The 55,935-nt window shown below is 63.3% G+C and carries 57 protein-coding genes, 1 tRNA gene and 1 pseudogene (1 of these 59 cut by a window edge); 44 read left to right on the top strand and 15 right to left on the bottom strand.

Annotated features, from left to right (window positions below):
* Positions 1-29: 29 nt before the first annotated feature.
* The 10 genes from LB552_RS00790 (at position 30) to LB552_RS00745 (ending at position 10,607) form a co-directional block, all read left to right on the top strand.
* Positions 30-797 (top strand): DeoR/GlpR family DNA-binding transcription regulator, encoded by a 768-nt coding sequence (locus tag LB552_RS00790; RefSeq protein ID WP_140545843.1) that lies wholly within the window; start codon positions 30-32, stop codon positions 795-797.
* Between the two features lie 128 nt (positions 798-925).
* Positions 926-2,452 (top strand): glycerol-3-phosphate dehydrogenase, encoded by a 1,527-nt coding sequence (glpD, locus tag LB552_RS00785; RefSeq protein WP_224601257.1) that lies wholly within the window; start codon positions 926-928, stop codon positions 2,450-2,452.
* Positions 2,453-2,491: 39 nt separating this feature from the next.
* A complete protein-coding gene (locus tag LB552_RS00780; RefSeq protein WP_224601255.1) occupies positions 2,492-3,571 on the top strand; it encodes an ABC transporter ATP-binding protein in 1,080 nt (359 codons plus the stop codon).
* A 10-nt stretch (positions 3,572-3,581) separates the two neighbouring features.
* A complete protein-coding gene (locus LB552_RS00775; RefSeq protein ID WP_224601253.1) occupies positions 3,582-4,649 on the top strand; it encodes an ABC transporter ATP-binding protein in 1,068 nt (355 codons plus the stop codon).
* Complete coding sequence (locus tag LB552_RS00770) at positions 4,650-5,516, top strand: carbohydrate ABC transporter permease (RefSeq protein ID WP_095765316.1); 867 nt, start codon at positions 4,650-4,652, stop codon at positions 5,514-5,516.
* Position 5,517: 1 nt separating this feature from the next.
* Positions 5,518-6,426, top strand: coding sequence for a carbohydrate ABC transporter permease (locus LB552_RS00765; protein ID WP_224601251.1), 909 nt, complete (start codon positions 5,518-5,520; stop codon positions 6,424-6,426).
* Positions 6,427-6,430: 4 nt separating this feature from the next.
* Positions 6,431-6,718: a DUF2160 domain-containing protein gene (locus LB552_RS00760; protein WP_095765318.1), complete on the top strand. Its 288-nt coding sequence runs from the start codon at positions 6,431-6,433 to the stop codon at positions 6,716-6,718.
* A gap of 75 nt (positions 6,719-6,793) precedes the next feature.
* Positions 6,794-8,524: an ABC transporter substrate-binding protein gene (locus tag LB552_RS00755; protein ID WP_224601249.1), complete on the top strand. Its 1,731-nt coding sequence runs from the start codon at positions 6,794-6,796 to the stop codon at positions 8,522-8,524.
* Between the two features lie 92 nt (positions 8,525-8,616).
* On the top strand, positions 8,617-10,107 hold the full coding sequence (gene glpK / locus LB552_RS00750; protein ID WP_224601247.1) for a glycerol kinase GlpK: 1,491 nt from the start codon (positions 8,617-8,619) through the stop codon (positions 10,105-10,107).
* A 29-nt stretch (positions 10,108-10,136) separates the two neighbouring features.
* Entirely contained in the window at positions 10,137-10,607 is a 471-nt protein-coding gene (locus tag LB552_RS00745; RefSeq protein ID WP_224601244.1) for a DUF6882 domain-containing protein, read from the top strand.
* Between the two features lie 80 nt (positions 10,608-10,687).
* Here the strand turns inward: LB552_RS00745 and LB552_RS00740 are convergent, their stop codons facing one another.
* On the bottom strand, positions 10,688-11,143 hold the full coding sequence (locus LB552_RS00740) for a BA14K family protein (RefSeq protein ID WP_224544455.1): 456 nt from the start codon (positions 11,141-11,143) through the stop codon (positions 10,688-10,690).
* Between the two features lie 292 nt (positions 11,144-11,435).
* Between LB552_RS00740 and LB552_RS00735 the strand changes: the two genes are divergently transcribed.
* Together LB552_RS00735 and LB552_RS00730 are read left to right on the top strand one after the other, a co-directional pair.
* Positions 11,436-11,511 (top strand) — tRNA-Lys (locus tag LB552_RS00735).
* Between the two features lie 467 nt (positions 11,512-11,978).
* A complete protein-coding gene (locus tag LB552_RS00730) occupies positions 11,979-13,124 on the top strand; it encodes a hypothetical protein (RefSeq protein ID WP_224601242.1) in 1,146 nt (381 codons plus the stop codon).
* A 31-nt stretch (positions 13,125-13,155) separates the two neighbouring features.
* Here LB552_RS00730 and dprA read toward each other — a convergent pair whose 3' ends face one another.
* From dprA to LB552_RS00710, 4 genes are all read right to left on the bottom strand, one after another.
* On the bottom strand, positions 13,156-14,283 hold the full coding sequence (gene dprA, locus LB552_RS00725; protein ID WP_224601240.1) for a DNA-processing protein DprA: 1,128 nt from the start codon (positions 14,281-14,283) through the stop codon (positions 13,156-13,158).
* A complete protein-coding gene (gene plsY, locus LB552_RS00720; protein WP_224601238.1) occupies positions 14,280-14,861 on the bottom strand; it encodes a glycerol-3-phosphate 1-O-acyltransferase PlsY in 582 nt (193 codons plus the stop codon). Before plsY ends, dprA begins: the two co-directional genes overlap by 4 nt.
* Before the next feature lie 184 nt (positions 14,862-15,045).
* Complete coding sequence (locus LB552_RS00715) at positions 15,046-16,332, bottom strand: dihydroorotase (protein ID WP_224601236.1); 1,287 nt, start codon at positions 16,330-16,332, stop codon at positions 15,046-15,048.
* Positions 16,329-17,294, bottom strand: coding sequence for an aspartate carbamoyltransferase catalytic subunit (locus LB552_RS00710; protein WP_140696184.1), 966 nt, complete (start codon positions 17,292-17,294; stop codon positions 16,329-16,331). Before LB552_RS00710 ends, LB552_RS00715 begins: the two co-directional genes overlap by 4 nt.
* Before the next feature lie 200 nt (positions 17,295-17,494).
* Here LB552_RS00710 and LB552_RS00705 point away from each other — a divergent pair, with 200 nt between their 5' ends.
* The 3 genes from LB552_RS00705 (at position 17,495) to LB552_RS00695 (ending at position 20,227) form a co-directional block, all read left to right on the top strand.
* Positions 17,495-19,123 (top strand): DNA alkylation response protein, encoded by a 1,629-nt coding sequence (locus tag LB552_RS00705; RefSeq protein ID WP_224601234.1) that lies wholly within the window; start codon positions 17,495-17,497, stop codon positions 19,121-19,123.
* Positions 19,124-19,328: 205 nt separating this feature from the next.
* On the top strand, positions 19,329-19,886 hold the full coding sequence (locus LB552_RS00700; protein ID WP_224602221.1) for a hypothetical protein: 558 nt from the start codon (positions 19,329-19,331) through the stop codon (positions 19,884-19,886).
* The gene (locus LB552_RS00695; RefSeq protein WP_140841241.1) at positions 19,886-20,227 is read left to right on the top strand and encodes a DUF6105 family protein; all 342 of its coding nucleotides are present in this window, start codon (positions 19,886-19,888) and stop codon (positions 20,225-20,227) included. Before LB552_RS00700 ends, LB552_RS00695 begins: the two co-directional genes overlap by 1 nt.
* Here LB552_RS00695 and ruvX read toward each other — a convergent pair.
* Positions 20,169-20,651, bottom strand: coding sequence for a Holliday junction resolvase RuvX (gene ruvX, locus LB552_RS00690; RefSeq protein WP_224601232.1), 483 nt, complete (start codon positions 20,649-20,651; stop codon positions 20,169-20,171). The two genes, LB552_RS00695 and ruvX, sit on opposite strands and share 59 nt — an antisense overlap.
* 116 nt (positions 20,652-20,767) lie before the next feature.
* On the opposite strand from ruvX, the gene LB552_RS00685 reads away from it, so the two are divergent.
* From LB552_RS00685 to LB552_RS00665, 5 genes and pseudogenes are all read left to right on the top strand, one after another.
* Positions 20,768-21,475 (top strand): metal-dependent hydrolase, encoded by a 708-nt coding sequence (locus LB552_RS00685; protein ID WP_224601231.1) that lies wholly within the window; start codon positions 20,768-20,770, stop codon positions 21,473-21,475.
* Between the two features lie 216 nt (positions 21,476-21,691).
* Entirely contained in the window at positions 21,692-21,979 is a 288-nt protein-coding gene (gatC, locus tag LB552_RS00680; protein WP_095765337.1) for an Asp-tRNA(Asn)/Glu-tRNA(Gln) amidotransferase subunit GatC, read from the top strand.
* Positions 21,980-21,982: 3 nt separating this feature from the next.
* Positions 21,983-22,441, top strand: a complete 459-nt coding sequence (locus tag LB552_RS00675; RefSeq protein ID WP_224601229.1) for a GNAT family N-acetyltransferase — start codon at positions 21,983-21,985, stop codon at positions 22,439-22,441.
* Positions 22,441-24,006, top strand: a complete 1,566-nt coding sequence (locus LB552_RS00670; RefSeq protein WP_224601227.1) for an amidase — start codon at positions 22,441-22,443, stop codon at positions 24,004-24,006. The genes LB552_RS00675 and LB552_RS00670 overlap by 1 nt, the downstream gene beginning before the upstream one ends.
* Positions 24,007-24,036: 30 nt before the next feature.
* Positions 24,037-24,835 (top strand): annotated as a pseudogene (locus LB552_RS00665) (YdcF family protein).
* On the opposite strand, the gene LB552_RS00660 reads toward LB552_RS00665, so the two are convergent.
* Complete coding sequence (locus LB552_RS00660) at positions 24,808-25,527, bottom strand: DUF599 domain-containing protein (protein WP_095765341.1); 720 nt, start codon at positions 25,525-25,527, stop codon at positions 24,808-24,810. The pseudogene LB552_RS00665 and the gene LB552_RS00660 overlap by 28 nt on opposite strands.
* A 169-nt stretch (positions 25,528-25,696) precedes the next feature.
* Between LB552_RS00660 and LB552_RS00655 the strand changes: the two genes are divergently transcribed.
* The 3 genes from LB552_RS00655 to LB552_RS00645 all read left to right on the top strand — a co-directional run bounded on the left by LB552_RS00655 (position 25,697) and on the right by LB552_RS00645 (position 28,444).
* Entirely contained in the window at positions 25,697-27,100 is a 1,404-nt protein-coding gene (locus LB552_RS00655; protein ID WP_095765342.1) for an L-serine ammonia-lyase, read from the top strand.
* An 84-nt stretch (positions 27,101-27,184) separates the two neighbouring features.
* Positions 27,185-27,622, top strand: coding sequence for a DUF1489 family protein (locus tag LB552_RS00650; RefSeq protein ID WP_224601225.1), 438 nt, complete (start codon positions 27,185-27,187; stop codon positions 27,620-27,622).
* A gap of 123 nt (positions 27,623-27,745) precedes the next feature.
* A complete protein-coding gene (locus tag LB552_RS00645) occupies positions 27,746-28,444 on the top strand; it encodes a molecular chaperone DnaJ (RefSeq protein WP_224601223.1) in 699 nt (232 codons plus the stop codon).
* A 43-nt stretch (positions 28,445-28,487) separates the two neighbouring features.
* Here LB552_RS00645 and LB552_RS00640 read toward each other — a convergent pair whose 3' ends face one another.
* Positions 28,488-29,912, bottom strand: coding sequence for an SPOR domain-containing protein (locus tag LB552_RS00640; protein ID WP_224601221.1), 1,425 nt, complete (start codon positions 29,910-29,912; stop codon positions 28,488-28,490).
* 289 nt (positions 29,913-30,201) lie between these two features.
* Between LB552_RS00640 and LB552_RS00635 the strand changes: the two genes are divergently transcribed.
* Positions 30,202-30,531 (top strand): phasin family protein, encoded by a 330-nt coding sequence (locus tag LB552_RS00635; protein ID WP_224601219.1) that lies wholly within the window; start codon positions 30,202-30,204, stop codon positions 30,529-30,531.
* On the opposite strand, the gene LB552_RS00630 is transcribed toward LB552_RS00635, so the two are convergent.
* Complete coding sequence (locus LB552_RS00630; protein WP_224601218.1) at positions 30,528-30,719, bottom strand: hypothetical protein; 192 nt, start codon at positions 30,717-30,719, stop codon at positions 30,528-30,530. The genes LB552_RS00635 and LB552_RS00630 overlap by 4 nt on opposite strands.
* An 89-nt stretch (positions 30,720-30,808) precedes the next feature.
* Here LB552_RS00630 and clpS point away from each other — a divergent pair, with 89 nt between their 5' ends.
* Positions 30,809-31,135 (top strand): ATP-dependent Clp protease adapter ClpS, encoded by a 327-nt coding sequence (gene clpS / locus LB552_RS00625; RefSeq protein WP_036258315.1) that lies wholly within the window; start codon positions 30,809-30,811, stop codon positions 31,133-31,135.
* A 6-nt stretch (positions 31,136-31,141) separates the two neighbouring features.
* Positions 31,142-33,607, top strand: coding sequence for an ATP-dependent Clp protease ATP-binding subunit ClpA (clpA, locus tag LB552_RS00620; RefSeq protein WP_095765347.1), 2,466 nt, complete (start codon positions 31,142-31,144; stop codon positions 33,605-33,607).
* Between the two features lie 90 nt (positions 33,608-33,697).
* On the opposite strand, the gene LB552_RS00615 is transcribed toward clpA, so the two are convergent.
* The 4 genes from LB552_RS00615 to LB552_RS00600 form a co-directional block, all read right to left on the bottom strand.
* Complete coding sequence (locus LB552_RS00615; protein ID WP_224601216.1) at positions 33,698-34,126, bottom strand: HIT family protein; 429 nt, start codon at positions 34,124-34,126, stop codon at positions 33,698-33,700.
* A 171-nt stretch (positions 34,127-34,297) separates the two neighbouring features.
* Positions 34,298-35,512: a GNAT family N-acetyltransferase gene (locus LB552_RS00610; protein ID WP_224601214.1), complete on the bottom strand. Its 1,215-nt coding sequence runs from the start codon at positions 35,510-35,512 to the stop codon at positions 34,298-34,300.
* A 55-nt stretch (positions 35,513-35,567) separates the two neighbouring features.
* On the bottom strand, positions 35,568-36,296 hold the full coding sequence (locus tag LB552_RS00605) for a glycerophosphodiester phosphodiesterase (protein WP_224601213.1): 729 nt from the start codon (positions 36,294-36,296) through the stop codon (positions 35,568-35,570).
* An 8-nt stretch (positions 36,297-36,304) separates the two neighbouring features.
* Positions 36,305-36,769, bottom strand: coding sequence for a RidA family protein (locus LB552_RS00600; protein ID WP_224528804.1), 465 nt, complete (start codon positions 36,767-36,769; stop codon positions 36,305-36,307).
* 139 nt (positions 36,770-36,908) lie between these two features.
* On the opposite strand from LB552_RS00600, the gene LB552_RS00595 reads away from it, so the two are divergent.
* The 5 genes from LB552_RS00595 (at position 36,909) to tsf (ending at position 40,705) form a co-directional block, all read left to right on the top strand.
* The gene (locus tag LB552_RS00595; RefSeq protein ID WP_095765616.1) at positions 36,909-37,739 is read left to right on the top strand and encodes a cell envelope integrity EipB family protein; all 831 of its coding nucleotides are present in this window, start codon (positions 36,909-36,911) and stop codon (positions 37,737-37,739) included.
* Between the two features lie 82 nt (positions 37,740-37,821).
* Positions 37,822-38,100, top strand: coding sequence for a DUF4031 domain-containing protein (locus LB552_RS00590; protein ID WP_140841277.1), 279 nt, complete (start codon positions 37,822-37,824; stop codon positions 38,098-38,100).
* Positions 38,097-38,708 (top strand): LysE family translocator, encoded by a 612-nt coding sequence (locus LB552_RS00585; protein ID WP_140841279.1) that lies wholly within the window; start codon positions 38,097-38,099, stop codon positions 38,706-38,708. Before LB552_RS00590 ends, LB552_RS00585 begins: the two co-directional genes overlap by 4 nt.
* A 175-nt stretch (positions 38,709-38,883) precedes the next feature.
* Positions 38,884-39,663, top strand: a complete 780-nt coding sequence (gene rpsB / locus LB552_RS00580) for a 30S ribosomal protein S2 (protein ID WP_095765354.1) — start codon at positions 38,884-38,886, stop codon at positions 39,661-39,663.
* A gap of 121 nt (positions 39,664-39,784) precedes the next feature.
* Complete coding sequence (gene tsf / locus LB552_RS00575; protein ID WP_140841281.1) at positions 39,785-40,705, top strand: translation elongation factor Ts; 921 nt, start codon at positions 39,785-39,787, stop codon at positions 40,703-40,705.
* A gap of 51 nt (positions 40,706-40,756) precedes the next feature.
* On the opposite strand, the gene LB552_RS00570 is transcribed toward tsf, so the two are convergent.
* The gene (locus LB552_RS00570; RefSeq protein ID WP_224601211.1) at positions 40,757-41,683 is read right to left on the bottom strand and encodes a LysR family transcriptional regulator; all 927 of its coding nucleotides are present in this window, start codon (positions 41,681-41,683) and stop codon (positions 40,757-40,759) included.
* 114 nt (positions 41,684-41,797) lie between these two features.
* Here LB552_RS00570 and LB552_RS00565 point away from each other — a divergent pair, with 114 nt between their 5' ends.
* The 13 genes from LB552_RS00565 (at position 41,798) to lpxB (ending at position 54,925) form a co-directional block, all read left to right on the top strand.
* Complete coding sequence (locus LB552_RS00565) at positions 41,798-42,325, top strand: nuclear transport factor 2 family protein (protein WP_224601209.1); 528 nt, start codon at positions 41,798-41,800, stop codon at positions 42,323-42,325.
* A 38-nt stretch (positions 42,326-42,363) separates the two neighbouring features.
* The gene (locus LB552_RS00560) at positions 42,364-43,473 is read left to right on the top strand and encodes an aldo/keto reductase (protein WP_224601207.1); all 1,110 of its coding nucleotides are present in this window, start codon (positions 42,364-42,366) and stop codon (positions 43,471-43,473) included.
* A 168-nt stretch (positions 43,474-43,641) separates the two neighbouring features.
* On the top strand, positions 43,642-44,364 hold the full coding sequence (gene pyrH, locus LB552_RS00555; protein WP_095765617.1) for a UMP kinase: 723 nt from the start codon (positions 43,642-43,644) through the stop codon (positions 44,362-44,364).
* An 84-nt stretch (positions 44,365-44,448) separates the two neighbouring features.
* Positions 44,449-45,003, top strand: coding sequence for a ribosome recycling factor (gene frr / locus LB552_RS00550; RefSeq protein WP_095765618.1), 555 nt, complete (start codon positions 44,449-44,451; stop codon positions 45,001-45,003).
* A 31-nt stretch (positions 45,004-45,034) separates the two neighbouring features.
* Positions 45,035-45,754: an isoprenyl transferase gene (locus tag LB552_RS00545; RefSeq protein WP_140841287.1), complete on the top strand. Its 720-nt coding sequence runs from the start codon at positions 45,035-45,037 to the stop codon at positions 45,752-45,754.
* Positions 45,755-45,765: 11 nt separating this feature from the next.
* Positions 45,766-46,581: a phosphatidate cytidylyltransferase gene (locus LB552_RS00540; protein ID WP_224601205.1), complete on the top strand. Its 816-nt coding sequence runs from the start codon at positions 45,766-45,768 to the stop codon at positions 46,579-46,581.
* A gap of 104 nt (positions 46,582-46,685) precedes the next feature.
* The gene (gene rseP / locus LB552_RS00535) at positions 46,686-47,828 is read left to right on the top strand and encodes an RIP metalloprotease RseP (protein WP_140841291.1); all 1,143 of its coding nucleotides are present in this window, start codon (positions 46,686-46,688) and stop codon (positions 47,826-47,828) included.
* Between the two features lie 218 nt (positions 47,829-48,046).
* A complete protein-coding gene (bamA, locus tag LB552_RS00530; RefSeq protein WP_224601203.1) occupies positions 48,047-50,410 on the top strand; it encodes an outer membrane protein assembly factor BamA in 2,364 nt (787 codons plus the stop codon).
* Positions 50,411-50,488: 78 nt separating this feature from the next.
* Complete coding sequence (gene lpxD, locus LB552_RS00525) at positions 50,489-51,544, top strand: UDP-3-O-(3-hydroxymyristoyl)glucosamine N-acyltransferase (RefSeq protein WP_224601202.1); 1,056 nt, start codon at positions 50,489-50,491, stop codon at positions 51,542-51,544.
* Positions 51,537-51,998, top strand: a complete 462-nt coding sequence (gene fabZ, locus LB552_RS00520) for a 3-hydroxyacyl-ACP dehydratase FabZ (RefSeq protein ID WP_095765364.1) — start codon at positions 51,537-51,539, stop codon at positions 51,996-51,998. Before lpxD ends, fabZ begins: the two co-directional genes overlap by 8 nt.
* Before the next feature lie 15 nt (positions 51,999-52,013).
* Positions 52,014-52,850, top strand: coding sequence for an acyl-ACP--UDP-N-acetylglucosamine O-acyltransferase (lpxA, locus tag LB552_RS00515; RefSeq protein ID WP_224601200.1), 837 nt, complete (start codon positions 52,014-52,016; stop codon positions 52,848-52,850).
* Positions 52,837-53,754 carry an LpxI family protein gene (locus LB552_RS00510; protein WP_224601198.1) on the top strand — a complete coding sequence of 306 codons (918 nt, stop codon included), beginning with the start codon at positions 52,837-52,839 and terminating at the stop codon, positions 53,752-53,754. The genes lpxA and LB552_RS00510 overlap by 14 nt, the downstream gene beginning before the upstream one ends.
* Entirely contained in the window at positions 53,744-54,925 is a 1,182-nt protein-coding gene (lpxB, locus tag LB552_RS00505) for a lipid-A-disaccharide synthase (protein WP_224601196.1), read from the top strand. The genes LB552_RS00510 and lpxB overlap by 11 nt, the downstream gene beginning before the upstream one ends.
* Positions 54,926-54,999: 74 nt before the next feature.
* On the opposite strand, the gene gltA is transcribed toward lpxB, so the two are convergent.
* Positions 55,000-55,935, bottom strand: the 3' portion of a protein-coding gene (gltA, locus tag LB552_RS00500) for a citrate synthase (protein ID WP_095765367.1). It continues 393 nt past the right edge of the window; the window shows 936 of its 1,329 coding nt (coding positions 394-1,329); its start codon lies beyond the right edge, outside the window; the stop codon is at positions 55,000-55,002.

The raw sequence follows: 55,935 nt of genomic DNA, 5'->3' as shown, positions 1-55,935 counted from the left end.
CGGGAAAAAACGAAAATGGAGGACGCGCAATGTTTCTTTCGCCACGCCATGCCGAGATCATCCAGAGGGCGAAAGACCATGGCAGGGTGCTGGTCGATGACCTGGCGACGCATTTCAACGTGACGCCGCAGACCATCCGCAAGGACCTCAACGACCTGTGCGATCAGCGCCTGCTGACCCGTATCCATGGCGGTGCGCTGTTCCCGTCCGGCATCGAGAACATGGAGTACGAGGCACGCCGCAAGATTGCCGCCGACGAGAAGGAGGCGATCGGCAGCGCGGCGGCGCGGCTGATTCCTGACAATGCTTCGCTGTTCATCAATATCGGCACCACCACCGAGGCCGTCAGCAAGGCGCTGCTCGACCATAACGGGCTTATGGTCATCACTAATAATATCAATGTTGCCAATAGGATGCGCATCTACCCCACGATCGAGGTGGTGATTGCCGGCGGCGTTGTGCGCGGTTCCGACGGCGGCATCGTCGGCGAGGCGGCGGTCGATTTCATCCGCCAGTTTAAGGTCGATTACGCCGTCATCGGTGCCTCGGCGATCGATCATGACGGCGCGCTGCTGGACTTCGATTTCCGTGAGGTGAAGGTTGCGCAGGCCATCATCGCAAATGCCCGCCACGTCATCCTGGTTTCCGACCGGACGAAATTCGAACGCACCGCGCCGGTCCGGATTGGCCATCTTTCGCAGGTGAATACCTTCATCACCGATCGTTGCGAGATCCCGTCGATTCGCAGGATTTGCGAGGAAACCGAAGTCCGGCTGATCGAGACAGCGTTCGAATAAGGCACGCCTCGACGGCTTGCTCAGCCGACTGCGATATTTCGTTTGACATTCGCTTTGAGTTCGAAATAATTCCGTCACGGTTTCGTAAAACACAAAAATGGTGCAATGCGAAATCGTCGGAGGAATCTTTGGACGCATATCCGATCCATGACATTTTCGTCATCGGCGGCGGCATCAACGGCTGCGGCATAGCCCGCGATGCCGTTGGCCGCGGATTTTCAGTTTACCTTGCCGAAATGAACGATCTCGCCAGCGGGACCTCCTCCGGTTCGACCAAGCTCATCCATGGCGGCCTGCGTTATCTCGAATTCTATGAATTCCGGCTGGTGCGCGAAGCGCTGATGGAGCGCGAGGTTCTGTGGAAGAACGCGCCGCACATCATCTGGCCGATGCGCTTCGTGCTGCCCTATGCCAAGGGCCTCAGGCCCGCCTGGCTGATCCGGTTGGGATTGTTCCTTTACGATCATATCGGCGGGCGCAAGCTCTTGCCGGCGACGAAGACGCTGGATATGGCGAGCGATCCGGCAGGCAAGCCGCTCAAGCCATTGTTCCGCAAGGCTTTCGAGTATTCGGACGGTTGGGTCAACGACGCGCGCCTGGTGGCGCTGAACGCGCGTGACGCCGCCGACCGGGGTGCCATTATCCGCACCCGCACAAAAGTCGTCAGCGCGCGGCGCGACGGTGTGCTTTGGGCCGTGAAAGTGCAGAATGTGCTCACCGGTGATACCGAAGAAGTTCGCGCGCGGCTTCTCGTCAACGCTGCCGGCCCCTGGGTCGATCACGTGCTCTCGGCTGCCGTCGGCCAGAACGACGTCCACAATGTCCGCCTCGTCCAGGGCAGCCATATCGTAGTCGGAAAGAAGTTCGACGATCCGCGCGCCTATTTCTTCCAGAACAAGGATGGCCGCATCATCTTCGCCATTCCTTACGAGGAAGAATTCACGCTGATCGGCACCACCGATCGCGACTATCCGGGCGATCCGCATGAGGTGAAGATCTCCGACGCCGAGATCGACTATCTGTGCGCTGCGGCAAGCGAATATTTCGCGCAGCCGGTGAAGCGGTCCGATATCGTCTGGACCTATTCGGCGGTGCGCCCGCTCTATGACGACGGCGCTTCGAAGGCGCAGGAAGCAACGCGCGACTATGTGCTGAAGGCCGATGGCGGGGAGGGTGCTGCCCCCTTGCTCAACGCTTTCGGCGGCAAGATCACCACCTTCCGCCGGCTGGCGGAATCGATGTTGGAGAAGATCGAAGGTTTTCTCGGCAAGCGCGGCAGGCCGTGGACGCATGATGCGCCGCTGCCTGGCGGCGATTTCGCCGCGACCGGCTTCGATGCCCAGGTTGCCAGGCTGAAGAGCGCCTATCCGTTCCTCGACCAGCGGCTGGCGCGCCGCTTCACCCGGCTCTACGGCACGCGGGCGGAAAGGCTGCTCGGGCTCGCCAAGTCGAATGCCGATCTCGGCCGCAATTTCGGCGCCGACCTTTTCGAGGCGGAAGTTCGCTATCTGGCCGAAAATGAATGGGCGGTCACCGCCGAGGACGTGTTGTGGCGCCGCACCAAGCGCGGCCTGCATTTCAGCCGCGAGCAGACGGCGGCATTGGAAGAATTCATGCGCGGACTGAGCAGCCGCCATGTCGCGGCGGCGGAATAAGGATCGGCCGCTGATGCGTAAGGCCTGGGAGGAGGCGTGATGCTGGAATTGAGGAACGTGACGAAGACCGTCGGCGCGCAGGAGCACATCCGCGACATGTCGCTGACGCTTCAGCACGGCTCGCTGAATGTCCTGCTTGGGCCGACGCTCTCCGGCAAGACCAGCCTGATGCGGCTGATGGCTGGCCTCGACGCGCCGACTTCCGGCTCGGTCTGGTTCGACGGCAAGGACGTCACCGGCCAGAAGGTGCAGAAGCGCAACGTCGCCATGGTCTACCAGCAGTTCATCAACTATCCGGCGATGACCGTCTACGAGAACATCGCCTCGCCGCTGCGGGTCGCCGGCGTCGAGCAGGCCATGATCGACAAGGAGGTGCGCAACGCCGCGGCTCTCTTGAAGCTCACGCCTTATCTCGACCGTACGCCGCTCAGCCTGTCCGGCGGCCAGCAGCAACGCACCGCGCTTGCCCGCGCCATCGTCAAGAATGCCAGTCTGGTGTTGCTCGACGAGCCTTTGGCCAATCTCGACTACAAGCTGCGCGAGGAATTGCGGGCCGAATTGCCGAAGATCTTCGCCGCGGCCGGCACGATCTTCGTTTATGCCACGACCGAGCCGCACGAGGCGCTTTTGCTCGGCGGCAACACCGCAACGCTTTCGGAAGGCCGCGTCACGCAATTTGGCCCGACGGTCGAAGTGTTCCGCAAGCCCATCGACCTGGTGACGGCTCGGACCTTCGCCGATCCGCCGCTCAACACCATCGTGCTCTCCAAGAAGGGGTCGGATTTCCTGCTCGAAGGCGGTGTCAAGCTGCCGGTGCCGACGGAACTCGCCGGCATTGCGGATGCCAGCTACACGATCGGCTTCCAGCCGCATCATTTGTCGCTGGAGCGGCCGAATGCCGGCGCCGTGCCGGTGCGGGCCAAGGTCACCATCACGGAGATCACCGGCTCGGAAAGCTTCGTCCATCTCGATTTCGCCGATGCGCGCTGGGTGATGCTTGCGCATGGTATTCTCGATTTCGAGACGGACGACGAGGTCGAGGTGTTCATCGATCCGCGCCACATCATGGTATTCGACCATAACGGCCGCGCCGTGACGGCGTCGAAGCTGGCGGCCTGAGGAGAAAACGATGGCGCGCATCGAGGTCAACCACATCCGCCATTCCTACCTGCCCAACCCGCAGAAGGATTCCGACTTCGCTCTGAAGGAAGTGCACCACACTTTCGAGGATGGCGGCGCCTACGCGCTGCTCGGGCCTTCGGGCTGCGGTAAAACTACCTTGCTCAACATCATTTCGGGACTGCTACACCCCTCGCATGGCAAGTTGCTGTTCAATGGCCGGGACGTGACCAGGCTGTCGACGCAGGAGCGCAATATCGCGCAGGTGTTCCAGTTCCCGGTCATTTACGACACCATGACCGTCTACGACAATCTGGCCTTCCCGCTGCGCAACCGGCGCGTGCCGGAAGCCGATGTCGACCGCAAGGTGCGCGAGACGCTCGACATGATCGATCTCGCTTCGATGGCGAACAGGAAGGCGCGCCGGCTCACCGCAGACCAGAAGCAGAAGATCTCGCTTGGACGCGGCCTGGTGCGCTCCGACGTCAACGCCATTCTGTTCGACGAACCGCTGACGGTCATCGACCCGCATATGAAGTGGGTGCTGCGCTCGCAGTTGAAGCAGCTGCACCGCCGCTTCGGCTACACCATGGTCTATGTCACACACGATCAGACCGAAGCGCTGACTTTCGCCGACCGCGTCGTGGTCATGTATGACGGCGAGATCGTGCAGATCGGCACGCCTGCCGAACTTTTCGAGCGTCCGCGCCACACCTTCGTCGGTTATTTCATCGGCTCGCCGGGCATGAACGTGCTGCCGGTTGCGCTGGAAGGCAGGACGGCGAAGCTGGGTGCCCAGCGCATCGAATTGCCGGGCCTGCCCAAGGCCGAAGCCGGCGCCGTCGAGCTCGGCATTCGTCCCGAATATGTGCGGCTCGGCCGCGAGGGCATGGCGGTGCAGGTCAGCAAGGTCGAGGACGTCGGCCGCCACAAGGTGGTTCGCGCCAACCTTGAAGGCAGGGAGATCGCCGCGGTGATCGGCGAGGACGACGAGGTGCCGGCCGAACCGAAAGTCCGCTTCGATCCGGCCGGCATCAACATCTATGCCGATTCATGGCGCGTCGAGATGGGGGCATAGATGGACAAGACCTGGAACAACAAGGCCTGGTTCCTTGTCCTGCCGGTGCTGGTGCTGGTGGCGTTCTCGGCCGTCATCCCGCTGATGACGGTCGTCAACTATTCGGTGCAGGACACGTTCGGCAACAACGTCTTCTTCTGGGCCGGCACCGAATGGTTCGAGGACCTGCTGCACTCCGACCGCTTCTGGGAAGCGATGGTGCGCAACCTGATCTTCTCCTTCATCATCCTGGCGATCGAGGTGCCGCTCGGCATCTTCATCGCGCTCAACATGCCGAAGAAGGGCTGGGGCGTGCCGGTCTGCCTGGTGCTGATGGCGCTGCCGCTGCTCATTCCGTGGAACGTCGTCGGCACGATCTGGCAGGTGTTCGGCCGCAACGACATCGGCCTGCTCGGCTATTACATCAATGCGCTCGGCATCGACTACAACTACGTCCAGGATCCGATCGATGCCTGGGTAACCGTCATCATCATGGATGTCTGGCACTGGACCAGCCTGGTCGTGCTGCTTTGCTATGCCGGCTTGGTCTCGATTCCCGACGCCTTCTACCAGGCTGCCAAGATCGACGGCGCGTCGCGCTGGGCTGTGTTCCGCTACATCCAGCTGCCCAAGATGCAGCGCGTGTTGCTGATCGCCGTGCTGTTGCGTTTCATGGACAGTTTCATGATCTATACCGAGCCCTTCGTCGTCACCGGCGGCGGTCCCGGCAATTCGACCACCTTTCTGTCGATTGACCTGGTCAAGACGGCGCTCGGCCAGTTCGACCTCGGTCCGGCGGCGGCGATGTCGCTGGTCTACTTCCTGATCATCCTGTTGTTGTCATGGGTGTTCTACACCGTGATGACCAACTACGACGCGGAGCGCTGAGATGGCGGGTGCCAACGAAACGACGCGCGTGAGCGAGACGGCGGTCACCGAAGTGGGCAGCACGCTGTCGCAGGACGAGGTGGCGAAGCTGATGCGCCGCCGCGGCGAGGAATCGCGCTGGTGGTGGATCGTGCCGACGGTCTACATCATCGTTATCCTGCTGCCGATCTACTGGCTCATCAACATGAGCTTCAAGACCAATGCGGAGATCGTGTCGTCGCTGACGCTGTTCCCGCATAATCCGACACTGGCGAACTATCGCACCATCTTCACCGACCCGTCCTGGTATTCGGGCTATATCAATTCGATCACCTATGTGGTGATGAACATGGTGATATCGGTGGCGGTGGCGCTGCCGGCGGCCTATGCCTTCTCGCGTTACCGCTTCCTCGGCGACAAGCATTTGTTCTTCTGGCTTTTGACCAACCGCATGGCGCCGCCCGCGGTGTTCGCGCTGCCGTTCTTCCAGCTCTATTCGGCGTTCGGCCTGATCGACACCCATGTCGCCGTGGCGCTGGCGCACTGCCTGTTCAACGTGCCGCTCGCGGTGTGGATCCTCGAAGGCTTCATGTCCGGCGTGCCGAAGGAGATAGACGAGACCGCCTATATCGACGGCTATTCCTTCCCGCGCTTCTTTCTGAAGATTTTCATGCCGCTGATCGCGAGCGGCATCGGCGTCGCCTGCTTCTTCTGCTTCATGTTCTCGTGGGTGGAGCTCTTGATCGCGCGCACGCTGACCACGACGGACGCCAAGCCGATCGCCGCCACCATGACCCGCACGGTCTCTGCCGCCGGCATGGATTGGGGTCTGCTCGCCGCCGCCGGCGTGCTGACGCTGATCCCCGGCGCCTTGGTTATCTGGTTCGTGCGAAATTATATCGCCAAGGGCTTTGCCCTGGGGAGGGTCTAAAGCCATGAATCTCGACTTCTCCTGGATGGCGTGGACGTGGCCGACGGCGGCCTTCTTCATCGTCATTGTGCTGATGCTCTTTGGCATGGGCGTCTGGGAATATGCCTCGCCCGGCGGTCATCCGCGCATCGGGGTGCTGCGCTTCGAGACGACGCGCGGCGATCGTTTGTTCCTGTCGCTGCTTGGCAGCGCATTTATCCATCTCGCTTGGCTGGGTCTGGTTGGACCCAACCTGTGGTGGGCTCTCGCTCTCTCCGTGGTCTACGCCGTTGGCGTGTTCCGATACGTATAGAGGGGGAATAGCCGGACCGGTCGCGTGCTGGCGGCCGCCCGGATCGCACTTGCAACTTAAGACTGGAGGAGACACATGCGACGGCAATTTCTAACATCGACGACAGCCCTTGTCCTTTTGGTGGGAGCGGGCAATGCCTATGCCGGTATGGACGAGGCAAAAGCCTTTCTCGACAAGGAGATAGGCGACCTGTCGACGCTTTCACGCGCCGACCAGGAAAAGGAAATGCAGTGGTTCATCGACGCAGCCAAGCCGTTCGCCGGCATGGACATCAAGGTCGTTTCGGAAACCATCGCCACGCACCAATACGAGTCACAGGTGCTGGCACCGGCCTTCTCCGCCATCACCGGCATCAAGGTCACACATGACGTCATCCAGGAAGGCGACGTCGTCGAGAAGATCCAGACCCAGATGCAGACCGGCCAGAACCTCTATGACGGCTGGGTCAACGATTCCGACCTGATCGGCACGCATTGGCGCTACCAGCAGGTGCGCAACCTGACCGACTGGATGGCGAATGAAGGCAAGGACGTCACCAATCCGAACCTCGACCTGAAGGACTTCATCGGCACGTCGTTCACGACGGCGCCCGACAAGAAGCTCTATCAGCTCCCCGACCAGCAGTTCGCGAACCTCTACTGGTTCCGCTACGATTGGTTCAACGACGAGAAGAACAAGGCCGACTTCAAGGCCAAATACGGCTACGACCTAGGCGTTCCCGTCAACTGGTCGGCTTATGAGGACATCGCCCAGTTCTTCACCGGCCGCGAGATCGACGGCAAGAAGGTCTACGGCCATATGGACTACGGCAAGAAGGACCCGTCACTCGGCTGGCGGTTCACGGACGCCTGGCTGTCCATGGCCGGCAATGGCGACAAGGGCATTCCGAACGGCCTGCCCGTCGACGAATGGGGCATCAAGGTCGACGAGAAATCGCGTCCTGTCGGCTCCTGCACGGCGCGTGGCGGCGATACCAACGGCCCGGCCGCGGTCTACTCGATCCAGAAATATCTCGACTGGCTGAAGGCCTACGCTCCGGCGGAAGCCCAGGGCATGACCTTCTCCGAATCCGGCCCGGTGCCGGCGCAGGGCGGGGTCGCGCAGCAGATCTTCTGGTACACCGCCTTCACCGCTTCGATGGTCGACGCCGGCGCCAAGGCGGTGCTGAACGACGACGGCACGCCGAAGTGGCGCATGGCGCCGTCGCCGCACGGCGTCTACTGGAAGGACGGCATGAAGCTCGGTTACCAGGACGTGGGTTCCTGGACACTGATGAAGTCGACGCCTGACGATCGCGCCAAGGCCGCCTGGCTCTACGCGCAGTTCGTCACCTCGAAGACGGTCGACGTGAAGAAGAGCCATGTCGGCTTGACCTTCATCCGCGAGAGCACGATCCACGACAAGAGCTTCACCGAGCGCGCTCCGAAGCTCGGCGGCCTGATCGAGTTCTATCGCTCGCCGGCCCGCGTCCAGTGGTCGCCGACCGGCACCAACGTGCCTGATTATCCGAAGCTGGCGCAGCTCTGGTGGCAAGCGATCGGCGATGCCTCTTCCGGCGCGAAGTCGGCCCAGGAAGCGATGGACTCGCTCTGCGCCGAGCAAGAAAAAGTCATGAGCCGCATCGAGAAGTCGGGCGTCCAGGGCGACATCGGCCCGAAGATGGCCGAAGAGCACGATCTTGCCTACTGGAACGCCGACGCGGTCAAGAAAGGCAATCTCGCTCCTCAGTTGAAGATCGAGAACGAAAAGGAAAAGCCGGTCACCATCAACTACGACGAACTGGTGAAGAGCTGGCAGCAGCAGTAACTGCATGACGCGGGCGTGCTTGCCCATGTAGGAAGTGCAGGGGAGGCGGCTTTGCCGTCTCCCCTGTTGCATGAAAAGCGGAGGGATGCGGAATGAGCGGTTTTGTGCTGGCCATCGATCAGGGAACGACCTCGACCAGGGCGATACTGTTCGACGACAAGATGAAAGTCGCCGGCACCGGCCAGCAGGAATTCGCGCAGCATTATCCGGCTTCCGGCTGGGTCGAACATGACCCGGAAGACATCTGGGCAAGCGTTCTCGCCACGGTGAAAGCGGCTTTGAAGGCCGCCGCCCGCACGGCATCGGATGTGGCCGCGATCGGCATCACCAACCAGCGCGAGACGGTCGTGATCTGGGACAAGGCAACCGGCAAGCCGATCCATAACGCGATCGTCTGGCAGGACAGGCGCACCGCGCCGCTCTGCCAGAAGCTGAAGAAGCAGGGACTGGAGAAGACATTCACGAAGAAGACCGGCCTGCTGCTCGATCCGTATTTCTCCGGCACCAAGATCGCCTGGATGCTGGACAAGGTGAAGGGTGCCAGAAGGCGCGCCGAGAGGGGCGAACTGCTTGCCGGTACCATCGACAGCTTTCTCATCTGGCGGCTGACCGGCGGCCAAATGCACGCCACCGACGCGACAAATGCCTCGCGCACGCTGGTCTACAACATCGAGAAGAATATCTGGGACGACGAGCTGCTTTCGATCCTGAAGATTCCGGCCGCGATCCTGCCGCAGGTGAAGGACTGCGCCGACGATTTCGGCGTCACCGAGAAGAGCCTTTTCGGGGCCGAGATGCGGATCCTCGGGGTGGCCGGCGACCAGCATGCGGCGACCATCGGCCAGGCCTGCTTCGAGCCCGGCATGATGAAATCCACCTACGGCACCGGCTGCTTCGCGCTGCTCAACACCGGCGCCGATCTGGTGCGTTCGAAGAACCGGCTTTTGACCACCATCGCCTATCGGCTCAACGGCAAGACAACCTATGCGCTGGAAGGCTCGATCTTCATCGCGGGCGCAGCCGTGCAGTGGCTGCGCGACGGCATCAAGGTGATCGGCAAGGCCGAGCAGAGCGGAGTATTGGCTGCGGCCGCCGACCCTGCGCAACAGGTCTATCTGGTGCCGGCCTTCGTCGGCCTCGGCGCGCCGCATTGGGACGCGGATGCGCGCGGCGCGATCTTCGGGTTGACCCGCAATTCGGGCCCGGCCGAGTTCGCCCGCGGGGCACTGGAATCGGTCGCCTTCCAGACGCGCGACCTGCTCGACGCCATGCGCAAGGACTGGAAAGGCGCCTCGGCCAAGACGGTGCTTCGCGTCGACGGCGGCATGGTGGCATCCGACTGGACCATGCAGCGGCTCGCCGACATTCTCGACGCACCGGTCGACCGTCCGACGATCCTGGAGACGACGGCGCTGGGCGCGGCCTGGCTTGCCGGGTCGAGGGCGGGTGTCTGGCCGAAAGCGAAGGACTTCGCCAAGAGCTGGGCGCTGGAGCGGCGCTTCAAGCCGGAGATGGACGCCGCAACGCGGGGTGCGAAACTGGCCGGATGGCGCGATGCGGTGCGCAGGACGCTGAGTGTGTGAAGCGGTTTACGGGACCGGGCGAACGGGAAATGCAGCCGGATTGGTATCCTGCCTGGCGCGATGAGGCCTTTCAACAGCTCATCGCCAAGAATGCGCGCCTGGCGAAAGATTTTCGCCTCGGCAGTTGGTCGCGTTACGACTGCGATTTGACGGCAGGAAAGCTGCTGTTCTCCGACCGGAGTGGAGTCAAGGTCGTTTCGGAAATCCAGGTTGCGGGCTCTACCAGCGCCAAGGCTGGCAATTGGCTCTGGGCTTGGGCCAATTCGATTTGGCCTTCGGAGTTCATAACTGACGCCCAGTCAGCTCGATCTTTCGGTGAGAAGCACGGCATCGGCGAGCTAACTCAAGACTATGTGACGGACGAAGATCTTAATGCACTCGGTTGGGAATTGACCTCGGCAGCGGCTCGGATTTGCAACGCCTGCGGAGCCTATCGCTCTCCTTCTGATGAAGGCGTAGGTCTGTATCTGATTTTGAAGAACATTAGCTGGGCCAGTTGAATTCGGCTGAAGGGCAACGAGAGAGCCCGCGCCTTGCGGCACGGGCTCAGTCAACGGCCCTGGGTACTGACTGGAGGCTGTCAGTAGGGCGAAACGCACTGCTGACGCGGGCCGTTGTTAGGCTGGAAGGTGTTGTCCGAGGCGCGATAGGAGCGGTAGCGGTCGTAGCACCACTGCACGTGCGCGTTGCCGCGATAGAGGCGGTTGTTCTCGCTGTTGACGATGGCGCCGGTGATCAGCGCGCCGGTCGCGAAAGCTGCCAGCGGAAACCAATAGTCGCCATGCCGGCGATAGCCGCGGCGATACTCACGATAGCCGCGATGGCCGTTCCAGTATACGGCGTCACCACGACGCGAGAAATCCCGGTTGAAGCTGCGGTGCCTTCTCCAGTCCCGATACTGCACGGTCTGAAGATCTGACGACAGGCCCTGGGGTTGCGGTACATAAGCTGGCTGAGCGTTGACCGGCACCATCTCCGCCGCGAGGAACGACGCCGAGAGAGCGGTTGCCAACAGGCCGGATGCGATCTTGTTCATTGATCTTCTCCTCGATGGTTGATGGGGACGTCCTGTTTTGCGAAACGGGCCCGAATTGCAATGGTTCCCGTTCCAGCATCAGCCCATTGTGTCAGCCCATTGTTATTGTAGGGCTTTCTGAAGCAGCCCCAGGCCGGGCCATTGGCGCAGGCATCGAAAGCCGTTCACCCGCGGCGTCCCTTCGAATCCGTTCAAGAAATCCGCCTTGGAAGCCCGTCTTTTTCCGGTTGACCGGCCGCGGCACTCTCCCTATGTTCCGCGCAATTTCGAGGGCGGCGTTCCGAGCCCACGGGAGCGCGTAGCTCAGCCGGTAGAGCAACTGACTTTTAATCAGTAGGTCATGGGTTCGAATCCCATCGCGCTCACCAAAATTTTTAACACCCAAATAGATGCGAGATCCGACCCACGGGCGCTTCCATGTCCGGGGCGATCGAAGCAGCACATTTGTCTGCGTCTCCGGCAATCGGAACAAAAGCTTGCGCGCGGCTGTTTCCCTGTTGAAGGGACCGCAATCTGGGATGCGGATACAGTGGACGTACTGAACTTGGAACTGGCCAGGGCCAGGCTGCGCGTCAAGCGCGCAGAAACTTCGCTCAATCATGCAAAAAGAAATGCTGGATGAAGAATGTGGCGTCGGGATCAATCTCGCGCTGTGCGACCGCATAAGGTCGGAGAAGAAGCGAGTGGCGGAGGCCAGAAAGCGGCTGATGAAGATCGCTTCGACCGCCTCAGCGTAATGGGGTGACTTGCCCGAAGGCAAGAGAGATCCTGCCGCGTTGCCTTGTCCCTGGATGGGGTCGTGGTTAAACTCGGCGCCTCCGAGGGAGGCTCCAGGATGGCACTTGACCTTTCGGTAGATGCACAGGCGCCCAAGGCGGCGACGCCGCCGGGCAGATATCTTTTCGGCCCGGTCGCCGATTTCCTGATGCTCGGCGGCAGCGCGTTTCTGATCCTGCCACTGCTGTTCCTGGTGCCGCGCGAGTATGAAGGCTCATTGGCCGCGACGATGGTCGTCGTGGCCTATCTGGTGAACTATCCGCATTTCGCCCACTCCTACCAGATTTTCTACCGCAATTTCGGCCGCAAGGTGCGTGGCGAGGGCTACGACAGAAGCCTGCAGCTCCGCTACATTTTCGCCGGCGTCATCGTGCCAGTGGTCATGACCCTGTTCTTTGCCTATGGCGCGGCGACGTCGAACACGCGGCTGCTCGGCTTTGCGGCCAACGCAATGTTCTTCTTCGTCGGCTGGCACTACGTCAAGCAAGGCTACGGCATGCTGATGGTCGACGCCGTCCTGAAGCGCAAATTCTTCGACGACCGGGACAAGAAGGTGCTGCTCGTCAACAGCTACGCGGTGTGGATCCTGGCCTGGCTGCAGACGAATACGGCAGTGACGCAGGGGCAATATTACGGCCTTCAATATTACACCTTCGCGGCGCCGTCCTGGATCACCGACATCGCGGTGCTGGCGGCCGTTGGATCGACGGCGGCCACGCTTTTCATGCTGGTCAGCCGCTGGCGAAGGAATGGCGGCGGACTACCTTACAACGGCATCGTGGCCTATGTCGCCTCGCTCTATCTCTGGATCCTGATCGCCAGGATTAACCCGCTCTGGCTGCTCGTGGTGCCGGCGCTGCACTCGCTGCAATATCTGGCCGTGGTGTGGCGCTATCAAACCAATGTCGAGCGTGACGTCTCGGATGCCGCGCGGGATCCGGAGCCGAAGATATTATCCGTGCTCGGGCCCCGCTGCAGGCTGCGGGTGCTGGGATTCATCATCGGGGGCGGCGCCCTCGGCTATCTCGGCTTCTGGCTGATCCCCTTCGTGCTGACCGCCCTGGTTCCCTACGACAAGCAGGTGCTCGGTTCGTCGCTGTTCTTCTTCATCGTGCTGATCTTCATCAACGTGCACCACTATTTCCTCGACAATGTGATGTGGCGCCGCGGCAATCCGGAAGTGTCCAAATATCTGTTCCGATAGGGAAATCAGCGTTGCGGGCAGACGCGCCCGGTCACGCGATCAGCGACACGTTTCCGCCGGCGTGGCGCTCGAGCCGTCCGGCAAGGTCGAGCTCCAGGAGCACCATGGCAATCTGCGCGGCGCTCAGTCCCGTGTGGCGGATGATCTCGTCTATGCCTGTCGGCGTGGGCCCGAGCGCTTCCAGCACATCGGCGCGGTCGTTTTCGCCTGGCGGCGGCATGGATGATATGTCGGGCGCCTCGGCAAGTGGGGCGGTTCTTGGAAGCCTGGCGCCGGCAAGCGGCGCCAGCGCGCTAAGGATATCGGCGGCTTCGGTGACCAGCGTGACGCCGTCCTTGAGCAGCGCGTTGCAGCCGGCAGCGCGCGGATCGAGCGGCGAGCCCGGCACGGCGAAGACCAGCCGGCCCATTTCGTTGGCCAGGCGCGCGCTGATCAGCGAGCCGGAGCGCTGCGCCGCCTCGACCACCACCAGTCCAAGCGCCATGCCGGCCACCAGGCGGTTGCGACGTGGGAAATCCTGCGCGCGCGGCTGCCACCCGAAGGGCATCTCGGAAACAATGGCGCCGCCGCGATCGGCGATCTCATCGCAAAGGCCGGCATTTTCAGGCGGGTAGGGGACATCGAGCCCGCCGGCCAGCACGCCGACTGTGCCGGTCGAAACGCTGCCTTTGTGCGCGGCCGTATCGATGCCGCGCGCCAGGCCGGAAACGATGGCGTAGCCGTCTCGGCCGAGATCGGCCGCCAGCATGCGCGCCATCTTGATGCCGGCCAGCGAGGCATTGCGAGCGCCGACAATCGCCACCGCCGGCAAGCGGAAGACCACGCCTTCGCCTTTCACCGCGAGCAGCGGCGGCGGGTTGTCGAGAGTCTTCAGCAGGGGCGGATAATCGGCCTCGCCGATGCCGACGAAGCGGGCGCCGGCGCGCCGCGCGGCCTCCAGCTCGGCTTCGGCCTCGGCGATGGAGGGGATGCGGACGATGCGATTGGCGCCGCCGGAGATCATCAGCTCCGGCAGCATTTCGAGCGCGGCTTCGGCCGAGCCGAAGCGGTTGATCAGCTCGCGAAACGAGGCCGGGCCGACATTGGGCGTGCGGATCAGGCGAAGCCAGGCAAGCCGCTGCCGATCGCTGAGACGCGGGCCGGCAGCCAGGGCGCTCATCCCTTCGCCCCGATCTTGCCCTCGGTGCCGGCGAGCAGTCGCGAGATGTTTGCTCGATGCTTGACGATGACGATCAGGCTCATCAGCGCGAACAGGCCCGCGATCTGCGGCATGCTTGTGACATAGAGCGCGATCGGCACGACCACCGCGGCCGCCAATGCCGCCAACGAGGAATAGCGGAACAGGAAGGCCATTGCGAGCCAGACGACGGCGAAGACAAGCATGCCTTGCCAGGCAAGGCCAAGCAGCGCGCCGAGATAGGTGGCGACACCCTTGCCGCCCTTGAAGCCGAGCCAGACCGGGAAGAGGTGGCCGAGAAAGGCACCGAAACCGGCCAACAGTCCGAAGTCCGGCGAAAAATGTCCGGCGATCAGCACCGCGGCAGTGCCTTTCAGCGCATCGAGCAGCAGAGTGGCGGCAGCAAGGCCCTTGTTGCCCGTCCTCAGCACATTGGTCGCGCCGATGTTGCCGGAGCCGATCTGGCGGACATCGCCGAGCCCGGCCGCACGGGTGATCAGGAGCCCGAACGGGATCGAGCCGAGCAGATAGCCGAAGACGAGCGCGATCACGTAACCCATTGTTTCCCCCATATTTCCTGCCGCCCGGTTGCTCGCCCTATGATTGATACACTGTGCGATGCAACCATAGTTTGCAAGTGCTGGCCCTGCTTGGGCGTGAATTTATCATAATGGTAGAGTCGGGAGGGTTCGCCAAGCAAGTCTATGCCGGGCAGGCTGAGCAGGGCTTAAGCGATGCGGTGGCTTATGCGGAAAACACCGTGCGGCCCGCCACCACCGTTTGCAGGACCGTGCCCTGCAGGCGTGCGCCCTCGAAACAGGTGTTCTTGGAGCGCGAGCGCAGACCGCTCTCGCTGACGATCCACGGCGCGTCCAGATCGACGACCGCGAGATCGGCCGGCGCCCCCGGCTTCAGCGTGCCGCCCGGCAGGCCGAACAGTCTGGCCGGCGCCGTGGACAGCGTCTCGATCAGCCTCAACAGCGGCACGTCGCCATTGTGGTAGAGCCGAAGCGCCGCGCCCAGCAACGTCTCCAGCCCGATGGCGCCGGCAGCGGCGTCGGCGAAGGGCAGGCGCTTGGTGTCGACGTCCTGCGGGTCGTGCGAGGAGACGATGATGTCGATCGTGCCGTCCTTGATCGCCTCGATCATCGCCAGCCGGTCGTCCTCGGCGCGCAAGGGCGGGGTCAGCCGGAAGAAGGTGCGGTATTCGCCGACGTCGTTCTCGTTGAGCGACAGATTATGGATGGCGACCCCGGCCGTGACATTGGCGCCGTCCGTCTTTGCCCGGTTCACCGCGCCGGCCGCCATCGCCGACGAGATTTTTGCCGCGTGATAGGCGCCTCCGGTCAGCCGGGCCAATGCCAGGTCGCGTTCGAGCGGGATCAGCTCCGCTTCGCGCGGAATGCCCGACAGGCCGAGCCAGCTCGCATAGAGCCCTTCGTTCATCACGCCGGACGAGGCGAGGTCGGCATCTTGCGTTTCGTGCGCGATGACGCCGCCGAAATCGCGCGCATAGGTCAGCGCCCGGCGCATCACCAGCGCATTGGCGATCGTGTGGCGGCCATCGGTGTAGGCGACGGCGCCTGCCTCGCGCAGCAGGCCGAACTCGGTCATCTCGCGGCCTTCGAGGCCCTTGGTGATCGCTGCCGATGGGAAGATGTTGACGCTAGCGGTGTCGCGTGCCGTGCGCAGCACGAACTCGACCAGCGCCACATTGTCGATCACGGGATCGGTGTCCGGCATCATGACGATTGAGGTGACGCCGCCCGCCGCCGCGGCGACGCTTGCCGAGGCGATGGTCTCGCGATGCTCGCCGCCTGGTTCACCGATGAAGACACGCGCGTCGACAAGGCCTGGAATGATCGTCTTGCCGGCGCAGTCGACGACGGCGGCGCCTTCCGGCACGCCTTGGTTCAACGCGGCTTTCCCGGCAGCGACGATCTTGCGGCCGTCGACGATGACGCTGCCGATCTCGTCGACGCCGCGCGAGGGGTCGACAATGTGCGCCTTGCTGAAGACAGTGACGCTCATGCGCCGCGCCCCTCATGGTTGCGACGCGGATCAAGCAGCGCTTCCATCACCGCCATGCGCACGGCGACCCCCATCTCCACCTGTTCCTGGATGACGCTTTGCGGTCCGTCGGCGATCTCGGAGGCGATCTCGACGCCGCGGTTCATCGGGCCGGGATGCATGACCAGCGCATCGTCCTTGGCAGCTTTCAGCTTCTCGGCATCAAGGCCGAAATAGCGGAAATATTCGCGGATCGACGGCACGAAAGCGCCTTCCATGCGCTCGCGCTGCAGGCGCAGCATCATGACCACGTCGGCATCCTTCAGGCCTTCGGCCATCGAGCGCGACACGATCACCCCCATCCTATCGATGCCGGACGGCAGCAATGTCGAGGGCGCGACGACGCGCACCTGCGCGCCAAGCGCGTTCAGAAGCATGATGTTGGAGCGGGCGACGCGCGAATGCAGGATGTCGCCGCAGATCGCCACGATCAGCTTCGACAGCGGCCCCTTGGCGCGGCGGATGGTCAGCGCGTCGAGCAGCGCCTGCGTCGGGTGCTCGTGCGCTCCGTCGCCGGCATTGACCACCGAGCAGCCGACTTTCTGGGCGAGCAGGGCAGCCGCGCCAGCCGATTGGTGGCGGATGATCAGGATGTCGGGGCGCATGGCGTTGAGGGTCATCGCCGTGTCGATCAGCGTCTCGCCCTTCTTCACCGAGGAGCTCGCCACCGACATGTTCATGACGTCGGCGCCGAGGCGTTTGCCGGCCAGCTCGAAGGACGACTGCGTGCGGGTCGATGCCTCGTAGAACAGGTTGATCTGGGTGCGGCCGCGCAGCGTCGAGGTCTTCTTTTCCGATTGCCGCGAGATCGCCACGGCCTGATCGGCGCGATCGAGCAACAGCTCGATATCGGCCGGGGACAGATCGCGGATGCCCAGAAGATGGCGGTGGGGAAAGAGCGGCAGGGACGAAGCGTCGGTCATCTCAAGGCGCTGCTATAGGGTGCGGTCCGGCCTGCCGCAAGCGCCAGCTTTGGATTGCGGGCGTTCTCCCCGGTATTTTCGTCGCGCGCCTTCCGTGGCTTGGGCTATAAGGCCCGGAGGCTTCGGATTCGCGACCGCGGCCTTGCAAATGCTAAGAACCTCTCGGCCAATTGAAGGATTGGGCAACTGAAGGATTGGGCGTGACCGACGAGGTGATCAACCAGCCGCCGCCGCTGGCAGGCGGCAATGCATGGCGGGGCGATCCGTTGCTCATCCAGCTTGCCGAGCGTTTTTCCGATGCCGTGCGCAAGGACCTCGACGGGCTTGGCCGGTTCGTGATGACGCAGGAGGCGCAGGAGCTTGCCCGCCTCGCCAACACCGACACGCCGAAATTGCGCACCCATGACCGGCAGGGCCGGCGCCTCGACCTGGTCGAATACCACCCGGCCTATCACGCCTTGATGCGCCGCTCGATTGCCGGCGGCCTGCATTCTTCGGTGTGGGAAAACGGCGACGCCGAGATCGGCCGCCGCCATCAGGTGAGAGCGGCGCGCTTCTACCTGACCGCCGAGCTCGAGACGGGGCATCTGTGCCCCATCACCATGACCAGCGCCTCGCTGGCGGCGCTGATGGCGAGCCCGAAACTTTTCCGCGAATGGGCCCCGCGCGTAACCACGCGCAAATACGACCAGACGCAGAAGCCGCCGGTGCAGAAGATCGGGCTGACGCTCGGCATGGGCATGACCGAGAAGCAGGGCGGCACCGATGTGCGCGCCAACACCACCAGGGCGGAGCGCACCGGCAGCGGTTTTTACCGATTGACCGGCCACAAATGGTTCATGTCGGCGCCGATGTCGGATGCCTTCCTGGTGCTTGCCCAGGCGTCGGAGGGACTGTCCTGCTTCCTCGTTCCGCGCATCCTGGGCGATGGTTCCGGCAACGGCTTCCGCTTCCAGCGGCTGAAGGACAAGCTCGGCAATCGCTCAAACGCCTCGTCGGAGGTGGAGTTCGTCAATGCCATCGGCGAGATGGTCGGCGACCCCGGCGCCGGCGTGAAGACGATCATGGACATGGTGACGCTGACCCGGCTCGACTGCGCGGTCGCTTCGTCGGCGCTGATGCGGGCGGGCCTTGCGGAGGCCGTGCATCACACGCGTCATCGCCAGGTGTTCGGATCGAACCTGATCGACCAGCCGCTGATGCAGCGGGTTCTCGCCGACATGGCACTCGATGTCGCCGCGGCAACGGCGCTGTCGTTCCGGCTGGCGCGTTCTTTCGACGAGGCGGCAAGCGACCGTGGCGAGGCGGCCTTTGCACGCGCCATGACGCCGGTGGTCAAATACTGGGTCTGCAAGATCGCGCCGGCGCTGCTTTACGAGACGATGGAATGCCTTGGCGGCAACGGCTATGTCGAGGAAGCGCCGCTTGCCCGCTATTATCGGGAGGCGCCGGTCAATGCGATCTGGGAAGGATCGGGCAATGTCATGGCGCTCGACGTGCTGCGCGTGCTCGGCCGCGCGCCCGGCCTGTTCGAGGAAGTGCTCGCCGGCATCGACCGCGATCTCGGCACCGGCGGGCGCGGCACCATCGGCGTGCTGAAGGCGGCCATGCAGGTCGCCGCGACCGACCAGGGCTCGGCGCGCCTTCTCACCGAACAACTCGCGCTGTCGGCTGCGGCGGCGGAGCTGCGCCGGCTGGGAGCAGGGCGGATCGCCGACGCCTTCGTCGAAACGCGGCTCGGCGGACAGTGGCGCACCACCTACGGCATGCTCGATTCGCGCCACGACGCGCGCATGATCATCGACACGCTTTATCCGCCAGTGACCTGATCCCGCCCTAAATCGAGGAGCATGAGGCCGAAAACCGCTTCGCGCTCTCGGCTTCATGCTCCAGGGCGGATTGCCCATCTGTGGATAGCTGTTAACCTTAACAAATGGTTTCCGTTGCGGTGAGCCGACGCAAAGCCCAATCTCCGTTTGCTGGAGTAGGGAAAGGTTAACCATGACCTCCCCGAGCTCCGTCAGCGGGAAGCGTATGCGGCACGTGTTGAGCTCAGTTCTGGCCTTGCATTGGGCGGCGGTTTTCGCCCTGCTTGCCTATATCTGCATGGACGGCAGCCGCGGCATAGCGACGGCGCTTGGCGTGCTTGGCCTCTCAGTCCAGGCCAACGGGCTTGCCGGGCTGGAAAATGTCGCCGTTCTGGCGCCGCTTTCCATCGCGCTCCTGACCGTCGCGGTGTTGTTCTGCTGGGCCTTCGTCGAAACGCTGCTGAACGCGGCGGCAAGGCCGGACGCGGGCGAGAGCGTGGCGCGGACCGCCTTCGTCGCGGCATCGCTCCTGCTTTCGCTGATCCTCGTCGGCGGCGTGGCGCAAGGCATAAACGGCCTGTTCATGATCGTCGCCATCCAGATGACGGCGCTGCTTGCCTCCTATGTCGCGGTGCTGGCTGAACGCCGCTCCGGCTTTGCCGCAATGCATTTGCCCGAGGGCGATGTCCGCGCCGCCGCGCGCATGGCGATGGGCGCCGCGCACAGCTCGCTTCTTTCCCGCATATCCGGCCGCCCGGAAAACAAGCCTGGAGGCAGGCGCTGATGCGCACGATATTCACGCTCTGGGCTGCTCCGATGGCCATCTTCTGGGGTTGGTTCTTCCTGTCGGCCAACGACATGAATTTCGGCTATGCGATGCTGAGCCGACAGGTGCACGATTTCGCTTTCCAGCTCTACGGCCAGATGCTCGGCGTCGATCCGGCGATCATTCCGGGCATGGTGGCGCGGACCTGCATTTTCGACTTTTTCCTGCTCATGGGACTTTGGGCCTTCCGCCGCCGGCGCAACATCGCCGAATGGATCAGGCAGCGCCGGCACGGCGATATCAGCCCCGATCGGCTCGGCCAAGCGACTGAAGCCGGTCCAACGCTCCCTGCAGAATAAAGGCGGCGGCCGCCGAATCGATCTTGCCGGCGCGCTTCTTGCGCGAGAAATCCATCTCGATCAGTGTCCGTTCCGCCGCGACGGTCGACAGCCGCTCGTCCCACAGCACGAAGGGCAGGTCGGAAAGCGGCGCCATGTTGCGGACGAAGGCGCGGGATTTTTGCGCTCGGGGCCCTTCCGAGCCGTCCATGTTGACCGGGAGGCCGAGCACGACGGCGCCGACATTGTCCTTGTCGAGCTGAGCGAGCAGTTGGGCGGCATCCAGCGAAAATTTCTTACGTAGGATGACCGGGCGCGGATGGGCGAAGGACAGCCCGCGGTCGGAGACCGCCATGCCGATCGTCTTGTCACCGAGATCGAGCCCGGCGAGCGTCTTGCCGCCGGCAAGCCGCGCCGGCAGTTCCTCGATTGAAATAATGCCCAACGGCTTCCTCTGATATCCAGGCGTCACATCCTTTTGACGTTTAGGAGGAGGGCGCCACTTTCAATTTGCGACTAGCGTTCTATCTTCCGGCAACGGAGAAATCGAGGAAAGCGTTCATGAAACTGACCTGGTACGGGCATTCGGCATTCCGCGTCGAGACCAAGGACGCCACCATTCTCATCGACCCCTATCTGGTCGGCAATCCATCGTGGACGGGCGGCTGGGAAGGGCCGGCGGAAGGCGTGACCCATGTTCTCCTGACTCATGGCCACAACGACCATGTCAGCGGCGCGGTCGAAGTGCTGAAGAAAAGCGGCGCCATGCTGGTCGCCAATTTCGAGATCTGCATGTATCTCGTCGGCCAGGGCGTCAGCGGCGACAAGATCAATCCGGGCAATATTGGCGGCACCGTCGATTGCGGCCCTTTCACCACGACCTTCGTCCAGGCGCTGCATTCGTCCTCCTTCGGCGGCGAAGGCGGCACGAACACCTATCTCGGCAATCCGGGCGGGCTCGTCCTGCACTTCCCCGAAGACAAGACGCTCTACCACATGGGCGACACCGACATCTTTTCCGACATGGGCCTGATCAACGAATTGCACGAACCGAAGATCGGCATCGTGCCGATCGGCGATCGCTTCACCATGGGCGGCGCCGTGGCGGCCCTTGCCTGCCGCCGCTTCTTCGGCTTCGATACGGTCGTTCCCTGCCATTTCGGCACCTTCTCGATGATCGACCAGACCGCCGACAAGTTCGTCGCCGGCATGGAAGGCTCGGGCATAAAGGTGGCGCTGCCGGACATCGGCAAGGCGATCACGATCTAGGTTTCTCTGCGTCGGAAGAGCTCTGCTCCCAAACCAGGAAAAGATGCGCTGCAGACAGGCCGGCAAACCGTGGCGGCCATTATCACTGCGAGGGCGTGGCATTGCCGCTTAAGCGCCCGGGGAGCAACCGCGTGGCGATCGGACCGGCATGATCCGTGTTGCACGCTGAGCGCCGCGCCGCTATAGCCCGAACTGGTTTTGCCGAGGCGATAGAACATGTCCGTTGATCTTCAGACCGTGAAGCGCGTCGCGCACCTTGCCCGCATAGCGGTAAGCGAGGAGGACGCCGAGCGCATGACCGGCGAATTGAACGCCATTCTCGGCTTCGTCGAGCAGTTGAACGAGGTCGATGTTTCGGGCGTAGAGCCGATGACCTCGGTCACGCCGATGGAGATGAAGAAGCGCCAGGATGCCGTCACCGACGGCAACAAGGCCGCCGACATCGTCGCCAACGCGCCGGCGACGGACGAGAACTTCTTCCTCGTTCCGAAGGTGGTGGAGTAGAGCGTGGCTGTCGAGATCGCCGTCGAGACGCCTTTGCAGGACGACGTGCGCGCGCTGGTCGCCGAACTCAACGCCGCGCTGCTCGAACTGACGCCGCCCGAGCACTGCTATCATCTCACCGTCGAGCAGATGGCCGATGAGAGTACGACGGTGTTCATCGCCCGCGACAACGGCCTTGCCGTCGGCTGCGGCGCGCTCAAGCGCCATGACGATACGGTCGGCGAGGTCAAGCGTATGTACACGCGGCCTTCGCATCGCGGCCGCAAGATCGGCGCCGAGATTGTCGCACGTGTCGAGGCGCTTGCCCGGCAGGAAGGGCTGAAGCGCCTGGTCCTTGAAACCGGCGATCGGCACCCCGCGGCCTGGACCGTCTATGAGCGCGCCGGATTCTCGCGTTGCGGACCGGTGCTGGATTATCCCGATTCCGAGTGGTCGGTGTTTTACGAAAAGAGCCTTGCCTGATGAGCGATCTCACACATCTCACCATTTCCGAGACCCGCGCCAAGCTGCGCGGCAAGGAGATCACCGCGGCCGAGATCACCGAGGCCTATCTCGCGGCGATCGATCGCGCCAATCCGGTGCTCAATGCCTATGTGACTGTGACCGCCGACAAGGCGCGCGACATGGCCAAGGCTTCCGATGCCAAGTTGGCCACGGGCGAGGGCGGCGCGCTGGAAGGCATTCCGCTCGGCATCAAGGACCTGTTTGCCACCGAAGGCATCCACACCCAGGCCTGCAGCCACGTGCTGGACGGCTTCAAGCCGCGCTACGAGTCGACCGTGACCAGCAATCTGTGGGCCGACGGCGCCATCATGCTCGGCAAGCTCAACATGGACGAGTTCGCCATGGGCTCGTCCAACGAGACCTCCTATTACGGCCCGGTGATCAATCCGTGGCGTCGCTCGCGTATCGATACGGTCGTCATGCCAACGACGCATCAGGGCGATGGCGGCTTTGTGTCCGCCGGCGGCACGAAGACGGCGCGGACCTTGGACAACGCCCAGCTGGTGCCGGGCGGCTCGTCGGGTGGGTCGGCTTCGTCGGTGGCCGCCTTCCTTTGCGCCGGCGCCACCGCCACCGATACCGGCGGCTCGATCCGCCAGCCAGCCGCCTTGACCGGCACGGTCGGCATCAAGCCGACTTACGGGCGCTGCTCGCGCTGGGGCATCGTCGCCTTCGCTTCCTCGCTCGACCAGGCCGGGCCGATCGCGCGCGATGTGCGCGACGCCGCGATCCTGCTGAAGTCGATGGCCTCCGTCGACCCGAAAGACACGACCTCGGTCGACCGTCCGGTGCCGGACTATGAGGCGGCGATCGGCAAGCCGATCAAGGGCATGAAGGTCGGCATTCCGAAGGAGTATCGTGTCGAAGGCATGCCGGAAGACATCGAGGCGCTCTGGCAGAAAGGCATCGCATGGCTGAAGGACGCCGGCGCGGAAATCGTCGACATCTCGCTACCGCACACCAAATACGCCTTGCCGGCCTACTATATCGTGGCTCCTGCCGAAGCTTCGTCGAACCTCGCCCGCTATGACGGCGTGCGCTACGGCCTGCGCGCGCCCGGCAAGGACATCGTCGACATGTATGAGAAGACCCGCGCCGCCGGTTTCGGCCGCGAGGTCAAGCGCCGCATCATGATCGGCACCTATGTGCTGTCGGCGGGCTATTACGACGCCTACTATCTGCAGGCGCAGAAGGTGCGCACGCTGATCAAGCGCGACTTCGAGAACGTCTTTGCCGCCGGCGTCGATGTGATCCTGACGCCAGCGACGCCGTCGGCCGCCTTCGGCATCGCCGACGAGGACATGGCCTCCGATCCGGTCAAGATGTATCTCAATGACATCTTCACCGTGACGGTGAACATGGCCGGCCTTCCCGGCATTTCGGTGCCGGCCGGCCTCGACGGCAAGGGCCTGCCGCTCGGCCTGCAGCTGATCGGCCGCCCGTTCGACGAGGAAACGCTGTTCCAGACGGCCAACGTCATCGAGCAGGCCGCGGGCAGGTTCCAGCCGGAGAAGTGGTGGTAGCGTCGCCCCTCATCTGACAAGGGGCGATGCATGTTCTATTATCTTTCCAAGATTCTCTGGTTCTTCATCCAACCGATCAACCTGGCGATCTTCCTGTTGCTTCCCGGCCTGCTGGCAGCGATGCTCGGGCGCCGGCGGCTGGCGGCCGCGGGCAGTGTGCTCGGCATCGCGATCCTGGTCCTTTCGGCCTGGACGTCGGTCGGCGCGATGATGCTCAATCCGCTCGAAGAACGCTTCCCCAAGCCGCCATTGCCCGAGAAGGTCGACGGCATCGTCGTGCTTGGCGGCGGCTTCGAGGGCGCCATCAATCTGGCGCGCGGCGGTTACGAGCTGAACAGCAGCGGCGACCGCATGGTGGAGACAGCGATCCTTGCGAGGCGCTTTCCGCAAGCGAAGGTCGTCGTATCGGGCGGCAACGGCTCGCTTTTTTCTCGACGGCGAGGGCGACGCCGACACGGCGCCGCGGCTGCTCGGCGCCTTAGGCGTTTCCGCCGATCGCCTGATCCTAGAGGATAAATCCCGCAACACTTACGAGAATGCGGTGTTCTCGCGAAAATTGGTCGAGCCGAAGCCGGGCGAGACCTGGCTGTTGGTGACCTCGGCTTTCCACATGCCGCGCGCCAAGGCGCTGTTCGACAAGGCGGGTTTTGCGACCGTTCCGTGGCCGGTCGACTATCGCACCTCGGGCAGGGAAGGCGTCGGCCTCTACCGCGACAATCCGGTGGATTCGGTGCAGGCGACCACCATCGCATTGCGCGAATGGATCGGGCTTTTCGCCTACAGGCTGTCCGGCAAGATCGATCAGTTCTTTCCCGGGCCGGGCGGCTGACCGAGCACGGCTTGCCGCGCCGCCGAGAAGAACTGGCGCCGCACCAGCACGGCCAGAAGCACCAGCGTCGATATCACGAAGACGACCGGGTCGACGAACCAGCCGAGATAGCCGATCGAGAAGAAGACGGCGCGCAATCCGGAGTTGAAGTGCTTGCCGGCAAGCACGTTCATGCGCGTCGCTCGCCACACCGCCGTTTCGCTGACCGGGTTGCGCGAAGCCGGGCCATGCGGGGTCGGCACCGCGCCGATCAGGATCGAGCAATAGTTGAACAGGCGGTAGGCCCAGCCGAATTTGAAGAAGGCGAAGGCCAGGACAAGCACCAGGCCGAACACCTTGGTCTGGAAGGCTTCGCGTGACGAGGCCGCGCCGAAGGGCAGGTCGGCCAGAACCTCAAGCACGCGGTCAGAGGCGCCGAGCAGGGCAAAGCAGCCGCCGAGCGCGATCAGAGAAGACGAAGCGAAGAAGGCGGTGCCTTGCTGCAGGCCGCCCATGATGGCGGTGTCGACGATGCGGATTTCACGCTCGGCCATATTGCGCATCCAGGCCTCGCGCTGGGCGTTCATTGCCGTGGTCAGCGACATGCGACGGACCAGCTTGCCGTCCGAGGCGAGCGTGTGCGCAACCCAGACGACCAGGAAGAAAGCCAGCGCCGCCAGATCGGCCGTCGAAAGATGAAGTGAGTCGCCCATCCACTGCTTTTAACACAAGCGGCGCCAGCACTTCGACAGGCGGCAAGCGATGTCGCTGGCGGAGCAAACAAGGTCGGCAGCCGCAGCGCCGCGCCATGCAAAACAGCGGAAACATCGCGGGGAATTCCTATATGTAAGCCTTGAGCGGTCCTCAGGAGACGACGCCCCAGTGTTCCTTTCGGTTTTCGACCTGTTCAAGATCGGCATCGGCCCATCGAGCTCGCACACCATGGGGCCGATGACGGCCGCGCGCCGCTTCCTCGACGAGATCCTGGCCGGCGACTGGCCCCGGCCCGCCGGCGTCAAGGTTGACCGCATCGGCGCCAGCCTGCACGGCTCGCTTGCCTATACCGGCATCGGCCACGGCTCCGACCGCGCCGTCATCCTCGGCTTGGCCGGCCAGACACCGCAGACGGTCGATCCGGACGAAGCCGACGGCATCGTCGCCCGCATCGGCGCGGAGAAGCGGGTTTCGCCGCCCGGGCATCCGACATACCGCTTCGATCCCGCCAAGGACCTCGTGCTCGACCGCAAGACGCCGCTGGCCGGCCATGCCAACGGCATGGCCTTCTATGCCTATGATGCGTCCGACCGGCTGCTGCTCAAGCGCATCTATTATTCGATCGGCGGCGGCTTCGTCGTTTCCGAGGAAGAGCTGCAGCGCATGAAGGCAAAGGGCTCGGTGACGACCGAGGGCAAGAAGGTACCGTACCCCTTCAAGAACGCCGCCGAAATGCTGGCCATGGCGGCCAAGAGCGGGCTTTCGATCGCCGAGATGAAGCGCGCCAACGAGGAAATGCATATGTCGCGCGAGGAGCTCGACGAAGGCCTCGACGCGATCTGGGGCGCGATGAAGGGCTGCATCGATCGCGGCTTGTCGCAGGACGGCATCATGCCGGGCGGGTTGAAGGTGCGCCGCCGCGCGCGGCAGCTGCACGACAAATTGCAGGAACAGTGGCAGCAGAACAGGCCAAATCCGTTGCTCGCCAATGATTGGCTTTCGATCTACGCCATGGCTGTCAACGAGGAGAACGCCGCCGGCGGTCGCGTGGTTACGGCGCCGACCAATGGCGCTGCCGGCACGCTGCCGGCAGTGCTGCGCTACTGGCTGCATTTCCATCCCGAAGCCGACCAGCCGAGCATCCGCGACTTCCTGCTGACGGCCGCCGCCGTCGGCGGCATCATCAAGTCCAACGCCTCGATCTCGGGCGCCGAGGTCGGTTGCCAGGGCGAGGTGGGTTCCGCTTCGGCGATGGCCGCCGCCGGGCTTTGCGCCGTCATGGGCGGCACGCCCGAGCAGGTGGAGAACGCCGCCGAGATCGCGCTCGAGCATCATCTCGGTATGACATGCGATCCTGTCGGAGGCCTTGTGCAGGTGCCCTGCATCGAGCGCAACGCGCTTGGCGCGGTGAAGGCAGTGACGGCGGCCTCCTTGGCCATCAAGGGCGACGGCACGCATTTCGTACCGCTCGACGCCGCGATCGAGACCATGCGCCAAACCGGCCTCGACATGAACGAGAAATACAAGGAAACCAGCCTCGGCGGCCTCGCGGTCAATGTGGTGGAGTGCTGAGGTCTTCTCGAGACCCCAGGCTGGCCCTGTGGAGAAGTCGCTCAAGGCGTTGACGCGTCAACCCTTGCGGCTAAATCTTGGGGCATGTCACTCAATCTTATCAAACTGTGCGTCGGTTGCGACAGCGTCGAGGACCTCGAAGAGTGGATCGCCTTCCGCCTCGACGAGCGGCGCCGTGCGGGCGAGCCGGCCGAGCACTGGCACACCACCCGCATGGTGCCGACGCGCGGCGATGAGATCACCGACGGCGGCTCGCTCTATTGGGTGATCAAGGGCAGCGTGCAGTGCCGGCAACTGATCACCGAGATCCGGCCCTTCGTCGACGGCGAGGGCATCGGCCGTTGTCATCTGGTGCTCGATCCTGAGGTGGTGCGCACCGACTGGCAGCCGCGCCGCGCCTTCCAGGGCTGGCGTTATCTGACGCCCGCCGACGCACCGGCCGATCTCGGCAAGGGCAGGGCGGCACTCGCCGAAATGCCGCCGAAGCTCAGGCTCGAACTCGCCGAACTCGGCCTGCTGTAGCGCCGCGCCGGCCGGCAAACCCACCGCTGGCCCTTCGGCTCGTCCGATGTGGGACTTGCAAGCGCCGGACCTTGGTCCCATCCTATTTGTTATGCTCGGTCATCCGTATGGCGGTGCTAATCGATGGGTGTGATCCTCGCTTTGGCAGCGGTGCTTGTGGTGCTTTTCGGCGCCGCCATGCTCTTTGTGCGCGCTGATCCCGCAAGGATGGCCGATAGTCTGAGATCGCTTGGACCGGCTTTTCTGGGACTGGTCGGGGCGCCCATGCTGGTCTTCGGCCGCAGCCTTATCGGCGGACTGCTTTTGCTCGCGGCGCTGGCCTGGGTCGGCTGGATACGCACGAGGCGGCCTCCGGCGCGCGCCGCCGCTTCCAAACATTCGACGGTGCGCACTGCCGCGCTCGAAATGGACCTCGACCACGACAGCGGCAAGCTCGAGGGGCTCGTCCTGGCCGGGCGTTATGAAGGTAAGATGCTGGGCGCAATGGGGCTGACGGACCTGCGCCAGCTTCATGGCGAGCTCAGCCCAGATATGGAGAGCCGCCAGCTCCTAGAGACGTATCTTGACGGCCGTTTTCCCGTCTGGCGCAAGGACGCGCAGCCGCACAGTGGCGAAGGGCTGGGTGTTGCGCCAAGTGCGGGCTCCATGACTAAGGAGGAGGCCTACAAGGTCCTTGGTCTTGAAGCGGGGGCTGCCGCGGCGGATATCCGCAAGGCGCACCGCCGCCTGATGCAGCGCCTGAACGCCGATGTCGGCGGCACGTCTGTCCTGGCGGCGCGGATCAATGAAGCCAAGGACGTCCTGCTCTCCAATCACGATTAGTCTCCTTCGACGCGGGTACTTTCCCGGAGATTTCAACAGCCGCCTATTGCTCGACGGCGTAGCACGAGATTTTCTTGCGCTTCAGGGCGTCGCAGGCCTTCCAGGCGGCGTCCTTCGAGCCGAAGCCGCCGAAACGGGCGCGGTAGTAGGTGGTGCCGTCCTTGTCGAAAGCGACCGTGAAGCCCGATGCGTCCGCCAGGACCCTCGGCGCCTGCTTGCTCGTCTTTTCGAGCAGCGCCTGGGCTCCGGTTTTCGTCGGCGACGATGCAACCTGAACGACCCAGCCGGAGGGCACTGACGACGTCTTGACCGGATCGATCGCCGGTGCTGCGGGCGATGAGTCGGCATAAGCGGTGACGACCTGGGCCGAGGCTTCCTCGGTTTTGGCGGGCGGCGCCATCGCGGCCACGGCAACCGTCTTCACCTTCTTGATCTGGATCACCGGTTTCGTCTCTTCGGCGACCTGCTGGCTGTCGTCCTGGACGTCATCGTCGGCTGAGGCGACGACAGCGTCATCCGTAGCCGGCTTGGCGTCCGGAGTCGGCGCGTCATGCTTGGGCAAAAGGACCTTGGCCAAGGTCTTGATCGGATTGTCGTTGCCCTTGGCGATGAGATCGCCGCCGCCGCGCGTCGAGGCGCGCGGCAGATAGGTGTTGATAAGCGCGGCCATCTGGTTGTCGCGGCTGCGGCCGGAAGCGCCACCCATCACCACCGCAACGAGGCGGCGGTCGCCATCGGCAACGGAGGAGACGAGGTTGTAGCCTGAAGCGCGGGTATAGCCGGTCTTGATGCCGTCGACGCCCTTGATGCGGCCGAGCAGACGGTTATGGCCGTTGATGCGCTGACGGCCATATAGAAACGAGCGCTGCGAGAAATAACCGTAATATTGCGGATAATGCTCGCGGAGCGCGATGCCCAGCATCGCCATGTCGCGAGCCGTGGTGAACTGGCCGGGGTCGGGCAGGCCGTTGGCGTTGCGGAAGACGGTGCCGTTCATGCCCAGCTGGCGCGCCTTGGCCGTCATCATGCGGGCGAAATTGTCTTCGCTGCCGCCAAGCATCTCGCCAAGCGCGGTCGCCGAGTCGTTGGCTGATTTCGTCACGATCGACAGAATCGCGGTCTCGACCGGAACCGAGCCGCCGGCGCGCACTCCGAGCTTGGTCGGCGCCTCGGCGGCGGCATGAGCGGAAAACGGAACCGGGGTGTTCTTGCTGATCCTGCCCTTCGCCAGCGCTTCGAAGGTGAGGTAGAGCGTCATCATCTTGGTAAGCGAGGCGGGATAGCGCCGGCCATTGGCGTCAGCAGAGTAGAGCACCTTGCCGGTCTTGGCGTCCACGACAATGGCCGAGGCTCTCGCTGCCATTGCTGACGCCACATCGGCGACGACAACCGTCATCGCGAGCGCGGCGATCATAATTGCCCTGAGGGAGAAAGATTTGGAGACTAGCCCCGACAACGCCTGACGCACCGTTACTTACCCTGAATTTTCGTTGCCCCGGAGGCGGCAAAGGGAGTGCCGACCTCACTTCCAGCCAAGCTATCGCGCCCAGCGTTACCAATCCGTTTATGGTAACCGCCGCGTTCACCATTTTTCGGCAAATCGAGCTTCTCTTTAATCGAATTTTACCGGCTGCCGGCGCTGGACCCCCTGCATATCAAGGGGATTCTTGACTTTTGTGCATCGCACAATATATTGAGGTGCATTGCACAAGGGCGCCCGGGGCAAAAAGGGCGTTTCAACCAAAGGGAAGTATGAAATGACCCAGACCTATGAGGACTTCACGAAATACGGCAAGGAATTTGCCGACACCGGGCTGAAGAGCTTCGCCTCGCTCACCAAGGGCGCGCAGGCGATCGCCACCGAAGCCGGCGAATACACCAAGAAGAGCTTCGAAGCCGGCACCGCCGCCTTCGAGAAGCTGTTCGCGGCCAAGTCGATCGAGAAGGCCGTCGAGATCCAGGCCGATTACGCCAAGCAGAGCTATGAGAGCTTCGTGGCCGAGGCCAGCAAGATCGGCAATCTCTATGCCGAGCTCGCCAAGGAAGCGTACAAGCCCTTCGAATCGGTGGTCGCCAAGGCGAACTAATTTCGCCCGATCACGCCGGACACGGCCAGCGGGCCAATCAAAAGGACCCGGTCGCGGAAAGGCGGCCGGGTTTTTTCATGCGTGATCGCAACCTGACGCACCTTGCCGCATTCACGATTGAGAAATTCGCTGCGGTTTGCCCACCTAGCCATATTGTCAGCTAAACAGAAGGGCTTAAAATCGTCCATCGAGAACCTACATGTTGAACTCGCATGAGGATTCGAAAAGGCTGGACTACGTGACGATCGGTTTGACTGCCACGGCAGGCGTGGTGCGAATGCAAAGTGACGGAGACCGCAACGATCCCGGTCGCGGCACCGCTGTCATCACGCGCACCAAAACCAAGACCAAGAAGCCCAGTCTCTACCGGGTCCTCATTCTGAACGACGACTACACCCCGATGGAGTTCGTCGTTCACGTCCTGGAACGATTTTTCCAAAAGGACCGCGAAGCCGCCACACGCATCATGCTTCATGTTCACAATCATGGAGTGGGCGAGTGCGGCATCTACACATTCGAGGTGGCCGAGACCAAAGTGTCCCAGGTCATGGATTTCGCCCGACAGAATCAGCATCCGCTGCAATGCGTGATGGAGAAGAAGTGAGGTAACATGCCGGCTTTCTCCCAAGGCCTGGAAAAGGCGCTACATCAGGCGCTGACATTCGCCAACGAGCGGCATCATGAGTATGCGACGCTCGAACATTTGCTGCTCGCCCTGATCGACGATACCGAAGCGGCCGCCGTCATGCGCGCCTGCAACGTCGATCTCGACGAGCTCAAGCATACGGTTCTCACCTATATCGACACCGAGCTCGACAACCTCGTCACCGGTTATGACGAGGATTCGAAGCCGACGGCAGGTTTCCAGCGCGTCATTCAGCGCGCCGTGATCCATGTGCAGTCATCCGGCCGCGAGGAAGTGTCCGGCGCCAACGTGCTCGTCGCCATCTTCGCCGAGCGCGAGAGCCATGCTGCCTATTTCCTGCAGGAACAGCAGATGACACGCTACGACGCGGTCAATTACATCTCGCATGGCATTGCCAAGCGCCCAGGCGCTTCGGAATCGCGCACGCCGCGCGGCGCCGAGGACGAGCAGGGCGGCCAGAACGGCGCCGAACCGCAGGAAGAGGGCGGCAAGAAGAAGCAGCAGGACGCGCTGACGGCCTACTGCGTCAACCTCAACAACAAGGCGCGGGCCGGCAAGATCGACCCGCTGATCGGCCGCGACAGCGAGATCAACCGCACCATCCAGGTGCTGTGCCGCCGTTCCAAGAACAACCCGCTCTATGTCGGCGATCCGGGGGTCGGCAAGACGGCGATCGCCGAAGGCCTCGCCAAGCGCATCGTCGAAGGCGATGTGCCGGAAGTGCTGCAGGACGCCACCATCTTCGCGCTCGACATGGGCACGCTGTTGGCCGGCACCCGCTATCGCGGCGACTTCGAGGAGCGGCTGAAGCAGGTCGTCAAGGAGCTCGAGGACTATCCGGGCGCCGTGCTGTTCATCGACGAGATCCACACGGTGATCGGGGCCGGCGCCACCTCGGGCGGCGCCATGGATGCATCGAACCTTCTGAAGCCGGCGCTGTCGTCCGGCGCCATCCGCTGCATCGGCTCGACCACCTACAAGGAGTTCCGCCAGTTCTTCGAGAAGGACCGCGCGCTGGTGCGGCGCTTCCAAAAGATCGATGTCAACGAGCCGACGATCGAGGACGCCATCGAGATCATGAAGGGCCTGAAGCCCTATTTCGAGGAGTTCCACAAGGTCCGCTACACGAGCGAAGCGATCAAGGCCTCGGTCGAGCTGTCGGCGCGCTACATCAACGACCGCAAGCTGCCGGACAAGGCGATTGACGTGATCGACGAAACCGGCGCCTCGCAGATGCTGGTGCCGGAAGCCAAGCGCAAGAAGACGATCGGCATCAAGGAGATCGAGGCGACGATCGCCACCATGGCGCGCATCCCGCCGAAGACGGTCTCGGCGGATGATGAGAAGGTGCTGCAGGGGCTCGATATCGAGCTGAAGCGCGTCGTCTACGGCCAGGATACGGCCATCACCGCGCTGACCTCGGCGATCAAGCTGGCGCGCGCCGGCCTGCGCGAACCGGAGAAGCCGATCGGCTCCTATCTGTTCTCAGGCCCGACCGGCGTCGGCAAGACGGAAGTCGCCAAGCAGCTTGCCGCCTCGCTCGGCGTCGAACTGATCCGTTTCGACATGTCGGAATACATGGAACGCCACACCGTCTCGCGGCTGATCGGCGCGCCTCCCGGCTATGTCGGCTTCGACCAGGGCGGCCTGCTCACCGACGGCGTCGACCAGCACCCGCATTGCGTGCTGCTGCTCGATGAGGTCGAGAAGGCGCATCCGGACCTGTTCAACATCCTGTTGCAGGTGATGGACCACGGCAAGCTGACCGACCACAACGGCAAGCAGATCGACTTCCGCAACGTGATCCTGATCATGACCACCAATGCTGGCGCCTCGGACGCGCAGCGCGCAGCGATCGGCTTCGGCTCGACCAAGCGCGAGGGCGACGACGTCGAGGCGATCAACCGGCTGTTCACGCCGGAGTTCCGCAACCGCCTGGACGCGATCATCCCGTTCGGTTCGCTGCCGGTGCCGGTCATCCATCAGGTGGTGCAGAAGTTCGTCATGCAGCTTGAGGCCCAGCTCTCCGAGCGGGGCGTCACCTTCGACCTGTCGCCGGACGCGATCGCCTGGCTGGCCGACAAGGGCTATGACGAGCGCATGGGCGCGCGTCCGCTCGGCCGCGTCATCCAGGAGCACATCAAGAAGCCTCTGGCCGACGAGGTGCTGTTCGGCAAGCTCAAGAAGGGCGGCACGGTGCGCGTCACCGTCGAGAAGAAGGAAACCGGCGAGTCCGGCCTGAAGCTCGAATCGCTCGCCGACGAGTCGCCCGTGCAGCCGAAGAAGGAAGAGCCGGAAGACTCGCCGAAGCCGAAGAAGGCGGTGGCCAAGAAGCCGGCGCCCAAGAAGGCCGTGGCGCAGAAGCCGGAGCCGAAGGGCAAGGACGGCAACAAACGCAGCCTTGTGCCGCAACTGCCGCGCAAGGGCTGATCGGCCTTCATTTGAAATGCAAAAGAGCCCCGGCAATGGGGCTCTTTTCTTTTGAGCGGTCAGCGCGCAGTCACCGGGTCGAAGGCTGGGTCAGCTTCCCAGCGCCGCGCGGATCTTGCCGGCGTGCTCGGCCAGCACTTCAGGCTTCTCCATCTGGCCGGAATGCGGCTTCAACGGCACGCCTTCGAAGCGCGGCACGACGTGGACATGGAGATGGTAGACGGTCTGCCCGGAGGCCGATTCGTTGAACTGCATGAGGGTGACGCCGTCGGCGTCGAATGCCTTTTTCACTGCCACGGCCACTTTCTGGACGACCGCGAACAGCGGACCGAGCGTTGCCGGATCGGCGTCGAGCATGTTGCGCGACGGCGCCTTGGGCATCACCAGCGTGTGGCCCATGCCTTGCGGCATCACATCCATGAAGGCGACGACCGCATCGTCCTCGTAGACGCGGTGCGACGGAATCTCGCCGCGCAGGATTTTCGCAAAGATATTGCCGGGATCATAGGCTTCGGCCATGGGGTGACACTCCCAATTGCATTCACCGTCCGGTGTAGCGAAGCCGCGGACGGGCGGCAAGGCGCTCAGGCGGGATCGCTGAAGCGCGTCGTAAGGAATGGATTCGGGCGAAGCGCTTTAAGTCTCTGTTTTCATGTTTCATCGCAGCGGCATGGCGCGCGGTGAAGCCGGCTATTCCCCAAGATCCTTGCGGAAGGGCGTGTGCTCTTCGAGATATTCGGCCATGCGTTCGACCTCGCGTCGCTCGCGCCTGAGATAGTCGGCGACGGCGTTGCGCAAGCCGGGATGCGAGAAGTAGTGCGCCGAATGCATGGTCACCGGCCGGTAGCCGCGCGCCAGCTTGTGCTCGCCCTGCGCGCCTGCCTCCACCACCTTGAGCTTGCGCTCGATGGCGAAATCGATCGCCTGATGGTAGCAGACCTCGAAATGCAGGAAGGGGTGATCCTCGATGCAGCCCCAGTTGCGTCCGTAGAGCGCGTGGGAACCGATGAAGTTGATGGCGCCGGCAATGTAGCGGCCGTTCCGCTTTGCCATCACCAGGAGGATGTCGTCGGCCATGCGCTCGCCGATCAGCGAGAAGAACTGTCGGTTGAGATAGGGCCGGCCCCATTTCCTGCCGCCGGTATCCATGTAGAAGGCGAAGAAATCGTCCCAGGCGCTTTCGGTGATGTCCTTGCCGGTCAGCCAGTCGATCGAGATGCCGTCGGCAAGCGCTTCGCGGCGCTCCTTCTTCATCGCCTTGCGCTTGCGCGAGGCAAGCGTGGCGAGGAAGTCGTCATAGGTCGAAAAGCCTTCGTTGAAGAAATGGAACTGCTGGTCGGTGCGATGCAGGAAGCCCGCCGCCTCCAGGGTCGCCACATCCGGCTCGGTTGCGAAGGTGACATGCGCGGACGAGACGCCGAGCTTGTCGGTCACGAGCTTCAGGCCTTCCGCCAGTCCTGCTTTCACCGCACTTTCATTCTCGCCTCTGCCGACCAGCAGGCGAGGGCCGGTGACTGGTGAAAACGGCACCGAGCATTGCAACTTGGGATAATAGCGGCCGCCGGCGCGCTCGAAGGCGTCCGACCAGCCGTGGTCGAAGACATATTCGCCCTGGCTGTGCGATTTGAGGTAACAAGGGACGGCGCCGAGAAGCCTGCCTTGCGCGGTTTCCAGCCGCAAGTGATGACCCTGCCAGCCCGTGCGCCGGACAGCGCAGCCGGAATCTTCCAGAGCGCTTAGAAAAGCGAATGAAACCAGCGGGTTGTAGCCGTTTTCTTGATCGCCGCGCGTGGTTCCGGCAAAGCCGTTCCATTCCTCGCAGGTGAAGGCGCCGATACCCGCCGCGATGCGGATCGCATAATCCGCGTTCGCTGCCCGTCCATCGTCTTCGTCGCCCTGATCCATGGGGCTTATTTAAGCTTCGCAGGGGCAGCTACAAGTCACGTTTGAGGCACTCGGCTCAGCCAACTCTCACCAGGCCGGGCTCGAAACCCTCGAAGGTCATCTGGTCGGCATATTTGAAGGTGAGGTCGACCGCCGGCTGGTCATGCACGGTCCAGGTAATGACCGGCATCTTCAGCTTTTCGCGCACGAAGCTGACGAAGGGGTTGGGCAGGTCGCCGGCAGCGTAGGAGGTGAAGGCGAGATCGTGCGCGAGCATGGCGAAATGCGCCTCGATCAGCTGATTGTCCCTGCCATAGGCGGTCAGCCCGCCGGGGATGCCGGGGGCGTCCATGGCGAAGTCGCGGATCAGCCAGTGATCGAACGACATGATCGCCACCTTGCCGTTGTAGCGCTTGAGCAGCCGGCCGACGCTTGCCACCAGCCCGGCATCATGGCCGGGAACGCCTTTCAACTCGACCACCAGCGGCACACGGCCGTCGATCAGGTCGAGCGCCTCCTCGAGCGTCGGCACGTGGTCCTTGGTGCCGCCGATCTTGAGCGTCGCCAGTTCGGCCGCGGTGCGTTGCCACACGAAGCCATCCTGGCCGGTCAGCCGTTTCAGATCGCCGTCATGGATGATGACCGGGACGCCGTCGGACGAGAGATGCACGTCGCATTCGATGGCATAGCCGCGCTCGGCCGCCGCGGCGAAAGCCGACAGCGTGTTTTCCCAGCGCGTCTTGTTCATGTCGTGGAAGCCGCGATGCGCGACGGGCTGCGCAATCAGCCAGGACAGATCGGTCATGTTGAGCCTCACTCGACTTCGAAGATCGCTTCGATCTCGACCGCGGCGTTGAGCGGCAGCGAGGCGGTGCCGACGGCGGAGCGGGCATGCTTGCCGCGTTCGCCGAGTGCGGCGACCAGGAAGTCGGAGGCGCCGTTGGCGACAAGATGCTGCTCGACGAAATCCGGCGCGGAGGCGACGAAGACGGTGATCTTGACCAGGCGCCGGACCTTTTCGAGATCGCCCAGCGCGGCCTTGGCCTGCGCCAGGAGGTTGATGGCGCAGAATTTCGCGCCTTCCTTGCCTGTAGCGGTGTCGATGTCGCGGCCGAGCAACCCGCTTGCCTGCAGCTTGCCGTCCTTCAGCGGCAACTGGCCGGCGGTGAACAGCGTGTTGCCGGTGCGGCAATAGGGCACGTAGTTGGCGGCGGGAGCGGCGGCGGCCGGGAGGGTGACGCCAAGATCGCTTAGCCGCTTTTCGATTGTTTCGCTCATTGGTTTTCCCTATTGCTGGAAGACGCCGCGTTGGCCGGGCCGAAATTGCTATTTTTGCCTCGCTTCCGCCACGACTTTTTTTAAGCTGGACCATCTTTCCCTGCGGTCTGCCTCGCAGCCGCGACGATCGGAGCAACGCATGCGCGCAACGCGCCTTTTTCTCGCCGCCGCCTGTTTCTCGGCGATGCTCCCGATGGCGCCGGCCCTTGCGGTGCCCGCGCTGCAGGCGCATCGCGCCGTCTACGATCTCACGCTCAACAAGGCCTCCGATCGCTCAGGCATTACCGGCATCACCGGCCGCATGGTCTATGAGTTCAATGGTTCCGCCTGCGAAGGCTATACGGTGAAATTTCGCTTCGTCACCCAGATTGCCACCGCCGACGGCACGAAGCTGACGGACCAGCAGACGACCACGTTCGAGGATGCAGAAGGCAAAACTTTTTCGTTCGTGACGAAATCCTTCACCGACCAGAACCTCGACAAGGAAGTGAAAGGCACCGCGACCCGGGAGCAGAAGGGCCTGAAAGTCGAGATCGACAAGCCTGAGAAGAACAGCCTCGAGCTTGCAGCGACGCAGTTCCCGACCCAGCATCTGGTCGAGCTGATCGGCAAGGCCGAAAAGGGCGAGAATTTCTACCAGACCAATCTGTTCGACGGCTCTGAGGACGCCAACAAGGTGATGACCACCACCGTCATCGTCGGCAAGAAGACCGATGTCCAGAAATCCGACCCGGAGGCGCCGGCGCTGGCCAAGCTCGCGACCGACAAATACTGGCCGGTCGACATCGCCTATTTCGACGATACCGACAACAAAGGCGAAGAGGTGCCGGAATACCGGATCAGCTTCAAGCTGCACGAGAACGGCATCACCCGCGACCTCGTCATGGACTATGGCGAATTCTCGATGACCGGCAAGCTGGTGAACCTGTCGCTGTTCGATCAGACCAAGCCTTGCCCGGCGTCGAAATAGCAATTGCTGACGGCAGCCGGCCCGGATTGCAGGCTTGGCCTCCGGATACCATGCGTGAGGCTCACCGAATGCGGTGGGCCTGATGGCAGTCTATGTCGATGCGGCGATCTGGAAATGGGCCGGCCACCGCTGGTGCCATCTGCTCGCCGACAATACCGACGAACTCCATCGCTTTGCAGCCGAGCTGGGCCTTAAGCGTTCGTCCTATCAGGGGCCGCCCAAGACATCGGCGCCGCATTACGATATCACTGGCTTCGAGCGTGATCGCGCGGTCAGGCTTGGGGCGATCGAATGCAGCCGCGAGGACATCGTGGCGATCTTCCGCCGCGTGCGGGTTCCGAACGGGAAGGTAAGACGATGACGGTGACGGCGTTCCTGGCTTATTGCGTCGCGATCTCGTTGGCCGCCGCCACGCCTGGACCGGCGATGTTCGCGGTCATCACCAATGGGCTGTCGCGTGGGTTCTTGCGCGCTTTCATAGCCGGCATGGGGGTCGCCGCGGGCGACGCTGTCCTGGTCACCCTGGCGTTGCTCGGTTTGGTGGCGTTGGCCCAGACCTTCGAGTGGATTTTTCTTTTGCTGAAATACGCCGGCGCCGCTTACCTGGTCTTTCTCGGCATCAGGATGTGGCGGGCGGCCGCCCAGAAACCGGACGACTCTCGTCAGACACAGGCGCGGCTGTCGCGGTCCTTCTTTCTCGGCGCGTCCATTGCGCTCGGCAATCCGAAGGCCATTCTGTTCCACGCCTCCATCATGCCGCTGATCCTCAACCTTGACACTATGACCTTCGCCGATGGACTGCTCGTGGTCCTTGTCGTGGTCAGCGTCAATATCATCACCATGGGCCTCTATGCCGCGATGGCGGGGCGGGCTGCCGGGTGGTTCAAGACCCCGAAGCGCATGCGCCTCATGAACAGGCTCGCTGGCGGCGCGATGATCGGTACCGGTGCGCTGATTGCCGCACGTTGATGCGCGAAGTGACACCCGCCTTGCGTTTGTGACGCTTCCCCTCTATATGCGCGCTCATTCCACACACGGACTTTGGTGTCTGCCCGGGAGAAATCCGGCTGAGACCTCCGGTGGCATCAGGACATAAGTCCGAAATGCCTGTGTCCGTGGAGGCCAACCGGAAAGGAACTAAAGAATGGCTCTGCCAGATTTCAGCATGCGCCAGCTTTTGGAAGCTGGTGTTCACTTCGGCCACCAGACCCACCGCTGGAACCCGAAGATGGCGCCCTACATCTATGGCGCCCGCAACAACATCCACATCATAGACCTGTCGCAGACGGTGCCGCTGCTGCACCAGGCCCTGAAGCAGGTATCCGACACCGTCGCCAAGGGCGGCCGCGTGCTGTTCGTCGGCACCAAGCGCCAGGCGTCCGACATCGTCGCCGACGCGGCGCAGCGTTCGGCCCAGTATTATGTCAATTCGCGTTGGCTGGGCGGCATGCTCACCAACTGGAAGACGATCTCGAACTCGATCCAGCGCCTGCGCAAGCTCGACGAGACGCTCTCCGGCGAGGCCCAGGGCCTCACCAAGAAGGAGCGCCTGAACCTCGACCGCGAGCGCGAGAAGCTCAACAAGGCTCTCGGCGGCATCAAGGACATGGGCTCGACGCCGGACCTGATGTTCGTCATCGACACCAACAAGGAAGCGATCGCCATCCTCGAGGCCAAGCGCCTCGGCATCCCGGTCGTGGCCATCATCGATTCGAACTGCGACCCGGACAAGATCGACTTCCCGATCCCCGGCAATGACGACGCGGCCCGCGCCATCCAGCTCTATTGCGATCTGATCGCCAAGGCCGCCATCGACGGCATCGCCCGTCAGCAGGGCGCGCTCGGCGTCGACATCGGCGCTTCGGCGGAGGCTCCGGTCGAGCCGGCCCTCGACGCTCCGGCTGCAGAAGCTCCGGAAGCTTGATAAGGAAGGCCGGAGCCCGGCCTTCATCTTTCCAATAAGTTGGCGCGCTAAAGCGCTTTTGCCGAGCGCATCACCCGAGTCCCGGTTGGTGCGTCGGCGCATTTGAGACAAAGAGGCGACAATGAGCATTTCGGCTGCACAGGTCAAAGAACTCCGCGACTTGACCGGCGCGGGCATGATGGACTGCAAGGCGGCGTTGAACGAGACCAACGGCGACATGGAAGCGGCCGTCGACTGGCTGCGCAAGAAGGGTATCTCCAAGGCCGACAAGAAGGCCGGGCGCACTGCCGCCGAGGGCCTGATCGGCGTCGACGCCGGCGTGCGTGAAGCCGCCATCGTCGAGGTCAATTCCGAGACCGACTTCGTCGCCCGCAACGAGCAGTTCCAGCAACTGGTCCGCAATGTCGCGAAGGTCGCGCTCGCCTATGGCGCAACCGAAGCGGTTGCCGCCGCCAAGTATCCGGGCTCCGACAAGACGGTCACCGAGACCGTCAAGGACGCGGTCGGCACCATCGGCGAGAACATCAATTTCCGCCGTTCGGCCAAGCTCACCGTGCCGCATGGCGTGGTGGCGACCTATGTCCACAATGCGGTTGCCGATGGGCTGGGCAAGCTCGGCGTGCTGGTCGCGATCGAGACCACCGGCAACGAGCATGCCGCGAACGCCTTTGCCCGCCAGGTTGCCATGCACGTCGCCGCCACCAACCCGGTGGCGCTGACGGCCGAAGAGGTCGACCCGGCACTGATCGAGCGCGAGAAGGCGATCTTCTCCGACCAGGCGCGCCAGTCGGGCAAGCCGGAAGCCATCATCGAGAAGATGGTCGAGGGCCGCCTGCGCAAGTTCTACGAAGAGGTGGTGCTTTTGAAGCAGGCCTTCGTGCTCAATCCCGACATCACCGTCGAGAAGGCGCTGAAGGATGCCGAGAAGGAGATCGGCGCTCCGGCGAAGATCACGTCCTATCTGCGCTTCGCGCTGGGCGAAGGCATCGAGAAGGAAACGACCGATTTCGCGGCGGAAGTCGCGGCCGCGGTCAAGAAATAGCTCCGATCCGGGGAGCGCGCGGCGTTTCCTTAAGGTGACGAGCTCACGAGCTCAGGCGACTCGGCCGGGTGTCCGCATGGACGCCCGGCCGATTTCTTGTGCGGTATCGATAAAGGCCCTGAGCTTCGGCGCCATCGACGCGCGGCGCGGGAAATAAAGGAAGAGGCCAGGCTCCTCGATCGCCGTCTGCGGCAGGATCTGGACGAGGCGCCCGGCTGCCAGGTCGGCGCGCACCAGCGGCTCGAAGACGTAGGCGAGCCCGACGCCGGCCAGCGCCAGATCGATGGCGCCAAGCGAATCCGTGACGACGGTCGTGCCGCGCGTCTCGACAACGACATCCTTGCCGTTGTCGTTCAGGTCCCAGCGGTAAAGCGCGCCTGACCGAACGAGCCGGTAGCCGATGCAGTTGTGATTGGCGAGATCGGCCACGTCGCGCGGACGCCCGCGCTTTGCGACATAGGCGGGAGAAGCAACGATCACGGCTTTGAACGGTGGCGTCATCCTGACGGTGACCATGTCCTGCGCGATCATTTCACCCAGCCGGATGCCGGCGTCAAATCCTTCCCCGACGATATCGATGAGTCCCTGATCGGCAACGATCTCGACCGTCACGTCGGGATAGCGTTCCGCCATCGCCGCGACCACCGGCGTCACCGCCAGGGGGATCGCTATGTTGGAGGCGTTGATCCTGAGCAGGCCGGCGGGCCTTCCCATCACGCCTCGAATGCGGTCCATCCGCTCGGCGATGTCCTGCAGGGCAGGGCCCGCAGTCTCCACCAGCGCTTTGCCTGCCTCGGTCAGCGAGACGCTGCGCGTCGTGCGCGCAAAGAGCGGCTGGCCGATGCGCTCCTCCACCAGCCGCACCGCATGGCTGACGGCAGACGGGCTCATGCCGAGTTCAGCCGCGGCAAGCGCGAAGCCGCCGCGCCGGGCCACGGCGACAATGACCGGAAGGTGTGTGAGCAGATCGCGATCCATTCATGAGTGATATCGCACAGTCTTTGCGAACTATGCAATCTTATCGATGCCCCTGAGCCGGCTCATATTGGCTTCAACACATCGGCGGCGGGCTGATGGCCAAGGAGAGACCAAATGAACGCGTTGAGACATGTAACTTTTGCCGCAGGAATGGTGCTGGCGCCGGTCGATGCCGGCGGTGCCGAACCGGCCGGCTGGCAGGCCCTTGCCGACGAGCGTGCCGTCATCCGCATCGCCGACGCCATCGACCGCGCGGTGGATGCGCAGGACTGGAAGCTGGCGCGCAGCTATTTCGCCGAGCGTGTCACCGCCGATTTCAGCAGCCTGTCCGGCCAGCCCGCGGCCAACATCGCGTCCGACGACCTGATCGGCGCCTGGGCGGGCAACCTCAAGGGTAGCAAGACCAGCCTGCATCTGCGCACCAACCATCAGGTCGTGCTCGAAGCCGATGCCGCGACTGTCCGCTCCAATGGCTATGCCTGGAACCGGATGGAAGGCAATGGCGATCCGCTCTGGGAAGTCTGGGGCATCTACGAGCACCACCTGACGCGCTCGGCTTCCGGCTGGAAGGTCGACGGCTTCACCTTCCGCATGACGCATGAGCGCGGCAATCCCTGGGTCAAGGCCACCCCCGGCCAGTGACCGGCAGGAAATCAGTTCAGAATCGGGAGACCACCACCATGACCATGACCTATTACACGCTTGGCAACAGCGGCCTGCGCGTCAGCCGGCTGGCGCTCGGTACCATGACCTTCGGCACCGAATGGGGCTGGGGCGCGGACAGGGACACAGCCCGCGCGATATTCGACTCCTATGCCGAAGCGGGCGGCAATTTCTTCGACACGGCCGACCTCTATACTGGTGGTACCGCCGAGACCTGGCTCGGCGAGTTCGTCGCCGAGCGCGGCCTGCGCGATAAGGCGGTGATCGCCACAAAATTCACCATGAATTCCGAGGCCGGCAATCCGAATGCCGGCGGCAACGGCCGCAAGAACATTATGCGGGCCGTGGACGCCTCGCTGAAACGGCTCGGCACTGACTATATCGACCTTTATCTTCTGCATGTCTGGGACAGGATTACCCCGGCTGAGGAGGTGCTGCGCACGCTGGACGACCTCGTTCGCGCCGGCAAGGTGCGCCATATCGGCCTCTCCGACGTGCCGGCCTGGTATGCCGGCCGCGCCCAGGCGATCGCCGAACTGCGCGGCTACGAGCCGGTCTCGGCGCTGCAGCTCGAATATTCGCTCGCCGAGCGCGCCATCGAACATGAATATGTGCCTTTCGGCACCCGTCATGGCGCCGGCATCATGGTGTGGAGCCCGCTGGCCAGCGGGCTGCTCAGCGGCAAATACAAGCCGACGCAAGCCGGAAGGGCCGGGCGGCTCGACGGTTTCCGCAACACCACGCATCCCGGCTTCCAGAAGTTCAGCGACCGCAACTGGGCGATCGTGGCGGAACTCGAGAAGGTGGCGGCCGAGCTCGGCCGCAGCATGGCCCAGGTTGCGCTCAACTGGGTGGCGACGCAGCCAGGCATCGCTTCCGTCATCCTTGGAGCGACGAAGCTCACTCAGCTGCAGGACAATCTCGGCGCGCTCGATTTTTCGATTCCCGCCGAGCTTCGGGCGCGGCTGGAAAAGGTCAGCGCCATGCCGGCGCCGTTCCCGCATTCCTATTTCGGCTCCGAGATCCAGGTCCGGGTGACCGGCGGCGCCGTGACCGGCGACAAGCCGGCCGGTTATTCGCCCGCGGTCATGATCGAAGGCGAGGCGGTCAGCGTCTCCAGCCGTTGATCAAAGAGGCGGCAACTGACCGAAAAAGCCTGGAATTTTGCACGACGGCGCGGCGTGACATCGCCGCGCCCTTCGTGTATCGGGTCAACCCGTCATGACAGCATCGCCGGATGAAGCGGGGGCGGTTTTGCCTCCAAAATTGTCGCGCCGAGATATTCGAGGAATGAGATGACGGTGAAGCCCCTCTATCGACGTGTCGTGCTGAAGGCTTCCGGCGAAGCGTTGATGGGCGAGCAGCATTTCGGCATCGATGTCTCCGTTGTCGACCGCATCGCCGCCGACATTGCCGAGGCGCGCGCGCTGGGCGTCGAAGTGGGTGTCGTCATCGGCGGCGGCAACATTTTTCGGGGCGTGGCTGTGGCCTCGAAAGGCGGCGACCGGGTCACCGGCGATCACATGGGCATGCTCGCCACCGTCATCAACTCGCTGGCGCTGCGCACCTCGCTCAACAAGATCGGCGTCGATGCCGTTGTGCTTTCGGCGATCGCAATGCCGGAACTTTGCGAGAGCTTTTCCCAACGCCAGGCGACAGCCTATATGAACCAGGGCAAGGTGGTCATTTTCGCCGGCGGCACCGGCAATCCGTTCTTCACCACCGATTCGGCCGCGGCCCTGCGCGCCGCCGAGATCGGCGCCGATGCGCTGTTCAAAGGCACGCAAGTCGACGGGGTCTATTCGGCCGACCCCAAGAAGGACCCGAACGCGGTCCGTTTCGACCGCATCAGCCACGCCGAAGTCATCAAACGCGGGCTTGCGATCATGGACACAGCCGCGATTGCACTTGCGCGTGAAAACAACATTCCGATAATCGTCTATTCGATCCACGAAAAAGGTGGTTTCGGCGATATTCTAAGGGGCGGCGGCCATTGCACGGTCGTCGCGGACAAATAAGCGAGGCCGGCATCCGTTGAACGGTACCGCGGACGGCACGACGGCATAAGCAGTGAACCCGGCGAACGGGTCGAGGAGATGATCATGAGTGGCGAGTTCGAAGACCTGAAGCGACGCATGGACGGGGCGATCGCCGCCTTCAAGCACGACCTGGCGTCGCTGCGCACCGGCCGAGCCTCCAGCAACCTGCTCGACGCCGTCCAGGTCCAGGCCTACGGCACGACGATGCCGATCAACCAGGTGGCCAACGTGACGGTGCCGGAGCCGCGCATGATTTCGGTCTCGGTCTGGGACAAGTCGATGGTCAGCGCGGTCGACCGCGCTATCCGCGAAGCCAATCTGGGCTTCAATCCGATCGTCGACGGCACCAATCTCAGGATCCCGCTGCCGGAGCTCAACGAGCAGCGCCGCAAGGAACTGGTCAAGATCTCGCATGGCTATGCCGAGAACGCACGCGTCGCGGTGCGCCATGTCCGCCGCGACGGCATGGATTTCCTCAAGAAGGCTGAGAAGGACGGCACCATCAGCGAGGACGATCAGCGCAAGCGGTCCGACCAGGTCCAGAAGCTGACCGACGAGATGATCAGCACCATCGATCACCTGCTTTCCGATAAGGAAGCTGAAATCATGCAGGTTTAGGGTCGGGACTTTCCGGCTCGAAAGCGAGACCATGGCAACGCCCGCGCATGTCGCGATCATCATGGATGGAAACGGACGCTGGGCCAAGGCGCGCGGCTTGCCGCGCCTTGCGGGACACCGCGCCGGCGTTGAGGCCCTGCGCAAGACGGTCCGCGCCGCACCCGAGCTCGGCATCTCCTATCTAACGGTCTACGCATTTTCATCGGAGAACTGGTCGCGGCCGAAATCCGAGGTCAGCGACCTCATGGGACTTTTGAAGCTGTTCATCCGCCGCGATCTCGCCGAACTGCATCAGAACGGCGTGCGGGTGAGGGTGATCGGCGACAAAGAGGGGTTGCAGCCCGATATCAGGGGGCTGCTGCACGAGGCCGAATCGCTGACCGCCGGCAATGAGGCGCTGACACTGGTCATCGCCTTCAATTACGGCGGCCGCGACGAGATCGTGCGCACAGCGCGCAAGCTGGCGGAGGCCGTCGCGCGCGGCGACATGGCGAGCGAGGCGATCACGGCCGAAAGCTTTGCCGCATCGCTCGACACACAGGGCATTCCCGATCCCGAGCTGGTGATCAGGACCAGCGGCGAGCTCAGGCTGTCGAACTTCCTTCTCTGGCAGGCTGCCTATAGCGAGCTCGTTTTCCTGCCTTGCTATTGGCCGGACTTCAGCCGCGAGCACCTGGCCGACGCCTTGCGCGACTTTGCCGGCCGTGAACGACGCTTTGGCGGGCTCGCCGCCCGCGATGTCGCGCTTTAGGCGCCGCACCCATGAGCAACCTCCAGCAGCGCGTCATCTCGGCAATCGTGATGGCGGCTCTGACGCTTGCGCTCACCTGGCTCGGCGGATTGCCGTTCCGGCTGTTCTGCGCCGCAATAGCGGCGCTGATCTTCTATGAATGGACGCGCATGGCGCATGCCGGGAACGCCGCGGCGCTCGGCTTCCTGCCGGAAGCACTGATTCTGATCTTCGTCGGCGCGCTGATCGCCGGCCTGCCGGCCTTGTGGCTGCTGCTCCTCGTCGCGATCCTGGTGGCGGCCGCGGCCATTGTCGCTCGGACCAAGGGGGTCGGGCCGTGGGAAGCCTCGGGAGTGGCCTACGCGGCACTCTCCGGCTTTTCGCTCGCCTATCTCCGTGACGACAATCATTCCGGGATGATTGCGATTCTCTTTCTGTTCGCCGTGGTCTGGGCAACCGACATAGCGGCCTATTTCGTCGGCCGCGCGGTCGGCGGCCCGAAGCTCGCGCCGTCAATCTCGCCCGGCAAGACGCAGAGCGGCGCGCTGGGCGGCGCCGTCGGCGGCGTTATCGCCGGAGTTTTGCTCGCAATCGCAGCCGGCGCCGGCAATCTCGTTCAGCTTGGCCTGGTGGCGCTTGCTCTGTCGATCGTTTCGCAAGCCGGCGACCTGTTCGAATCATGGGTCAAGCGCCGGCACGGCGCCAAGGATTCGAGCAATCTCATTCCCGGCCATGGCGGCGTCATGGACAGGGTGGACGGGCTTGTCGCGGCCGCGTTCGCACTGTACGTCATGGGCTGGGTCGCGGCGGGCGCCGAGCATCCGGCATTGGGGCTTTTTCCAAACTGAACGACACAGCAGTAAGGCGAAAAATGGCGCGCGCCACCGATTCGCCCGGATTGATGCCACAGTCGCGGTGGAATGTCGCTCGCGGGCGAATTTGAGGGCATGACTTGAACGACATCTTTCACGCGGTTTTCAGTACACAAGGCTTCGTCCTTGGCACGCTCGTGCCGTTTTTGTTCGTGCTGACCGTCGTCGTGTTCGTCCACGAGATGGGCCACTATCTGATCGGCCGCTGGTGCGGCATCGGCGTGAAGGCTTTTTCCATCGGCTTCGGCCCCGAGCTCTTCGGCTTTTACGACCGCCGCGGCACGCGCTGGAAGCTTTGCGCCATTCCGCTTGGCGGCTACGTCAAATTCGTCGGCGACATGAATGCGACGTCGAGCCAGCCGAGCACGGAGGAGATCGAATCGCTGACGGATGCCGAGCGCGAGGTCGCCTTCCACACGCAACCGATCTGGAAGCGCGCCGCTACCGTCGTTGCGGGGCCGCTGTTCAATTTCCTGCTGACGATCGCCGTATTCGCGGTGCTGTTTTCCCTCTATGGCCGTCCGGTCCTGGAGCCGATGGTGGCCGAGGTGACCGCCGGCAGCCCGGCGGAAAAAGCCGGAATCCGGCCGGGCGACCGGTTCGTCAAAGTCGATGGCAGCAAGGTAGAGACCTTCGCCGACGTGCAGCGGCTGGTTTCAGGCCGGGCTGGCGACGCCATCACCTTCACCATGCTGCGCGACGGCAAGGAAATCGACGTTACGGCCGCGCCGGAGCCCATGGAGCAACAGGATGCGCTGGGCAACAAGGTCAAGGTCGCGGTCATCGGCGTCGTCAACAACGCCGAGCTCGGCCAGCCGCGGCTGATCTCCTACACGCCGGCCGGCGCCGTGGTGGCGGCGGTCGAGGAAACCGGGCACGTGATCGAGCGCACCGGCCAGTTCCTGCAGCGCTTTGCGCTTGGACGCGAGGACAAATGCCAGTTGGGCGGTCCGATCAAGATCGCGAAGATGTCGGGCCAGGCAGCCAAGCTCGGCTTCGAGTGGCTGGTGCAGCTTGTTGCATTTCTGTCAGTCGGAATAGGATTTCTCAATCTGCTGCCGATTCCCCCTCTCGACGGCGGCCACCTGTTGTTCTACGGCGTGGAGGCCGTCATCAGGCGGCCCGTTTCGGAGCGAACGATGGAGATGGCCTACCGGACCGGGTTGTTCCTGGTGCTCGGATTCATGGGCTTCGTATTTTGGAACGATCTGTTTGGATGCTGAAATCATGAAGAAATTTGGCTTCAGCTTCGGTCATATTGAGATGCCGTTTACCATGCGTGGGGATATGCGTGACGCGAAAGCCACGCGGTACGGTTAAGTAAATACAAATTAACCGGGAGCCTTGCGTGTAGGGAAAATCCGGTTAATACGGTAAGGGAAAATACCGCACGTCCGGTTTTCTCGCCGTGGGGACTACGAGAAAAAGGTACAAAAGCCCGATGAAGGCAGCATCCAAGTTTCTGAGCGCCGCTTCCGCGGCGGCTTTGTCCGCCGCTCTGGTCGTGCCAGGCGCGCTCGCAGTGCAGTTCGCCGCCACGTCGGTGGCCGAGGCCGCGGTCATTTCGCGTGTCGAGGTCAGCGGCAACCAGCGCGTCGATGCGGAAACCATCCGCAATTACATTTCGATCAAGCCGGGCAAGCCTTTTTCCAGCTCCGATATCGACGACGCCGTCAAGGCGCTGTTCGGCACAGGTCTGTTCTCGGACGTTCAGATCAACCAGGTCGGTTCGAGCCTGGTCGTCAAGGTTTCCGAATACAAGGTCGTCAACCAGGTCCTGTTCCAGGGCAACAAGAAGATCAAGGACAACGCGCTTCAGATGGGTATCCAGCTGAAGCCGCGTGCAACCTTCTCGCAGCAGGCGCTGGACGCCGATGTCGAGGCGATCAAGACGGCCTACAAGCGCATTGGCCGCGACGACGCCGCGGTGACCACGCAGGTCATGGATCTCGGCGACAATCGCGTGAACGTTGTCTTCAACATCAACGAAGGCGGCCGCACCCAGATCGCGGCGATCAACTTCGTCGGCAACCACGCTTATTCCAGCCGCCGCCTGTCGGACGTCATCAACACCAAGCGCTCGTCCTGGCTGTCCTTCGTGCTGCGCGACGACGTCTATGACGAGGACAAGCTGCGCGCCGACCAGGAGCTGCTGCGCCGCTTCTACTACAATCACGGCTATGCCGACTTCCAGGTCGTCTCGGCCGTCGGCGAGCTTGACGACGCCACCAACAAATACACGGTCACCATCACCGTGCAGGAAGGCGATCGCTATACGTTCGGCGACGTCAGCGTGGAAAGCACCATTCCTGAAGTCGATTCGAAGTCGCTGGAATCGGCGGTCGAAACCCACAAGGGCGACGTCTACAACGCCAAGGATGTCGAGGATTCGATCGTCGCGTTGACCGAGAAGGTCGCGGGTTCGGGCTACGCTTTCGCCCAGGTGACGCCGCGCGGCGACCGCAATTTCGAGAACCACACCATTTCGGTCGTCTACACCATCGACCAGGGCACCAAGGCCTATGTCGAGCGCATCGAAATCCGCGGCAACGACCGCACGCGCGACTATGTCATCCGTCGCGAATTCGATGTCAGCGAAGGCGATGCCTTCAACCAGGTTCTCATCCAGCGCGCGAAGAAGCGGCTGGAAGCCCTTGATTACTTCCAGTCTGTTGACATCTCGACGGTTCCTGGCTCGGCGCCTGACCAGGTCGTGCTGGTGGTCACGGTGGTCGAGAAATCGACCGGCGAGTTTTCGGTCGGCGCCGGCTATTCGACCGGCGGCGACACGCCCGGCCCGTCCATCGAAGGCTCAGTCACCGAACGCAATTTCCTCGGCCGCGGTCAGTACATCAAGCTGTCGGCGGGCGGCGGCAAGCACTCGCGAGACTTTGCTATTTCCTTCACTGAGCCGTATTTCCTCGGACGGCGCATCGCGGCCGGCTTCGACATCTACAAGTCGACTCGGGAATACAGCCACTACGATACAGACGTTACTGGGGCGACCATCCGCTTTGGCCTGCCGATCACCAACAACGTCTCGACGCAGCTGGCCTATAACATCTCCCAGGAAAAGTATTCCTACCCGGACGATTGCTTAACCGGCGGCGCGCTGGACCCGGCAAAATGCGACGTGTCTCCAGCAATCCAGGCTGGCATTGCCGAGAGCCCGTGGCTCAAGTCCTCAGTCAGCCTTGGATTGGTTTACAACACCATCGACGACATGAAGAACCCGCATGAGGGTCTGTACGTCACCGGCATGACCGAGTTTGCCGGTCTTGGCGGCGATGCCAAGTGGGTGAAGGTGACCGGGCGTGCCAGTGTTTATCAGACCTTGTCAGAGCAGCTTGATCTGGTCGGCCTGGTTTCGGGCGGCGCGGGCTATCTTGCGGCCTATGGCAGCAACGATCTGCGTGTCTTTGACTATTTCCAGAGCAACGACCGCATGATCCGCGGTTTCGAGTATGGCGGTATTGGCCCTGTGGCTAGCGGCGGCAGCGGCGACCATCTCGGTGGCACAACCTACTTCAATGCCTCGGCTGAAGCACAGTTCCCACTGCCCGTCATTCCGGAGAGCTTCGGCCTGCGGGGCGCGGTCTTTGCGGATGCAGCGACGCTTTATGGCAATAACCTTGTCGGTGTCGATTCGTCCTCAACGGGCATGAAGTTGCGTGCTTCTGTCGGTGTCGGCCTGATGTGGGCTTCGCCGTTCGGCCCGATCCGTATCGACTATGCGATCCCGGTCAAGAAAGAGTCGACTGACAACGTGCAGGAATTCAACTTCGGTATCGCGACCCGCTTCTAATTTTGTGGTTGCGATGGTTCCGGGCCGGAAGACGGCCCGGACTGGACCGATCCAACCCAGCTGGATATTACTTCTGGAATGACCGATCCGGTGTTCTTCGCGCCTTCACGCCGGTACACGGCTGGCGAGGTCGCGAATCTGACCGGCGCCAGCCTGTTCGATTCCGATCAGGCCGAAATAGCCATCGAGGCGCTGGCTCCCGCCAACGAGGGTGGCAACGGCGCGCTCGTCTTTGTCGACGGCAAGCGCAATTTCGCCTTGATGCCGTCGCTCAGGGCGGCCGCGGTGCTATGCCCGGCCGATTTTGCCAGCAAGGCGCCGCCGGGCATCGCGGTGCTCATGCATCCGCGCCCGCAGCAAGCCTTTGCGATGGTCGGGCGCCTGTTGTTTCCGCAGGCTGCGACTCCGGGGCCATTGACCGGAGAAACCGGCATATCGCCCCATGCGTTTATCGATCCATCCGCGCATATCGAGGACGGGGCGATCGTAGAGGCAGGCGCCGTGATCGGTCCCGGCGTATCCATCGGCAGCGGCACGGTCGTTGCGCCCCACGCCGTTGTCGGCCGTTCCTGCCAGATCGGCCGCGACGGCTTCATCGGCCCCGGCGTCAGCATTCAATATGCGCTTATCGGCAACCGCGTCATCATCCATGGCGGCGCCAGGATCGGCCAGGACGGTTTCGGCTTCGTTGGCGGCGCCAAAGGGCCTGAACGCGTGCCGCAGATCGGCCGCGTCATCATTCAGGACGATGTCGAGATCGGCTCCAATTCGACTGTCGACCGCGGCGCGATGTCCGACACCGTCATCGGCCAAGGCACCAAGATCGACAATCTGGTGCAGATCGCCCACAATGTTCGCATCGGCCGCAATTGCATTATAGCCGGGCTTTCGGGTATTTCCGGTTCCGTCGTCGTCGGCGACAATGTCACCATGGGCGGCGGTGTCGGCCTCGCCGATCATCTGACCATCGGGCCAGGAGCCAAGCTTGCTGCGAGAAGTGGATTCATGAACAACGTGCCGGCAGGCGAAGTCTGGGGGGGGTATCCGGCGCAGCCCATGGCGGAAGCCATGCGCGAGATAGCGATGCTGCGCAGGATGGCCAGGACGCGCAAGCAAGGCGACGGAAATGGCTGATACGGTGGCAACTTCACTCGACGCGGTCGACATCATGGGGCTTATGAAGCTCCTGCCGCACCGCTATCCGTTCCTGCTGATCGATCGCATCGTCGACATAGACGGCGACGAGTCCGCAGTCGGCATCAAGAACGTGACCATCAACGAGCCGCATTTCCAGGGCCACTTTCCCCAGCAGCCAGTCATGCCCGGCGTGCTCATCATCGAGGCGATGGCCCAGACCGCGGGCGCGATCTGCATTCGCAGCCTCAACACCGAGAAGCCGTCGCTGGTTTATTTCATGACCATCGACAACGCGAAATTCCGCAAGCCGGTCGTTCCAGGCGATCAGCTCAGGATCCACGTCAAGAAGATCAAAAAACGCGGCAACCTGCTGAAATTCGCCTGCGAGGCGATGGTTGACGGCGCGAAAGCCGCCGAAGCCGAGGTTTCGGCCATGATGGTTACCGGCTGACGGTTCGAAATGCTCATGAAAGTCGCGACATCCATCCATCCTTCCTCGGTCGTCGAAGAAGGAGCCAAGCTCGGCGAAGGCGTCCGCATCGGACCCTTCTGCCATGTCAGCGCCGATTCGATCATCGGCGACCGCGTCGAACTGGTCAGCCATGTGTCGGTGATGGGCGCCACGTCCATCGGGGCGGGGACAAAGGTCTATCCGATGGCGACGCTCGGCGCGCCGCCGCAAAACACCAAGCACAAGGGCGGTCGCACCACTCTGGTCATCGGAGCGAACTGCACCATTCGTGAAGGCGTCACAATGCATGTCGGCACCGACACCAGCCGTGGCGAGACGACTGTCGGCGACAACGGCAACTTCCTAGCCTACGCCCACATCGCCCACGATTGCGTCGTCGGCAAGAACGCCACCTTCGCCAATGGCGCGACGCTGGGCGGACATTGCGAGATCGGCGACAACGTCTATATCGGGGGCCTGACCGCCGTTCATCAATTCGTGCGCCTCGGCGACAATGTGTTCATCGGCGGCTGCGCGGCGGTCGTTGGCGACGTGATTCCTTATGCCATCGCCGCCGGCAATCGCGCCAAGCTGCGTGGCCTGAACATCATAGGGCTCAAGCGCTCCGGCCTGCCGCGTTCCGAAATCTACCTGCTGCGCAAGGCTTATAGGACGATCTTCGATCGTTCCCGCACCGTCGGTGAGAATGTGGAACTCGCCAAGGCCGAGTTCGCCGGGTCGCCAACGGCCATGAAGATCATCGATTTCATCACAAGTCGCGGCAAACGGCACTTTGCCGTCCCATCGCTCAAGGGCGACGGCGACGACGACAGCGGCGATGACGAGGGCTGAGCCGGCCAAGGCAGGGCTCGTACTCGCGCCGGGCTCCAGGGTCGGCATCATCGCCGGTGGGGGCAGTCTGCCCGTCGAGGTTGCCGATGGTCTGCTCAAGCAAGGTTTTGTGCCCTTCGTGATCATCGCCGAGGGTGAGGTCGACCGCGAGGCGGATTTTTCCGCCTACAAGCGGCAGACGCTGGCACTGGAAGATATCGGCCTGCTGCTTCCCTTGTTGAAGCGCAATGGGATCACGCATCTCGTTCTTGCCGGCGAAATCAAGCGCAGGCCGCGTTTGAGCAAGATTCGACCGACACTTGGTTTGCTGGCCATAATACCTTCCGTGATCAGAGCGCTGAGACGCGGCGACGACGGCTTGCTGAAGGTGTTGACCCGAAGCCTTGAAGATCGGGGCATTGCGGTGGTCGGCGCGCATGAGGTTGTTCCCGAACTGACGGCCGGCGAAGGCACGTTGACGGCGGCTCATCCAAATCAATCGGACTGGCGCGACATCAAAGCCGGGCGCGCCGCCGCCAAAGCCATTGGCGCGCTCGATATCGGCCAGGCGGCGATTGCGATCGGAGGTCGAGCCATCGCGCTGGAAGGCATTGAGGGCACTGCCGGCCTGCTCGACAGAACACGGGAATTGCGAGGCCACGGCAGGCTGGCCGGCAAGGCGCGCGGCGTGCTGGTCAAATGCGCCAAGCCTGGGCAGGAGCTGCGCGCCGACTTGCCCTCCATCGGCCCGCATACGATCGACGCCGCACATGCCGCCGGGCTGGCCGGCATTGCGCTGGAAGCCGGCCACTCCCTAATTCTCGAAGGTCCGGAAACGCTGGCGCGCGCCAATGCTCTCGGCCTGTTCATCGTCGGCCTACCCGCCATGGAGGCGGCCAATAAGGAGCCGGCTAATGGTCGCTGACAAGCCGCTCAAGCTCGCAATCGTCGCCGGCGAGGAATCCGGCGATCTGCTTGGCGCCGACATCGTGCGGGCGCTCGAGCGCACGACGGGCCGCAAGGTGCAGCTCGTCGGCATTGGCGGCCGCCACCTGCAGCAACTGGGGCTGACCCCGCTCTTCGACGGCGGCGAGATCGCGCTGATGGGTTTCAGCGCGGTGCTGCGCGACCTGCCGCGGCTGATGCGCCGCATCAGCCAGACGGCGGCGATGATCGCGGCCGAGCGGCCCGACTGCCTGATCACCATCGACAGTCCGGACTTTTCGCTGCGTGTCGCGAAGAAGGTCCGCGCAGCGGCGCCGGCCATTCCGATCGTCCATTATGTCTGCCCGAGCGTATGGGCCTGGCGGCCGGGCAGGGCTGTGGCGATGAAGCCCTATGTCGATCACATCCTCTGCATCCTGCCGTTCGAGGTGAAGGCGCTCGCTCGTCTTGGCGGACCGCCGGGCACTTACGTCGGCCACCGGTTGACGCAGGATCCGGGCGTGCTTGGCGCCGCCAAGGCGCAGAGCCAGCCGCGCGATCTCGCCGACGACCGCGTCAAGACGGTGCTGGTGCTGCCCGGCTCGCGCCGCGGCGAGGTGCGGCGGCTGATCGAACCCTTCGGCAAGGCGATGTCGGCGCTGCGCCAGCGCGGCCACCGCCTGCGCTTGCTGTTGCCGACGGTGCCGCATGTCGCCGAGCTGGTGAAGGCCTCGGTCGCGAGCTGGGACGACAAGCCTGAACTCATCACCAAGCCAGAGCGCAAATGGCAGGCCTTCGGCAAGGCCGACGCGGCGTTGATCGCGTCTGGAACGGTTTCGCTGGAACTGGCGCTCGCAGGCGTTCCGATGGTTTCCTGCTACAAGCTCGACCCGATCGCGCGCCAGCTTCTGCAGCATATGGTGACGACGTGGTCGGCGCTGCTGCCCAATTTGATATCCGATCGCGCGCTGGTGCCGGAGTTCTACGATCAATATGTCCGGCCGGAAAACCTGGCGCGGCAGCTGGAAGCGCTGTTTGCCGACACCGGCATGCGCGCCTGGCAAAAGGCGGGCTTTGCCGAGATTGCCCGGCGCATGGCGACCGAGCGACCCTCGGGCGAGATCGCCGCCGAGGTGGTGATGGGGTGCATAAAGAGAGCGAATAGGGAGTAGCGAATAGCGAATAGGGCTGTGTCGGCTTCGCCCGTTTCCCCTATTCGCTACTCGCTATTTCGCTATTCGCTCAATTACCTTTTCGCAATCGGCACGTAATCGCGCTCCGTGGCGCCGGTGTAGAGCTGGCGCGGGCGGCCGATCTTCTGGTGCGGATCCTCGATCATTTCCTTCCACTGCGCGATCCAGCCGACGGTGCGGGCGACCGCGAACAGCACGGTGAACATGGTGGTGGGGAAGCCCAGCGCCTTCAGCGTGATGCCGGAATAGAAGTCGACATTCGGGTAGAGCTTCTTTTCGATGAAATACTCGTCGGTCAGCGCGATCTTTTCCAGCTCCATCGCGATGTCGAGCAGAGGATCGTCCTTGATGCCGAGCTCGCCCAGCACCTCATGCGCGGTCTTCTGCATGATCTTGGCGCGCGGATCGTAGTTCTTGTAGACGCGGTGGCCGAAGCCCATCAGCCGGAACGGGTCGTTCTTGTCCTTGGCGCGGGCGATGAACTCGGGGATGTGGTCGACATGGCCGATCTCGCCCAGCATGTTGAGGGCCGCTTCGTTGGCGCCGCCATGCGCCGGACCCCACAGGCAGGCGATGCCGGCGGCGATGCAGGCGAAGGGATTGGCGCCCGACGAGCCGGCCAGGCGCACGGTCGAGGTCGAAGCGTTCTGCTCGTGGTCGGCGTGCAGGATGAAGATGCGGTCCATGGCGCGCGCCAGCACCGGATTGATCTTGTATTCCTCGCACGGCACGGCAAAGCACATGTGCAGGAAGTTGGCCGCGAAGCCGAGATCGTTCTTCGGGTAAATGAAGGGTTGGCCGATATGGTACTTATAGGCCATCGCCGCGATCGTCGGCATCTTGGCGATCAGGCGCATGGAGGCGACCATGCGCTGATACGGGTCCGAGATGTCGGTCGAGTCGTGATAGAAGGCCGACAGCGCGCCGACCACGCCGCACATCACCGCCATCGGATGCGCGTCGCGGCGGAAGCCGGTGAAGAAGCGCGA

Source organism: Mesorhizobium sp. CA7 (genome assembly GCF_020165015.1).
Classification (GTDB): Bacteria; Pseudomonadota; Alphaproteobacteria; order Rhizobiales; family Rhizobiaceae; genus Mesorhizobium.
Note: the sequence above shows the minus strand (reverse complement) of the source record. Positions and strands in the feature narration are given on the sequence as shown.

Excerpts from the sequence above, each read along its gene's own strand:
- LB552_RS00590 (WP_140841277.1), top strand. The coding sequence starts at position 37,822 with ATGGCAGTCTATGTCGATGCGGCGATCTGGAAATGGGCCGGCCACCGC.
- LB552_RS00630 (WP_224601218.1), bottom strand. The coding sequence starts at position 30,719 with ATGGACGATTTTAAGCCCTTCTGTTTAGCTGACAATATGGCTAGGTGG.
- LB552_RS00540 (WP_224601205.1), top strand. The coding sequence starts at position 45,766 with ATGAGCAACCTCCAGCAGCGCGTCATCTCGGCAATCGTGATGGCGGCT.
- dprA (WP_224601240.1), bottom strand. The coding sequence starts at position 14,283 with ATGAGCGCCCTGGCTGCCGGCCCGCGTCTCAGCGATCGGCAGCGGCTT.
- glpK (WP_224601247.1), top strand. The coding sequence starts at position 8,617 with ATGAGCGGTTTTGTGCTGGCCATCGATCAGGGAACGACCTCGACCAGG.
- LB552_RS00770 (WP_095765316.1), top strand. The coding sequence starts at position 4,650 with ATGGACAAGACCTGGAACAACAAGGCCTGGTTCCTTGTCCTGCCGGTG.
- LB552_RS00715 (WP_224601236.1), bottom strand. The coding sequence starts at position 16,332 with ATGAGCGTCACTGTCTTCAGCAAGGCGCACATTGTCGACCCCTCGCGC.
- LB552_RS00585 (WP_140841279.1), top strand. The coding sequence starts at position 38,097 with ATGACGGTGACGGCGTTCCTGGCTTATTGCGTCGCGATCTCGTTGGCC.
- LB552_RS00595 (WP_095765616.1), top strand. The coding sequence starts at position 36,909 with ATGCGCGCAACGCGCCTTTTTCTCGCCGCCGCCTGTTTCTCGGCGATG.
- LB552_RS00570 (WP_224601211.1), bottom strand. The coding sequence starts at position 41,683 with ATGGATCGCGATCTGCTCACACACCTTCCGGTCATTGTCGCCGTGGCC.
- LB552_RS00730 (WP_224601242.1), top strand. The coding sequence starts at position 11,979 with ATGGCACTTGACCTTTCGGTAGATGCACAGGCGCCCAAGGCGGCGACG.
- LB552_RS00775 (WP_224601253.1), top strand. The coding sequence starts at position 3,582 with ATGGCGCGCATCGAGGTCAACCACATCCGCCATTCCTACCTGCCCAAC.
- LB552_RS00745 (WP_224601244.1), top strand. The coding sequence starts at position 10,137 with ATGCAGCCGGATTGGTATCCTGCCTGGCGCGATGAGGCCTTTCAACAG.
- tsf (WP_140841281.1), top strand. The coding sequence starts at position 39,785 with ATGAGCATTTCGGCTGCACAGGTCAAAGAACTCCGCGACTTGACCGGC.
- clpA (WP_095765347.1), top strand. The coding sequence starts at position 31,142 with ATGCCGGCTTTCTCCCAAGGCCTGGAAAAGGCGCTACATCAGGCGCTG.
- lpxA (WP_224601200.1), top strand. The coding sequence starts at position 52,014 with ATGAAAGTCGCGACATCCATCCATCCTTCCTCGGTCGTCGAAGAAGGA.
- LB552_RS00635 (WP_224601219.1), top strand. The coding sequence starts at position 30,202 with ATGACCCAGACCTATGAGGACTTCACGAAATACGGCAAGGAATTTGCC.
- rpsB (WP_095765354.1), top strand. The coding sequence starts at position 38,884 with ATGGCTCTGCCAGATTTCAGCATGCGCCAGCTTTTGGAAGCTGGTGTT.
- LB552_RS00650 (WP_224601225.1), top strand. The coding sequence starts at position 27,185 with ATGTCACTCAATCTTATCAAACTGTGCGTCGGTTGCGACAGCGTCGAG.
- LB552_RS00760 (WP_095765318.1), top strand. The coding sequence starts at position 6,431 with ATGAATCTCGACTTCTCCTGGATGGCGTGGACGTGGCCGACGGCGGCC.
- LB552_RS00645 (WP_224601223.1), top strand. The coding sequence starts at position 27,746 with ATGGGTGTGATCCTCGCTTTGGCAGCGGTGCTTGTGGTGCTTTTCGGC.
- fabZ (WP_095765364.1), top strand. The coding sequence starts at position 51,537 with ATGGCTGATACGGTGGCAACTTCACTCGACGCGGTCGACATCATGGGG.
- LB552_RS00510 (WP_224601198.1), top strand. The coding sequence starts at position 52,837 with ATGACGAGGGCTGAGCCGGCCAAGGCAGGGCTCGTACTCGCGCCGGGC.
- LB552_RS00560 (WP_224601207.1), top strand. The coding sequence starts at position 42,364 with ATGACCATGACCTATTACACGCTTGGCAACAGCGGCCTGCGCGTCAGC.
- LB552_RS00740 (WP_224544455.1), bottom strand. The coding sequence starts at position 11,143 with ATGAACAAGATCGCATCCGGCCTGTTGGCAACCGCTCTCTCGGCGTCG.
- LB552_RS00695 (WP_140841241.1), top strand. The coding sequence starts at position 19,886 with ATGCGCACGATATTCACGCTCTGGGCTGCTCCGATGGCCATCTTCTGG.
- plsY (WP_224601238.1), bottom strand. The coding sequence starts at position 14,861 with ATGGGTTACGTGATCGCGCTCGTCTTCGGCTATCTGCTCGGCTCGATC.
- LB552_RS00600 (WP_224528804.1), bottom strand. The coding sequence starts at position 36,769 with ATGAGCGAAACAATCGAAAAGCGGCTAAGCGATCTTGGCGTCACCCTC.
- LB552_RS00710 (WP_140696184.1), bottom strand. The coding sequence starts at position 17,294 with ATGACCGACGCTTCGTCCCTGCCGCTCTTTCCCCACCGCCATCTTCTG.
- LB552_RS00780 (WP_224601255.1), top strand. The coding sequence starts at position 2,492 with ATGCTGGAATTGAGGAACGTGACGAAGACCGTCGGCGCGCAGGAGCAC.
- LB552_RS00765 (WP_224601251.1), top strand. The coding sequence starts at position 5,518 with ATGGCGGGTGCCAACGAAACGACGCGCGTGAGCGAGACGGCGGTCACC.
- LB552_RS00615 (WP_224601216.1), bottom strand. The coding sequence starts at position 34,126 with ATGGCCGAAGCCTATGATCCCGGCAATATCTTTGCGAAAATCCTGCGC.
- LB552_RS00660 (WP_095765341.1), bottom strand. The coding sequence starts at position 25,527 with ATGGGCGACTCACTTCATCTTTCGACGGCCGATCTGGCGGCGCTGGCT.
- lpxB (WP_224601196.1), top strand. The coding sequence starts at position 53,744 with ATGGTCGCTGACAAGCCGCTCAAGCTCGCAATCGTCGCCGGCGAGGAA.
- LB552_RS00610 (WP_224601214.1), bottom strand. The coding sequence starts at position 35,512 with ATGGATCAGGGCGACGAAGACGATGGACGGGCAGCGAACGCGGATTAT.
- LB552_RS00565 (WP_224601209.1), top strand. The coding sequence starts at position 41,798 with ATGAACGCGTTGAGACATGTAACTTTTGCCGCAGGAATGGTGCTGGCG.
- LB552_RS00605 (WP_224601213.1), bottom strand. The coding sequence starts at position 36,296 with ATGACCGATCTGTCCTGGCTGATTGCGCAGCCCGTCGCGCATCGCGGC.
- LB552_RS00755 (WP_224601249.1), top strand. The coding sequence starts at position 6,794 with ATGCGACGGCAATTTCTAACATCGACGACAGCCCTTGTCCTTTTGGTG.
- clpS (WP_036258315.1), top strand. The coding sequence starts at position 30,809 with ATGCAAAGTGACGGAGACCGCAACGATCCCGGTCGCGGCACCGCTGTC.
- LB552_RS00670 (WP_224601227.1), top strand. The coding sequence starts at position 22,441 with ATGAGCGATCTCACACATCTCACCATTTCCGAGACCCGCGCCAAGCTG.
- frr (WP_095765618.1), top strand. The coding sequence starts at position 44,449 with ATGAGTGGCGAGTTCGAAGACCTGAAGCGACGCATGGACGGGGCGATC.
- lpxD (WP_224601202.1), top strand. The coding sequence starts at position 50,489 with ATGACCGATCCGGTGTTCTTCGCGCCTTCACGCCGGTACACGGCTGGC.
- LB552_RS00790 (WP_140545843.1), top strand. The coding sequence starts at position 30 with ATGTTTCTTTCGCCACGCCATGCCGAGATCATCCAGAGGGCGAAAGAC.
- LB552_RS00545 (WP_140841287.1), top strand. The coding sequence starts at position 45,035 with ATGGCAACGCCCGCGCATGTCGCGATCATCATGGATGGAAACGGACGC.
- gatC (WP_095765337.1), top strand. The coding sequence starts at position 21,692 with ATGTCCGTTGATCTTCAGACCGTGAAGCGCGTCGCGCACCTTGCCCGC.
- LB552_RS00685 (WP_224601231.1), top strand. The coding sequence starts at position 20,768 with ATGAAACTGACCTGGTACGGGCATTCGGCATTCCGCGTCGAGACCAAG.
- bamA (WP_224601203.1), top strand. The coding sequence starts at position 48,047 with ATGAAGGCAGCATCCAAGTTTCTGAGCGCCGCTTCCGCGGCGGCTTTG.
- LB552_RS00700 (WP_224602221.1), top strand. The coding sequence starts at position 19,329 with ATGCGGCACGTGTTGAGCTCAGTTCTGGCCTTGCATTGGGCGGCGGTT.
- pyrH (WP_095765617.1), top strand. The coding sequence starts at position 43,642 with ATGACGGTGAAGCCCCTCTATCGACGTGTCGTGCTGAAGGCTTCCGGC.